This window comes from Streptomyces sp. NPDC056169 (assembly GCF_042268445.1).
Classification (GTDB): Bacteria; Actinomycetota; Actinomycetes; order Streptomycetales; family Streptomycetaceae; genus Streptomyces.
On the sequence record NZ_JBHJUO010000015.1, the window covers coordinates 169,069 to 224,708 of the forward strand.

Below are 55,640 nucleotides of genomic sequence, written 5' to 3' on the forward strand. Positions count from 1 at the left end.
GGCGAACAGACCGAGCCGAGCGCCCTCTTCGTACGCGCGGCGCAGTTCCCGGTCGTCGAGCAGCCCCCGAAGAAGCGTTTCGCTGCGGTCGCGCGAGGTCGCGCAGTACTCCGCCGGGCGGCCCGTCCCCTCGGAGACCGAGGAGCGCAACAGGTCCGCCGCACCCAGGAGATGGGCGGCGGAGGTCATCCGGCCGACCATGACCCGCATCTGGGCGAGGAGTTCGGCCGCGCAGGCCGCCCCGACCATCGTGCCCATCGCCAGATGGGCGCGGAGCGCGCGCCGGGCGTGCTCGGCGGCCCGCTCCCGCTCCCCGTCCCAGGCGAGGAGTTCGGCCCGCGCGTGGTGCGCCCAGGCGTCGGCCCACAGGTCGCGCCCCGTCCAGGCCAGCCGTGCCGCCGTGTCGAGCACCGCCTGGTCCAGGGCCTCCTGCGCGGCCTCCGGATCGGTCCGGCTGAGGGTCAGGGCGAGGGAGACCCAGCACAGCTCCCGGGTCGGACCGAACTCCGGCTGCTCCTCGATGAGCACGAGCGCCTCCCGGAACTCGGCCGCCGCCTCCCGCGTACGCCCCTGGAAGAGGGCGGTCGCGCCGCGCAGATGGGCCAGCATCCCGAGGCACCGGCCGTCCCCGTCCCGTACGGCCGTCGCCCAGGCCTGGACGAGGAGCGGGTCGGCGTCCTCGGGGCGGCCCGACTCCAGCTCCAGATAGGCGGCGAGCCACAGGGCGCGGGCGGGCGGCGGGCCGGAGTGCAGGGCGAGGGCGTGCCGCAGCCGGGTCCGGCCCTCGGCGATCCGCCCGCAGGCCACCCACAGGAACCAGAGGGAGACCGCGATCTCGACGGACGTGCCGGCCTCGGCGCTCGGCGACAGCGGGGCGGTCGTCGGGTCCATCGCGGCGGCCAGGTCGGGGAGTTCCCGCAGGGCGAGGTCCCTGGCGTCGATCTGACGGCCGCTCTGCCACCAGTCGGCGGCCTGCCGGGCCAGCTTCACGCACCACCTCCGGTGGTGCAGGACGACGGCCCAGCGGTCGCCGCGTTCGGTGAGGCGGCGGGCGCCGACGGCGCGCATCGGGTGCGGCATCCAGTAGCGGGGCGCGCCGTCCTCGCCGTCGAACAGGTCGTCGACGGGGAGGAGCGCGAGGGGTGCGAGCCGGTCGAGGACCGCCTCGATCTCCGCCGCGGGCAGCGTGCCGGAGGCGCAGACCTCGCGGACGGCCTCCCAGCCGAAGGCGCCCTCGAAGACGGAGAGCCGTTCCCACAGGAGGCGTTCGGCGGGGCCGCACTGTGTGTAGCCCTGCTCGGCGGCGGTCAGCTGGTCGGCGCTGACCGGTTCGCCCCACAGGACCTCGGCCTCCGGCGTTTCCCCCGCCGGGCCCCTCCTGCCTGTCGTGCTCCTCGTCGTGCTCGCGCACCTCGTACTGTTCGTACTCCTCGTACTCCGTGCGTTCCTCGTATTCCGCGGGCTCTTCGGATTCCCCATGTGCCCCATGGATTCCATCCCCCGTACCACCCTGTCCCGTTCTGTCCCGACCTGGTTGTGTCCAATTCTGTGACTTATGCCAGCCTTAATGGCGAACAATCGCCGCTGCGGCTTGAATGCATATGCCCCAGTCCACATCCTGGGGCGCCCTGGCGCCCACACCCACGGTTTCCCAGGGATCGGCCAAGGAGGCATATGCAGACCGGGGAATCCGTCCTGGGAGAGGCGGATCTGTCATTGATCCACGCACTGCAGATCGCTCCGCGCGCCAGCTGGACCCAGCTCTCGGCCGTCCTGGGGTCGAGCCCCGACACGCTGGCCCGGCGCTGGGACCACCTCACCACCGGCGGCTGGGCCTGGAGCTCGCTGATCGTCGCCCGCGGCGGGGACGCCACGCTGTACGCCTGGATCGAGCTGGACTGTGTCGCGGCCGACACCGAGGCCACCGCGATCGCGCTCGCGGGCGACCCGTACACCCTCGGCGTCCACCACGTGACCGGCGACGCCGATCTGGTGCTGCTCGTCGTCTGCCCGGACCTCTACGCCCTCGACGCCTACCTCGCGGGCCGGGTGCGGCGCCTACGGGGAGTGCTCCGCACCCGCGCGCAGGTCGTCACCCGGCTGCACAACCGCCCGTACCGGTCGCGGATCGAGCAGCTCGCGCCGGGCCAGGTCCGGCTCCTCACGGAGATCACGGGCGGGGAGAAGCGGCCGCGCCCGGTCGGCCGGTCGCACCCGCCCCTCACGGACCTCGACAGGAAGCTGGTCGCGGAGCTCGCGGGGGACGCCCGCCGCAGCGCCGCCGAGCTGGCCCGGCAGTGCGACACGAGCGAGTCGACGGTACGGCGCAGGCTCGACGCCCTCATGGCGGCCGGCGCGCTGCACCACCACTGTCTGCCGGCCCCGAGGTTCTCCGGGCGCCCGGTGTGGGCGCTGGTCACGGCCGACGTACCGCCCCTTGAGGTGGCGTCGACGGTGGCGGCCCTGACCCGGCTGCGCCACACCCGGCTGGTCACCTCGGTGACGGGGCCGTACAACCTGGCCCTCGCGATGTGGCTCCGTACGGTCGAGGAGCTGCACGAGGTGACGGCGACGCTCGTGCGGGCCGCCCCGGCGCTGCGGATCACGGGCACCCAGGTCTCGCTGCGCACCCACAAGATCGGGACGCAGGTCCTCGGCCCGGACGGGCGGCGCACGCACCACATACGGCCCGACATCCGCCCCGACCCGGGCCTCTGAGGGTCCGGGGGCGGTCGGCCTGTTCCCCCGCGCGGGCCCGCGTGGTCTCATGGCGGTATGGAGTTCGCCGTGTTCGTGACGCTGCCCGGTCTGGTCATCCTCCTGACCGTCGTGGCCTTCGCCGACCAGCTGCTGCGCGCGACCGGGCGCGGCAAGCGCTCCGGCCAGATCTCCTCCACGGGCTTCGAGCAGCTGCACGCGACGTTCTCGCAGGGCAAGCAGAACGAGCTCAAGGAGCGGCAGAGCGCCCTGGTGATGCGCGACGACGAGGAGGACGGCGCCCCGCCGCACCACTCGACGGTGGATCTGAAGGGCGGGCGCGCCGTCATCAGGCTCGGCAAGCCGTCGTGAACCGCTCGGGCCGTACGGCGCCTCAGGCCGCGCGGGACGCCTTGATCGAGTACATCATCGGGATCCTCGGACGGTCCGCCGGGAAGCGGTAGTAGCCGTCCTCGTGCCGCTGGAGCGCGCCGTAGCGCGGGAACAGCGAGGCGTCGTGCTCGTGCAGGAACTCGATCCTGAGGCCGGCCCGCGCGATCGCCGTGACGACCTCGCCGACCGGGTGCACCCACTCCACGCTGCGGTTGTGGACGGTGTCGGCGTCGAGGTCGGTGTACGTGCCCGGGGAGGTGTCCACCCACGGGTCGCGCACGAAGTAGTCGTGCACGATCCGGCTGCCGGTCTCGTCGTCGAGCGAGTCGGTGAGCGGATGGAACTCGGCCACGTAGAGGAAGCCGCCCGGGGCGACGAGCGAGGCGGCGGTCTCCGCCCAGCGCTCGATGTCGGGCAGCCAGTTGAGCGCCCCGGTGCCGGTGTAGACGACGTCGTACGAGCTGTCCGGGACGGCCTCCGCGGCGTCGTACACATCGGCGGCGACGAAGGCGGCGCGGTCCTGCGAGAGCCCCAGGTCGGCGGCGAGCGAGCGGGCGGTGTCGACGGCCGGCTCGGAGAAGTCCAGGCCGACGACGTGCGCGGCGCCGTGCCGGGCCCAGGAGAGCGTGTCCAGGCCGATGTGGCACTGGAGGTGGAGCAGGGTGCGCCCGGTGACGTCGCCGACCTCCGCGAGCTCGAAGTCCCGCAGGGCGTCCTTGCCCGCGCGGAAGGCGTCGAGGTCGTAGAAGGAGCTGGCGGCGTGGATCGGGACCCGCTCGTCCCAGCGGGCGCGGTTGGCCTCGCGCCAGTCCTCGGGTGTCGGGGAGTACATGCCGGCGAGGTTATCCACAGGTTGCGGACGACGCGACCGGATTGTCTGCCGCTCGGAGCATGATGGGTGCCATGACTGAGAGCAAGGACTTCACCCAGACCTCGACGGAGGAGCAGACCTCGACGGGGACGCAGGCCTCGACAGGGGAGCAGGCCCCGGCGTGGGAGCGGCGGTTCCGCGCGCCGCGCGTCTCCCTGCCCGAGTGGGCCGAGGAGGCCCCGGACCGCTCGCTGTTCGTCTCCAACGCCACGGGGACGTACGAGCTGTACGCCTGGGACCGGGCGAGCGGTGAGCAGCGGCAGGTCACGGACCGGCCGAACGGCACGACGGACGGCACGCTCTCCCCGGACGGCGCGTGGATCTGGTGGTTCGCGGACACCGACGGGGACGAGTTCGGGGTGTGGATGCGCCAGCCGTTCGCGGGCGGCGCGGACGAGCCGGCCGTGCCCGGCCTCGACGCCTCCTATCCGGGCGGGCTCGCCATCGGCCGGGAGGGCACGCTGGTGATCGGCCGCTCCACGGACGAGGACGGGTCGACGGTCCATGTGGTCCGGCCGGGGGCCGACGCCCCGGTCGAGATCTACCGGCACCGGGAGTCGGCCGGGGTCGGCGACCTCTCGCACGACGGTGCGCTGATCGCGATCGAGCACACCGAGCACGGGGACGCGATGCACTCGGCGCTGCGCGTGCTGCGTGCCGCGGACGCGAGCGTGCTGGCCGAGCTCGACGACACCAAGGGCGGGACGGAGGAGCTCGGGCTCGCGGTCCTCGGCTTCGCGCCGGTGGCGGGCGACTCCCGGCTGCTCGTCGGGCACCAGCGGCGCGGCCGCTGGGAGCCGATGCTCTGGGACGTGGCGGCGGGCACCGAGACCGACCTGCGGCTCGACCTGCCGGGCGACGTGTCGGCGGAGTGGTATCCGGACGGCTCCGGCCTGCTGATCGTGCACAGCTTCGAGGCGCGCAGCGAGCTCTTCCGGTACGAGATCGCCACGCGCGCCCTGGCCCGGGTGGAGACGCCGGCCGGTTCGGTGTCGAGCGCGACGGCCCGGCCCGACGGCAGCGTCGAGTACCTGTGGTCCTCGGCCGCCGAGCCGCCGGTGGTGCGCTCCACGGACGGCGGGATCGTCCTCGACCCGCCCGGCCCGAAGGCGCCGCCGTCGGTGCCGGTGGAGGACGTGTGGGTGGACGGGCCGGGCGGCCGGGTCCACGCGCTCGTGCAGCGTCCGGCGGAGGGCGAGGGGCCCTTCCCCACGGTGTTCGAGGTGCACGGCGGCCCCGCCTGGCACGACAGCGACGCCTTCGCCTCGGGCCCGGCGGCCTGGGTGGACCACGGCTATGCGGTGGTGCGGGTCAACTACCGGGGCTCGACGGGATACGGCCGGGAGTGGACGGACGCGCTCAAGCACCGGGTCGGTCTGATCGAGCTGGAGGACGTCGAGGCGGTCCGCGCGTGGGCGGTGGCGAGCGGCCTCGCCGACCCGGAGCGCCTGGTCCTGTCCGGCGGTTCGTGGGGCGGCTACCTCACGCTGCTCGGTCTGGGCACGCGGCCGGACGCCTGGGCGGTCGGTCTCGCCGCGGTCCCGGTCGCGGACTACGTCACGGCGTACGAGGACGAGATGGAGGCCCTGAAGGCGCTGGACCGGACGCTGCTCGGCGGCTCGCCCGAGGAGGTGCCCGAGCGGTACGCGGCCTCGTCGCCGCTGACGTACGTGGACGCGGTGAAGGCCCCGGTGCACATCACGGCCGGCGTCAACGACCCGCGCTGCCCGATCCGGCAGATCGACAACTACGTGGACCGGCTGGCGGCCCGGGGCGCGGTCCACGACGTGTACCGGTACGACGCGGGCCACGGCTCGCTCGTGGTGGAGGAGCGGATCAAGCAGGTCGCCCTGGACCTGGCCTTCGCCGCGAAGCACCTGGGGACCCGCTAGGGGGTGCCGTCGGGGAGCCGGGCGCGCTTGCGTACCGTGGGGGTGTGTACCGGTTCCTGACAACGCCCCGCTGGTGGGGGATCAACGTCTTCGTCCTGCTGGCGATCCCGTTCTGCGTGTTCATGGGGACCTGGCAGCTGGGCAAGTTCGAGGATCGCGTCGACTCGCACCGGGAGGCCGAGCAGCGGCCCGCGGCGAGCTCGCTGAAGGCGGAGCCGCTGGCCACGCTCCTGCCGGTGGACCAGGAGACCTCGGGGCGGTCCGCCGAGGCGCGCGGCACGTTCGGGGAGCAGTTCCTCGTGCCGGAGCGCGATCTGGACGGCCGGACCGGTTCGTACGTCCTGACGCTGCTGAAGACGGACGGCGGCCGGTCGCTCCCGGTGGTCCGGGGCTGGCTCCCCGCGGGCGCGAAGGCCCCGGCTCCGCCCTCGGGCGAGGTCTCGGTGGTCGGTGCGCTCCAGGCCTCGGAGAACCCGGGGACGAAGGGCGTCCGCACGGCGGGCGGCCTGCCCGAGGGCCAGCTCGGCATGATCAGCGCCGCGGCCCTGGTGAACGTGGTCACCGACGACGTCTACGACGCCTGGATCACCCTCGCCGACTCCCCCGCCGGTCTCACGCCGGTCCCGGCGGCGGCCGCCGCGGGGACGAGCCTGGACGTGAAGGCCTTCCAGAACCTCGGCTACACGGCGGAGTGGTTCGTCTTCGCCGGCTTCGTGCTCTTCATGTGGTTCCGCCTCGTGCGCCGCGAGGCGGAGGCCTCCCGGGACGAGGCGCTGGGCCTGTAGAAGCACCCATGGGAAAGGGCCCTGGCGGACCGTAGATGTCCGCCAGGGCCCTTCTCCGTCGGCTCAGGGGCCGGCGAGGATGCCGGTGCGGTAGATCGTGCCCGCGCAGGCGTTCGGGACGGTCGCCACGGCGACGGGGCCGCCGGGCTCCGCGGTGTGGCTGACCGAGACGCTGCCGTCGGCCGGCCGGCCGTCCGCGCGGAGCAGCTGGGGCGCCGCGCCGCCCTCCGCGTCCGTGCCGGCTCCGGTGTCCCCGCCGGGGCCCGTCCCCGTACCCGTGTCGGGGTCCTTGGTGGTCGGGGGCGTCGTCGTCGGGGGCGTCGTCGTCGGCTCGGTCGGCGGCGCCGTCGTCGGAGTCGGCTCGGTCGGCGGCGCGGTCGGGGGCGCCGTCGTCGGAGTCGGCTCCGTCGTCGGGGTCCCCCCGGTCGTCGGGCAGGTCGAGCTCGGCATCCAGGCGAACCTGACCTCGTAGGAGCCCTGGGGCTTCAGGAGGAGCACGGGCGCCTCCTGCGCGGGATCGGGCAGCCCGCTGCCGTCCCCGGCGGTGTGCCGGACGACCGAGATCCGGCCGGGGTCGGCGGCGCCCCTGGCCTCGAAGCTGACGATGCCGCTGCCGTCCACGACGCAGCTCTTCCCGGAGACGTTGGCGACGCGGAACGTGCCGTACACGCTCCCCGAGCCGTCGGGTCCGCCCGTCTGGGTCGCGCTGACGCCGAGCTGGCCGGCCTCGCACTTCGGCGAGTCGCCGGGCACCGGGTCCTGCGAGACCTGCGGCCCCGTGGCGCTCCCGCCGGACCCCGGCTGCTGCGGCTTGCCCGTGGCGCCGTCGACGGCGCCCTGGCTGGGGGACACCGCGGTCGCCGGGGACGCGGAGGTCTTGCCGCCCTCGACGCCCGTCTCGGCCCCGGTGCCGCCCTGGGCGTCCTCGCCGTGGCCGGCGTTCACGGGGTTGGCGGCGGTGATCCCGCCCGAGTTCGCGACGTGCACGAAGGCGGGTACGGCCGTCCCGATGAGGACGGCGGCCGCGGCGGCGCCGACGACGGCCTGCCGCTTGCGGGCGCGCCGCGCGGGCACGGCACGGCGCAGGTGGTCCAGCGAGCCGGTGGTGGGCTCCAGGCCCGCCACCGCGCCATGGAGCAGCCGACGCAGCGCGAGCTCGTCACCGAGACCGCCCGCTTCCGGCCCGACCTCGTGACCGACCGCGGACTCCGGCTCGACACCGGCCTCGGACCCCGGCTCCGCATCCGGCTCGGAATCGGGCTCGGAATCGGGCTCGATGTTCAGCATCCGTCGTCCACTCAGGTCGTCACGTTCATCACGGGCGTCGCCCTCGGTACGGGCGTCACGCTCGGCACGGGCGGCATCGTCCTCGGCATGGGCGGCGTCGCGCTCGGCACGGGCGGCATCGTCCTCGGCACGGGCGGCGTCGCGTTCATCACCGGCGTCGCCCTCGGCACGGGGCTCGTCCTTCTCGTGGCTCATGCGTTCGCCTCCATCGCGACACGCAGCGCCGCGATGCCCCGCGACCCGTACGCCTTCACCGAACCCAGCGATATCCCGAGCGTCTCGGCGACCTGGGCCTCCGTCATGTCCGCGAAGTACCGCAGGACGAGCACCTCGCGCTGCCGCCGCTGGAGCCCCTTCATCGCCTTGATGAGGTCGTCGCGCTCCAGTTGGTCGTACGCCCCCTCCTCCGCGCTGGCCATGTCCGGCATCGGCTTGGACAGCAGCTTGAGGCCGAGGATGCGCCGGCGCAGCGCGGACCGCGAGAGGTTCACGACGGTCTGCCGCAGGTAGGCGAGCGTCTTCTCGGGTTCGCGCACCCGCTTGCGGGCCGAGTGGACGCGGATGAACGCCTCTTGGACGACGTCCTCGCAGGAGGCCGTGTCGTCGAGGAGGAGCGCCGCGAGGCCGAGCAGTGACCTGTAGTGGGCGCGGTAGGTCTCGGTCAGGTGGTCGACGGTGGTGCCGGCGGCCATGGCCCCTTCAGCGCTCGTGCGGGGGGACGGGATGCCGTCCACCGCTCTCATGCGGGATCCGGTGGGCACGGGGGCGATCACCGGCATCCCGCCGAGTCCGCCGGTGCCGCGCGGACGTCCGAACGGGCGGACCGCGGAGCCGCGTACGGGTATGACGGCGGCGCTCCGCACGGGGAGCACCGCTGTGCCCGCGCCGCGCAGCGGAGCGATGGTCGCGATGTCGAGTACCTCTGCCACGCCTGTTGGACACGCCTCCCCCCGCCAGGGTTGTACGCGTACGCCACCGAAATCGACGGTGACCCGTATGTCCTCATGCGTAACCGTTCTCCCCCGATGCCCCGCTTCCGCAGCGTGCTCCGCGCCACACGGTGGTGAGTGAACGCAGAGACGCGCCCCACCCAACTCGTGGTTGCAATGCGGGGGAAGAGCATCGTCGAACACGGCATCACCGCAGTTCAAGAGGTATCTGACGCCTTTTTGCTCACAGCACCTTCACAGATCCTACAAATCCGTGACAACCGATTCCGCGATCTGCAGCGCGTTCAGCGCGGCACCCTTGCGGAGGTTGTCGGCGCAGACGAAGAAGTCCAGCGCGCGCTCGTCGTCCATCGATCGCCGCACCCGTCCGACCCACGCGGGATCGGTGCCGACGACGTCGGCCGGGGTGGGGAAGTCGCCCGCCTCGGGATCGTCGTACAGCACGACCCCCGGCGACGTCGCCAGGACCTCGTGCGCCCGCCCGACGGTGACGGGGTGTTCGAAACGCGCATGGACGGAGACGGAGTGGCCGCTCACGACGGGCACGCGCAGACAGGTGGCGGCGATCCGCAGCCCGGGAAGGCCGAGGATCCTGCGGGTCTCGTCCCGGACGCGCTCCTCCTCCGAGGAGGCGCCGTCCTCGCCCGCCGTGCCCGACCAGGGCAGGACGTTGAGCGCGAGGGGGCCGGGGAAGGGGCCGTTGTTCTCGCCGACGGTCCGCCGTACGTCGCCGGGCTGCGTGCCCAGTTCGCCGGCGCCGGCCACCAGGCCCAGCTGCGCGCGGAGCGCGTCGACGCCCGCCTGCCCGGCACCGGCGCCGCTCGCCGCCTGCTGGGCGGTGACGACCAGTTCGGCGACGCCGAACTCGGCGTGCAGGGCGCCCACGGCGGCGATCAGCGCGAGCGTGGTGCAGCCGGGGCTCGCGACGATGCCCCGGGGGCGTACGCGCGCCGCGTGCGCATTGACCTCGGGGACGACGAGCGGCACGTCCGGGTCGCTACGGAAGGCCGCGGAGGTGTCCACGACGACCGCGCCCTTGGCGACGGCGACGGGCGCCCACCGGGCCGCGACCTCCTCGGGCACGAGGAAGAGCGCCAGGTCGACGCCGTCCAAGGACTCCTCGGAGTCCTCGTCGAGCGCGAGGACCTCGCACTCCTCCCCGCGGACGGAGGCCTTCCGGCCCGTCCGCCCCGGGGAGTCGAGCAGGCGTATCTCGCCCCAGACGTCCGCGTGGTGCGTGAGCATCTGGAGCATCACCGAGCCGACGGCTCCGGTCGCACCGACGACCGCGAGCGTCGGCTTCGACGTCATCGGCCGGTGCCTCCATAGACGACGGCCTCGTCCGAGTCGCTGTCCAGACCGAAGGCGGAGTGGACGGCGCGTACGGCCTCGTTGACGTCGTCGGCGCGGGTGACGACCGAGATGCGGATCTCGGAGGTCGAGATGAGCTCGATGTTCACGCCCGCGTCGGAGAGCGCCTTGAAGAAGTCCGCGGTGACGCCCGGGTTGGTCTTCATACCGGCGCCGACCAGGGAGATCTTGCCGATCTGGTCGTCGTAGCGCAGCGAGTCGAAGCCGATCGAGCCCTTCGCCTTCTCCAGGGCGTCGATGGCCTTGCGGCCCTCGGCCTTGGGGAGGGTGAAGGAGATGTCCGTCAGACCGGTGGAGGCGGCGGACACGTTCTGCACGATCATGTCGATGTTGATCTCGGCGTCCGCGACGGCTCGGAAGATGGCCGCGGCCTCGCCCGGCTTGTCCGGCACGCCGACGACGGTGATCTTCGCCTCGGAGGTGTCGTGGGCGACGCCCGAGATGATGGCCTGCTCCACCTTGCGGTCCCCTTGCGGCTCGTTGCTGACCCACGTGCCCTGCAGCCCCGAGAAGGACGAGCGGACGTGGATCGGGATGTTGTAGCGACGCGCGTACTCGACGCACCGGTGCAGCAGCACCTTGGAGCCGGAGGCGGCGAGCTCCAGCATGTCCTCGAAGGAGATCCAGTCGATCTTCTTCGCCTTCTTCACGACGCGCGGGTCGGCCGTGAACACACCGTCGACGTCGGTGTAGATCTCGCAGACCTCGGCGTCGAGCGCGGCGGCGAGCGCCACGGCCGTGGTGTCGGAACCGCCACGACCGAGCGTGGTGATGTCCTTCTTGTCCTGGCTGACACCCTGGAAGCCGGCGACGATGGCGATGTTGCCCTCGTCGAGGGCGGTACGGATCCGGCCCGGCGTGACATCGATGATGCGCGCTTTGTTGTGGACCGAGTCGGTGATGACACCCGCCTGGCTGCCCGTGAACGACTGGGCCTCGTGGCCCAGGTTTTTGATCGCCATGGCCAGCAGGGCCATGGAGATCCGCTCTCCGGCGGTCAGCAGCATGTCGAACTCACGTCCGGCAGGGATCGGGGATACCTGCTCGGCGAGATCGATCAACTCGTCCGTCGTGTCGCCCATCGCGGAAACCACGACGACCACCTGGTGGCCGTTCTTCTTGGCATCCACGATCCGCTTGGCGACGCGCTTGATGCCCTCGGCATCGGCAACGGAGGAGCCTCCGTACTTCTGCACGACAAGGCCCACGTGCGCTCCTCGCTCAGTGTGTGCCGCAGCCGGCGCTGCGATCGGCTCAGTCTAACGAGCGCCCCGGAAACGCCACCGTGATATCGGATGGTGAGACGCGCCGCTCAGAGAGTGATCACTCAGGCAGCTCCGCGAGACCGTTCGACACGAGGAGCGTGGAGGGGTGGTGCTCCCCGAGGACGCGTACGAGGACGGGCAGCAGCTCCCGGTACTCGGCCAGGGCCTCGTCGGCCGCCCCGTCGATCGCGCGCAGCCCGGCCAGGAGGACCCGCGCCTCCAGGGTCTCCACGCCGTCCTCGCCGAAGAGCGCCCCCAGCTCGGCCACCGCGTACGAGCACGTCGCGACGGCTTCGGAGGTCCGGTTCGCGGCCTCGTAGCTCCCGGCGAGTTCGACCAACGCCCCCAGCGTCTCCTGGTGGCCCGCGCCCACGACCCGGATCAGGTCCGCCACCAGGGCCTCCTGCCGAGCGATCGCCTCGTCGACCCGCCCTGCCCGGCGGTGAACCTGCGCGAGGAGCCTCCGCGCCAGGAGCGTGGCCCTGTCGTCGGCCCCGAGCACCTCGGTCATGGCCCCCTCCACCTCGGCCACCCGCTCGATCAGCTCTTCCCGGCTTCCCGCCCCGCCGGAGACCGTGAGCAGCGCGCCGTGCGCCGTCAGGGTGAACGGATGGTCCGGTCCGTACAGCCGCTCGCTACCGGCCACCGCCCGCTCGAACACGCCGAACGCCGCCTCGGGCAGCCCGCTGAGCACGAGATACGTGCCGACCGGGACCAACGCCCCGAGCAGCCCCTCGCCGTCGTACGCCGGATCGGCGTACCGCAGATACGCCTCGACGTGCGGCATCAGCCCGCGGTACGTCTCCCAGTTGGCCGGGTTCGGGACGTCCCGCGGCGCGGCGTCCCCGAGCGCCGTCTCGGCCGCCAGCCAGGCCTGTGCGATCAGCTCCGGCTCACGGTGCGGGTCCCTGGGGTCCGGCCGCCGCACCACCGCCTGCACCAGCCGGTGCACCGACACCGACCCGTCCTCGTGGAGCGTCACCATGCTGTGCGCGGCCAGCTCCCCCAGCGCCTGACGCGCGCCCGTCGGCAGGAGCAGCGCGGGGATCCGGTCGGGACCGAACCAGGCCAGCAGTCGCAGGAGCTCCCCGGCCCGCGGATCCGATGCGGCGAGCCGGTCGAGCGTGACGCGCAGGGTCCGGGCGACGGCCTCCTCCGCGTCCCCGGGCCGGTCACCGAGCTCCGCCAGGTAGGTACGCGGGGGCGTGGCCGTGCGGCCGCAGTACGCGGCGGCGATCTCGACGGCCAGCGGCAGCTGCCCGAGGGTCTCGCAGAGCAGCTCGGCGCCGGTGGTGTCGCGGGGGCCCGCGTGGGTGGCGACGCGGGTGAACAGCTCGACGGCGTCGGCGGCGGGCAGGACGGGCAGGGTGAGGACGCGCCCGATCCCGTACCAGGCGTCCGTCGTCCGGCTCGTGACGACGACCCGCCCCCGGCCGCCGGTCCTGGCCAACAGGCCCTCCACGTCCCCGGGATCGGTGACGTTGTCGAGGACGAGCAGCCAGCCGTCGTGCGCCGACAGCCACTGCAACGCCCGCTCGCGCAGGGCTTCCTGAGGGAGTACGTCGATCAGCGCGGGCTGCATCGCGGCGGCGAGGGCCGCGAGCCCGGCGTCCACGTCGGCGCGGCTCTCGGCGGTGATCCACCAGACGGGGTTGCGGCGGTCCGCCTGCCGGAGGGCCCAGCGGGCGGCGAGCGAGGACTTCCCGACGCCCCCGAGGCCGCAGACCACGACGGTCCCGGCCTCCCGGTCGAGCAGGTCGCCCTCCTCGCCGCGCCCGACGAAGTGGGCGGCCTTGCGGGGCACATGGACGAGTCCGGGCGGGCAGACCACCGGCCCGAGGGCCTCCGGCGGCAGCGCGGTCACCCGGTCGCCGGTGTGCACCCACCCGATGTCCCCACCGGCCGCGACGGCCCGCTCCCCGGACGCGGAGACGCCCTCGCTCACGCGTCGCCGGTCGACACGGACCCGATGTCGCCGCCTGCCGCGACCGACCGGTCACCGGAGGCGGTGACGGGGCCCGACACGGTGGGCCCGCCGCCGGCCGGCATGGCGGGCGGCGCGGCCGGCGCCTGCACCCCGTCACCGGTGACGACGGCCCCGACGCTCCCGCCGGCGGCGACCGACCGAGCACCGGAGGCCTCCACGGCGCCCTCTACGGGGGCCTGGCCCCTGTTCCCGAACTGCGCCCACAGGGACAGCCCGATGCCGACGAGGGCGAGCACCGCTCCGGCGACGCTGGCGATCTGGTCGGCCTTGCCGAGGTCGGCGACGGCGACGAGGAGGAGGGCGACGACACCGACTCCGGAGACGCCGACTCCGCTCCAGAGGAGGGCCTTTGACGGGGTGGTGGCAGCCATGGAGTCATGATGCGGGACTCAGTCGCCCGACGACACCTGCCCTTCGGCGATTTGCCGGAGGATATGGGTGAACAAGCCTTCATCCAGGCTGGCTTGCAGGTCGGAAAGCATCTCTCGCGCCATCTCCCGAGCGCGATCGACCTCACCCGCTGCGCCCAGAGCGGTTGCGTGGCGGATACCGCTGATGAGGGCGTCCGGATGCGTGGCGCCGAACCGGACCCGCGCGTCCTCGGCCGCCGCCTGGCTGAGCGCGAGAGCCCGTTCCGTCCGGCCCGTGTCCAGGAGGGCCGAGATCAGGGTGATCTCGATGATCCGGACAAGGCCGTCGCCCTCCGGCAGGAGGTCCCTGGCACGGGCGTGGAGCAGTTCGAGATCGGCGGCCGCGACCCCGCGATCGAATCCTGCGGCAATCAGGTCACATCGCGCGCTCAAGGTCTCCCGGGCATCCTCCCCGAGAGACCGGACCGCTCGGTCCACGTTCTCCCGCAGCAGCTCCTCGGCGCGGCCCCGGGAGGACCCGAGGAGGGCCCCTGCCAGCGTCGCGCGGGCTTCGATCGTGCGGGGATCGTCAGGACCGTACGCATGGATGTGGATCGCGAGGAACTCCTCAGGCAGGTCCGGATAGCCGTAGGCGCTCTGTATCACCACAGTCAGGCTGCGCAACGCCCCCAGGGCCCGATCGGCCTCCGCCCCGTTCAGCCGTACGTGGCCGTTCAGCGCCCGGGTGAGGAGCAGGACCGTGCGCTCCGCGGCGGCCATCCCGAGTACCAGTCCAGCCCATTCGAAGAGCGTGACCCACTCCCCGGTGTCGTCGTCCGGTTCCGTGTACCGCGCGAGTGCCTCGACCTGGGCCACGACCGACTGCCACGCACGCGGGTTCGCCCGGATCTCCTCCACGGGCGGCTCCCCGTGCACCACGCCCACGAGCAACTCCCCTGCCTTCACCCGCCCTTCGCCCCCGTCACCCGCGCGCACGACCGCCTGCACCACGCGGTGCACCCCGATCTCGACGCCGTCCAGCGTGATCATGCTGTGCGCGTGCAGCCGTCGTACGGCCTCCGTCACCTCCAGGGGCGTCCCCAGGGGGTCCAGCAGCCGTCGCGGGATGCCCTCCGGGGCCCACCAGGCGAGGACGCCCAGGATCCTTCCGGCCAGCGGGGTGTCCCGGAGTCGGTCCAGGGTCACCTGCCAGACCCGGGCGACGGTCCGGCCCGCCTCGCCGCCCTCCGCCGTCGCCGCGAACATCTCCGCCGGGTACGCGGCCAGCAGGTCCAGGTACGCCCGGGGCGTGATCCCCGCCTCCGCGCAGTACGCGGCCGCCTGCTTCAGCGCGAGCGGCAGGTAGCCCAACTCCGCGCAGAGCGCGTCGAGTCCGTCGGCGGCGTCGGCGTCGCACACACCCGTGAAGAGCTCCGCCGCCTCCCCCGGCCCCAGGACGTCCAGGACCACCGCCCGCCCGACGTCCTGCCAGCCGCTCGCCCGTCGCGAGGTGACGACGATCCGGCCGTTCCCGACGCGCGCCAGCAAGGGGCGCAGGTCGGCGGGGGCGGAGACGTTGTCGAGGACGAGGAGCCAGTCGTCGTGGGTGGCCAGCCACTGCAACGCCCGTTCGCGCAGGGCGTCTTCGGGCAGGACGCCCACGACGCCCGGCTGCATGGCCCGTGCCAGGTCGGCGAGGCCCGCGTCGAGTTCGGCGGGCGTCTCGGCCGTGATCCACCAGACGACCGCGTGGTCGGCGGTCCGGCCCGCGGCCCACCGCGCCGCGAGCGTCGACTTCCCGATGCCGCCGAGTCCGCAGATGACCTGGAGGTCCGAACCCTCGTCCAGCAGGGCCAGTTCGCGGGCTCGGCCCACGAACAGCTGGGTGCGCTCGGGGAGATGGACCAGTCGGGCCGTGGAGAGAGTGAGCGCCTCGGTCGGCAGCACGGTCACGCGGTCACCGGTGTGCACCCACCCGATGTCCCCGCCCGCCGCGACCGACCGGTCGCCCGAGGCGTCTGCCGTCCCTGCCATCGGCCCATGATGACAGGGGTCGGCCCGACCCCGGCCATGATCCGCCGGACAGGTCCTGGCGGTCCGCTACTTCCCGAGCGACCGCAGGCCCAGCGGCGCCGCGATCTCCTCCAGCATCACGCGCCCCGCCTCCTCCGCGAGTTCCTCCTCCGCCAGGTCCTCGTCCGTGTCGAGGCCGTCCAGCTCGGCCAGGGGCTGGTCGAGGCGGACGTGGGCGACGAGGGACTGGAGGGCGCGGAGGGTGGCCGAGGCGGTGGGGCCCCAGTTGGAGAAGTACGAGAACTGCCACCACCACAGCGCCTCGCTGGTGCGGCCCGCGCGGTAGTGGGCCAGGCCGTGGCGGAGGTCGGTGACGATGTCGGCGAGGTTGTCGGAGATCCGGGCCGGGACCGGGGCCTTGCGCGGCTCGTACGGGTCGAAGACCTCGGAGAAGACGTCCACCGGGTCCAGCATCACGGCGAACCGCTCACGCAGGTCGTCGACGTCCGGCTCCGGACCCGTGTCCGGCTCGTACCGCTCGTCCGGGACGATGTCCTCGTGTGCGCCGAGCCGGCCGCCCGTGAGCAGCAGCTGGGAGATCTCCAGGAGCAGGAAGGGCACCGCGCTGTCCGGCTCGTCGCCCTTGGCGACCTCGGTGGTCGCGACGATGAAGCTCTCGATCGAATCGGAGATCTGGACCGCGAAGTCGTCCGGGTCCTGGGTGACGGAGTGCAGTGTGGCGTCAGACATCGAGGAGCCTCCCTGAGAGCGCGCCGGCCCTGTCGTCATACATCTAGCAGCCTCCGTCCCTCGAAGGCACGGCCGAGGGTCACCTCGTCGGCGTACTCCAGGTCGCCGCCGACGGGGAGACCGCTGGCGAGGCGGGTCACCCTCAGCCCCATGGGCTTGATCATCCGCGCGAGGTACGTCGCGGTGGCCTCGCCCTCCAGGTTCGGGTCGGTCGCGAGGATCAGCTCGGTGACCGTGCCGTCCGCGAGCCGTGCCAGGAGCTCGCGGATCCGCAGGTCGTCGGGGCCGACGCCCTCGATCGGGCTGATCGCGCCGCCGAGGACGTGGTACCGCCCCCGGAACTCGCGCGTCCGCTCGATCGCCACGACGTCCTTCGGCTCCTCGACCACGCAGATGACGGTCAGGTCGCGCCGCGGGTCCCGGCAGATGTTGCAGTGCTCCTGCTGTGCCACGTTGCCGCAGACCGCGCAGAACCTGACCTTCTCCTTGACCTCCAGGAGGGCGTGCGCCAGCCGTCGTACGTCGGTGGGCTCCGCCTGGAGGATGTGGAAGGCGATCCGCTGCGCGCTCTTGGGACCGACGCCGGGCAGCCTGCCCAGTTCGTCGATGAGGTCCTGAACCACGCCTTCGTACAACGGAACGCCCTTCTCAGAGGTGCTTGATTCTTACGGTAGTGGCTGGAAGTACACCTTTGAAGGCGTACGGGTCAGAAGCCCAGTCCCGGCATGCCGCCGAGGCCCTGTGCCAGCGGGCCCAGCTTGGCCTGCTGGAGCTGCTGCGCGTTCTCGTTGGCGGCGTGCACGGCGGCCACCACCAGGTCGGCGAGCGTCTCCGTGTCCTCCGGGTCGACCGCCTTGGGGTCGATCACGAGGCCGCGCAGCTCGCCTGAGCCGGTGACGGTCGCCCTGACCAGGCCACCGCCCGCCTGACCCTCGACCTCGGTCGCGGCCAGCTCCTCCTGGGCGCGGGCGAGGTCCTGCTGCATCTTCTGGGCCTGCTGGAGAAGCTGCTGCATGTTGGGCTGGCCACCACCGGGAATCACGGTCACTCCTGAGGTTCGGTACGTCCGTATGTCGGGTAAACCCGAGCCTACGTGCTCGCCGCCCGCCCTGCCTCCATCACTCTTTCGGGTGAGAAACTGCGGGCTTCTCTACCTGATCAACACCCTCTTGTGGGCGGAATACCCGGGATTCCGGGCCCGCCGCCCACCATTCGGCGGTAGGAAGGGCAGGCACCACGTGCACCGCACGTCACAGAAGGACACGCGCGCTGAGCTGAACAGAGGAGTCCCCCGGTGAGCCAGCAGCCGGACATGCAGCCGTCGGGTCAGTCCGGGGGGAACGGGGAGAACGGGGAGAACGGGGAAGACACTGCGCGGCCGGACCGCGATCTCTCCGGCACGCCGTTCCCCCTGGGCGACTGGGGCGAGCCAGCCGAACGGCTCGACGAGCTGTACCGCTGGGTCGAGTCCCATGCCCTGCGCACGGCGGAGTGGTACCTCTCCGACCGCGTCTGGAAGCGCCGCAGCGCCCGGATCCTGCGGGTGGGCACCGCCGCCGGCGTGATCGTGGGCGCCGCGCTGCCGCTGCTCGACGTGACCGGGGTGGCGGAGGGCGCGGCCGGCTGGGGCTATCTGTCGCTGCTGCTCGCCGCGGCCTGCCTGGCCTGCGACCGGTACTTCGGGCTGACGTCCGGCTGGATGCGGGACGTGGCGACGGCACAGGCCGTGCAGCGCCGTCTCCAGGCCCTCCAGTTCGACTGGGCCTCGGAGAGCGTCCGGGAGGTCCTGGGGCCCACGGAGGGCACCGCCAGCGAGGCCGCCGAGCGATGTCTGGGCGTGCTGCGCCGCTTCTCGGAGGACGTGACCGAGCTCGTACGGGCGGAGACCGCGGACTGGATGGTCGAGTTCCGCTCGGGCCCGGCGCCGCTGATGCTCCAGTCGGCGGGCGTGACGCCCACGCGCCCGGAGAGCTCCCACCCGTCGGGCCGCTTCCCCCTGCCGCCGGGCACCCGCCCGAACATGCCGCGCCAGCGGCCCCCGGAGGCCCGCTAGGGCCTGTCCGGGGGCGGGTGGCACCACGGCTCAGCTGAGGATGATCATCGAGCCCTGGGCCAGGCTCCGGGTCGCCGCCGCGTGCAGGCCCAGCCACACGTGACGCTCCCGCGCGAAGGGACTGTCGTCGTACGGGATCGGTCCGGCCGGCTCCTCCAGGGAGGTCGGCCGCTCCGGCGGCACCGGGGTCGCCGGCGGGTTCATCGGGTTGATCCCGATCGCGGGCGCCACGAATTCGAGCTCCCGCAGCAGCCCGTACGAGGAGCCGAGCGGGCCGCCTCCCTCCAGGAGCTCGTCGCTGGAGAGCGGCGCCGGGAAGTCGACGGGCACGTAGGCGCCGGCGTGGTCGTAGTGCCAGACCAGGTGTGACTGCTGCGCGGTCGCCTCGAACATCTCCAGGAGCTGTTCGTAGTCGCCGCCGAGCTCGCCGACCGGCTCGACCGGCAGCCCGCACACCTGGAGGAGGTACGCGCGGCGCAGGAAGTGCAGGGCCTCGTAGTCGAAGCCCGCGATCGGGGCGACGTCGCCGGAGAGCCCCGGCATGTACGCGTAGACGGGCACGGTCGGCAGGCCGGCCGCGCTCAGCACGGCGTCGTAGGCCGCTATCTCTTCGGCGAAGGGGTTGTCGGGGCTGTGGCACAGCAGGTCGACAAGGGGGACCAGCCACAGGTCACAGGCCAAGGGAGGCTCGCTCTCCGTCAGTTGCAGGGACGGCCAGGGTAGTCGGCACGGCCGACGACGCCCACCCGCTGAGGAACTGCCCCGGGAGGCCCCGCCTCAACCCGGCCCCCACACCGGGGATCGCCCCGACGGCCCCGCGCCCGTCCCCGTCAGCGCGTGCGGCTGTCCAGGCGGTCAGCCCACTCCAGCGAGTGCGCGTTGTAGTCCCGTACGACCGCGACGGCCGCCTCCGCGTCGCCGCGCGTGACCGCGTCCACCAGGTCGACGTGGCCGCTCCACAGCCAGCCGTGCATCTCCCGCTCGGAGCGCAGATAGGGCACGGAGAAGACCCAGGCCTGGACGCGGAGCCGGTGCAGGAAGTCGGCGATGTAGTCGTTGGCGGCGACCAGGCGGGCCAGCTCGCGCCAGTAGCGGATGTCGTACCCGATGAGGACGTCCAGGTCCCCGGCGCGGGCGGCGCGGGCCGCGGCCTCGCCCCGGCGCCGGATGGAGACGAGCGCGACGCCCACCCCGAGGTCGGGGTCGGCGGACGGGGGGCGCGGGGGCAGGGCGGCGGGCGCGTGGCGGCGGAAGATGCCGTCGACGACGAGCATCCGGGCCTCGACGATCCGCCGGTAGTCGTCGACCGAGTACTGGTGGACGCGGAAGCCGCGGTGCTGGTCGGAGTCGAGGAGGCCCTGCGCGCAGAGGTCGACGAGCGCTTCCCGTACGGGCGTCGCGGACACCCCGTACTGCTCGGCGATCTGTTTGACCGTGAATTCCTGGCCCGGCTGGAGACGGCCCGCGAGCACTTCGTCACGGAGCGCGTCCGCGATCTGCTGTCGCAAGGTGTTGCGGGTGACAGCTCCGCTCGCGGGCATGTGGTCGGTCCCCTCCGTCCGGCTTCGGACACCCTAGTCCAGGCGGAGGGAACCTCCCCGTAGGCCGCTGTCGCGGCCGGGCGATCAGGCGGTTACGCGGTGTACTCGTCGGCCACGGACAGCGCCGCGTCCAGGGCCGCCAGGCCCTCCTTGACCTCCGCCTCGGAGGCGTTGCAGGCGGGGACGGCGTGCGTGCGGTTCATGTTGATGAAGGGCCACAGGCCGTTCTTCTTCGCCGCGGCGCCCACGGCGGCCATCGGCGCGGCGGCCTCGCCGGCGGCGTTGTACGGGACGAGCGGCTCGCGCGTCTCGCGGTTCTTCACCAGCTCCAGCGCCCAGAAGACGCCCATGCCGCGGACGTCGCCGACGGACGGGTGGCGCTCGGCGAGCTCGCGCAGGCCGGGGCCGAGGACGTTCTCGCCGAGGTGGGCGGCGTGCTGGACGACCTTCTCGTCCTCCATCACCTGGATGGTGGCGACGGCGGCGGCGCAGGCCAGCGGGTGACCGGAGTAGGTCAGACCGCCCGGGTAGGCGCGCTTGTCGAAGGTCGCGGCGATCTCGGCGTTGATGGCGACGCCGCCGAGGGGCACGTAACCGGAGTTCACGCCCTTCGCGAAGGTCATCAGGTCGGGCACGATGTCGTAGTGGTCGGCGGCGAACCACTTGCCGGTGCGGCCGAAGCCCGCCATGACCTCGTCGAGGATGAAGACGATGCCGTACTTGTCGCAGATCTCGCGGACGCCGGCGAGGTAGCCGGGCGGCGGGGTCATGATGCCGGCGGTGCCGGGCACGGTCTCCAGGATGATCGCGGCGACGGTCGCGGGACCCTCGAAGGCGATCGTGTCCTCCAGGTGCTGGAGGGCCCGTGCGCTCTCCTCCGCCTCGGTGGTGGAGTAGAAGGGCGAGCGGTAGAGGAACGGCGCCCAGAAGTGCACGACACCGGCGGAGGCCGTGTCGGAGGGCCAGCGGCGCGGGTCGCCGGTCAGGTTGATCGCGGTGGAGGTGGCGCCGTGGTACGAGCGGTAGGCGGAGAGCACCTTCGTACGGCCGGTGTGCAGCCGGGCCATGCGGACGGCGTTCTCGACGGCCTCGGCGCCGCCGTTGGTGAAGAAGATCTTGTCCAGGTCGCCCGGGGTGCGCTCGGCGATGAGGCGTGCGGCCTCGGAGCGGACGTCGATGGCGAAGGCGGGCGCGAAGGTGGTGAGCTTCCCGGCCTGCTCCTGGATCGCGGCGACGACCTTCGGGTGCTGGTAGCCGATGTTCGTGTAGACGAGACCGCTGGTGAAGTCGAGGTAGCGGTTTCCGTCGTAGTCCCAGAAGTACGAGCCCTCGGCGCCGGCGACGGCGAGCGGGTCGATCAGACCCTGGGCGGACCAGGAGTGGAAGACGTGCGCGCGGTCGGCGGCCTTGACGGCCGCGCCGGCCTGGGGATCGGGTGCGGCGACATGAGGGGTCATGGCGTCGAGGGTAAGGAATCGCAGGTGGGGCGGGCCATGGCCATCTTGTCCACCGAGACCGGGCGGGACGCGACACCTTGCTCTGCCGCGCCGCCTCCTCCCCCTTTGTTGACAGCAAACTGTCATCATGACAGTCTTCTGTCATGGGAATCGAGAGCGACACCACGACCGTTCATCTCGCCGTCTACGACACCCTCGCCGACTGGGAGACGGGCCACGCCACGGCCTGGCTCGCCCGCGCCGGCTACACGGTCCGCACCGTCGGCCCGGTCGCCGGGGAGCCCGTCACCACGATCGCCGGGATCCGGATCGTCCCCGACCTCGCGCTCGCCGACCTCCGCCCCGAGGACAGCGCCCTGCTGATCCTTCCCGGCGCCGAGAAGTACGACGAGGGCGACGAGCTCGCCCCCTTCACGGCCGCGGCCCGGGGCTTCCTCGACGCGGGCGTGCCGGTCGCCGCGATCTGCGGCGCCACGGCGGGCCTGGCCAAGGAGGGCCTGCTCGACGACCGCTCGCACACGAGCGCCGTCTCGTTCTACCTCGCCGCCACCGGCTACAAGGGCGGTGACCACTACGTCGACGCGGACGCGGTGACGGACGGGGACCTGATCACGGCGGGCCCGACGGAGCCGGTCGCGTTCGCGCGGGAGATCTTCGCCCGGCTCGGCGCGTACGAGGGCAAGCGGGACGCCTGGTATCGCCTCTTCCACGACTCCGACCCGGCGGCCTTCGTCGAGCTGAACTCGTGAGCCGCCGCGAGCAGGACGCCCTGTCCCGTACGGCCCTGGGCGTGTTCCGCCTCAACGGCCAGTTCCTCGCCGTCTCGGAGAAGCTGGCCGAGCCGGCGGGCCTGACCGCCGCCTGGTGGCAGGTCCTCGGCGCGGTCCTGCCCGAGCCGCTGCCGGTCGCCGGGATCGCCCGCGTCATGGGCATCACCCGCCAGAGCGTCCAGCGGATCGCCGACCTGCTCGTACGGGAGGGCCTCGCGGCCTACGAGCCGAACCCGGCCCACCGCCGCGCCAAGCTCCTCACCCCCACGGAGGCGGGCCGGGCGGCGATCGCCCGCATCGAACCGGGCCACGCGGAACTGTCCGCCCTGCTCGCACACGAACTGGGCGGCCAGGAGGCCTTCGACGAGACGGTACGGGTCCTGGAACGGCTCTCGGAGGCACTGGACGCGGTCAGCGCGCGCTACGAAGCTCCTGGGGCGGCTGACTAGGCGCTGCCGTTCAGCGGCCGATCACGTCCACCGGGCAGCGGATACCGGAGGCGCGGGCCAGGCGTCCGTCCGCGGTGACCAGCGCGCAGCCGTACACCTCCGCCGCGGCGACGTAGGCGGCGTCGTAGGCGGTGAGGTTCCCCCGCAGCTCCCACACGCGGGGCAGGAGGACGCGCGACAGCGGAACGACGGGCTCCAGCTTCGCGAGGGCGGCGACGGCGTCCTCCGCATGCGCCTTCGAGATCTTCCCGCCGAGCAGATTGCCCCGGATCACCGACAGCACCTCGATCGTCCAGTGCTCCGGCGCGATCCACCTGCTGTCGGCGGAGAGGGCCGCCCTGCAGCGGTCACCGATGGCGCCTTCGTCGAGCAGCGAGAACGCGAAGACCGAAGCGTCGACGACGATCACTCGTCGCCCTCCGGCACGCCGAGGACGATGTCGCGCTCCATACGCCCGCCCTGCAGGGCGTCCAGCACATCGGCGGTGTCGAGCCGCGACCCGTACCGCCCTGCGGAGAATCCCTCAAGCACGGCCAGGTTGTCCCTGCGCCGCACTTCGTCGCTCAGCACGTCGAAGAGGTACGCCTGCAACGACTGGCCTCGCTCACCCGCTATGGCCGCCAGCCGGTCACGCAGGTCCTCGGGCACGTCACGAATCTGCAGTGCAACCATGCACACCATGGTTGCATGCACATGTGCATGCACGCAATCGCCCACGTAGCGCGTCCGATCAGCGCCTGACGATGCGGTCGAGGACCTCGGCCAGGCGGGCCTTGACCGCCGGGCCGTGCCGGAGGGGCTGGGGGTCGCCGTCGCGGGTCATCCGGACGCCCCGGTCCGCGAGGACGTACAGCATGCGGAGCGTGCGCAGGCAGTTGGAGAGGTGGGCGGAGACCGGGACGCCGATGGCGTCCGCCCCGAACTCGGCGGCGATCACGCCGAGCCAGGCCGTCGCCTCCTGCTCGCTCAGGTCCGGGCGGGTCAGGACCCGGGCGATCGCCCGCGCCAGCCGGTCGTCCTCCAACTGGTTCCACACGTACGTGGTCGGCGCCGTCAGCCGCGCGGCGGCGACGTCCAGCATCCGCACCGGGTCCACCTCGGCGTGCCGCCCGAGCACGCCGAGGAGGTCCGCCCCGTGCGCGACCGCGTGGAGCCACCCGAGCTTCTCGTCGTACCCCCGCAGGTCCTCCTCCGCCGGATACCAGCGCGCGAACGCCTCCACCCACTCCGGCCTCAACTCCCCCTCGCCCACCAGCATGTCGAGCACGAGCGGGGCGAACGTACGGGCCTGGATCTCCGGGTCGCCGAAGCGGGCCGCCATCTCGTCGCCGAGGGCCAGCCTCCGGGGCCCGTCGATCACCCCGCGCTCGATCCAGGTCGCGAGGACGGAGTACGCCGCCCCGTCGCGGATCCCCGGATCGGGATCCGCGAGCGCGCGGGACAGCCCTGCTGTCAGTTCTTCCAGGTCAGCGGCGTCGGGTATCGCGTAATCAGCGGCTTCGATGCTGTTCCAGTCGGTCACGGCGGCACAATAACCGCATACCGCCGCCTCCCGCCGAGAATAAAATTTCACTGCTCCCGAGCACCGGTCGTGTACGGGTCCGCGTACGCGTACGGATCGGCGAACAGCTCCGTCACGGCGCTCCGCAGGAGCAGCGTGTGGACGAACCGGTCCGGCCCCGTCGGCGGGAACCGCCACGCGAGCGGCCAGGTCCGCCCCGTCAACGCGGGCACGGGTACGTAACTCACCCGGGTCGGCGCCGCGTTGAACCGCGTCACCCCGCGCGGCCACGACCGGTGGCCCGTCGACCCCGGCGGCACCAGGAAGTAGACCCCCTGCCGCCCGTTCGCCTCGATGACGACCGGGCCCGGGTCGCCGCCCGTCAGTACTCCTATCCAGTCCGCGAGCCGCCGCCCCTCCGCACCGTCGACGCGAACGGCGTCGAATTGCACTCCGGCCTTGCGGAGTTGGAATCCGGAACTGGGAATCCAATCCGCGTTTACTTCCCGATTCTCTGCATTCACGAGGACATGTTCCCGCGCCGGCGCTAGCGTTTTCCACGACTGCGGAGGGCGCGTCGGCAACCCCTTGACCTGCACCAACGCACCTCGTGGGCAGTCGAATTCGGCGGGGAGCAGTTGAGACCGGTTGAGACCGGTTGAGTTCGGATGGGGATCGCGATGGCGCGAGAAGAGAACAAGGAATCGGTAGGACCCGCAGCGCGGATGGCGGCGGCGGTGGCGAAGAGAATGCGGGTGAAGAAGGGCCTGACGCAGGAACAGCTGGGCGCCCAGATGGGCTACAGCGGAGCGGCCATCAGCGCGATGGAACGGCTGCTCCACCCGGTGAGCGACGAGATGCTGGTCCTCCTCGAACGCGTACTCGGCGGCGGAACGGGCATCTTCGAGGCGATGCGGGAGCTCGTACGCCTGGAGAAACTGCCGGAACAGTTCCGCGGCTACGCGCCGATCGAGCAGAAGGCGGTGGCGCTGTGGCTGTACGCGAACCACGTCGTGCATGGCCTGTTCCAGACGGAGGCGTACGCGCGGGCGCTGATCGCGGGCGGTCACCCGGAGCCGACTCCGGAACGGGTGGAGGAACTGGTCGTCGGCCGGATGGCACGGAAGGCGCTGTTCGACCGGAAGCCGGTGTGCGAGATCGAGCTCGTACTCGACGAGTCGGTGCTGCGGCGGCCGATCGGGAGTGAGGAGATCATGCGGGAGCAGCTCGTGTACCTGGCGGAGTGCGCGCGGAGGAGGAACGTGAACCTTCAGGTGTTGCCGCTGGATGCGGGGCTGGGGGGTGAGTACGCGGGTGCCCGAGGCGATCTGAACATCGTGGAGACTCCGGCCCATGACCACGTGACCTTCCTGGAGATCCAGGGGGAGAGCCTGCTGATCACCGACCGGGTCAAGGTGAGTACGCACATGCAGCGGTATGCAAAGATCCGAGCACAGGCCCTGGATCCGCGCAGGTCGCTGGGCTTCATCGAGGAGTTGGCGGGAGTACGGAGATGAACGACACCCTGCACTGGTTCAAGTCCAGCTACAGCGACGACGGTGGCGGCAACTGCGTCGAGGTCGCCTTCGACTGGCGCAAGTCCTCCTACAGCGACAGCGGCGGCGGCAACTGCGTAGAGGTAGCCACCTGCGCCCACGCCGTCCACCTTCGCGACTCGAAGGTCAGCGACGGGCCCACGTTCGTCGTGGAGCCCGCCGCCTGGACCGTGTTCGTTGCCTGGCAGGACTGACTAGCAGGACAGGTTCGACCCGGCGGGGACGCCCAGGATCTGGGTGAACTGCTGGTACTTGGTGACCCGGCTCTGCACCTGGGCCGGGTTGCCGCCGTTGCACTCCAGGCTGCCGTTGATCGCCCAGATGGTCTGGCCGAAGCCCGCGCCGTTGACCATGGCGTTGTGGGCGGTCATCGTGCCGGGGCCGTTCTGCGTGTTCCAGTACCAGAGGCCCGTCTGCATGGCGACGGCCGGATCCTGCTCGACCTTCCAGGGGTTGTTCAGCAGGTCGATGCCGAGGGCGTCGCCCGCCGCCTTGTAGTTGAAGTTCCAGGAGAGCTGGATCGGGCCGCGGCCGTAGTACGCGGCCTGGCCGGCCGGGCAGCCGTAGGGCTGGTTCGCGTCGCAGTAGTGCGGGTAGTTCGCGGTGTTCTGCTCGACGATGTAGTAGAGCCCGCCCGTCTCGTGGGAGACGTTCGCGAGGAAGGCCGCGGCCTCCTGCTTCTTCACCGTGTCACTGCCGGTCTTGGCGAAGCCGGGGTAGGACTTGAGGGCGTCGGTGAGGCCCTTGTACGTGTAGAAGGGGTTCCGGCTCGGGAACATCTGGTTGAACTGGGCCTCGGAGACCACGAATCCGGAGGGGTCGGGGTCCGTGCCGCCGCCGCCCGTGCCGCAGACGCCCTCGTCGCGCCAGACGTCGGAGGAGCCCGGGCGCTCGTTCTGGGTCCACCACTTCGCGAACCAGTTGTGGCCGTTGTACGAGGCGGTCATGCCGCCGGTGTAGACGCTGCCCGAGTTCCAGGCGCCGACGCACGCGGGGGCCGCGCCGGCGGTCGCGGAGGGGACGAGTACGGCGAGTCCGACTGCCGTACAGAGAGCGGCGATCAGAGTGATCAGCCTTCGCAGCATGAGCTGTCCTTCCGGGTGGGGTCCGGGTGGGGAAGGCCCAGCGAAGCGTGATTGGTCTGGACCTGTCAAGGTCTAGACCAGAACTTGTGACAGTTGGGGTTCCGGTTGCATACAAAGCGGCCCCGGGCTCGGAGATCCGAGGCCCGGGGCCGACGTGGGGCGAGCAACGCCCGTACTGCTACAGGAGGTTGTACGCCTGGTAGCCGGTGCCGATCTGGGTGGGCGCCTTGAACGGGGACGTGGCGATGCCCGTGCCGTAGTAGCGCATCAGCGCACCGCTGGGCTTGCGGGCGAGGAGGTCCGCCTTGCCGTCGAGGTTGAGGTCGCCGACCGAAAGGAGGCGGTCGTACGCGTTCCAGCCCTGGCCGATCTTCGTACGGCCGCTGAAGGGGGCCTTCCAGTTGCCCGTGCCCTTGTAGAGGTACAGGTAGCCGGTGGACTTCTCCTTGGCGACGATGTCGGGCTTGCCGTCACCGGTCAGGTCGCCCTGACCGGCGATCTGGTCGTACACGTTCCAGCCGCCGCCGACGCGCACGCGGGTGGTGGTGGTGCCGTTCGGGTACGTGAGGTAGCTGTACAGCACACCGGTCTTGTCGACACCGACCAGGTCGGCTTCCTTGGCCCCGCCGATGTTGCCGGGCGAGAGAACCGTCTTGTAGGTGTTCCAGCCCCGGCCGACGATGTCCGCGTCCTGCGAGCCCGAGAAGTCCCCGAAGAAGATCAGCTGACCGTTCTTGAGAACGGTCCACTGGCTGTCGGAGATGCCGTCGTTGTCGTTGTCGACGTCGATGATGTCGGCGACGTCGGCGGCGTCGTCCCCGGTGTTCCACTTGTCGAAGCCGCCGCCCCCCGTGGAGAACCAGATGGTCAGGTCCTGGGTCGTCTTGTGGACGCCGTACGTTTTCGGACCAAAAGGACGGCTCCGGGGCGGCGGATCGCCGCCCCGGAGCCGGCCGGGGAGAGAGCGGGAGGAGCGGGTGCCCTAGAGGGGCAGGGCCGAGGTGACCGTGCTGAGCGCGGCGGGGTTCGCGGCGTCCGTGACGGCGCCCAGGGGGGAGTCGGACTGGCTGGCGCCGGCGACCGGGCCGAGCAGACCGGTCGCGCCCGCCAGGGGGTCGGCCGCGGCGGCGGCGCCCGCTCCGAGGCCGATGGCGGAGGCGGCGAGGGCGAGGGCGGTGAGGACACGCTGGGAAGAGTTCATGCCCCGGCTAACGAGCCCCCGCGCGCCAGGTACCGGTGCATCCGTCATCCACCCCGGGCGGGGGCACCCGGGGTGGACGAGGTTGACCGATCGGAACCGGCCAGAACCGGTCAGATCATCAGGATGATGCGGCCCGGGCGGTGGCCCGCCTCCGCCCGGCGGTGGGCCTCGGCGACCTCCTCCAGCGGCATGACGTCGGCCACCCGGGTGATCAGCTCGCGGGCCGCGACCTTCTCCAGCGTCTCCTTCAGCCGGGCGGCGTCCGGGCGGGCCCGGACGGCCTCGACGCGGATGTTCCGCTCGGCGGCCGGAACCCGGTCGGGAGCGATCGCGACGAAGACGCCGTCGTCCTTCAGCAGCGGAAGGAGCCCCACACCGCCGAAGAGCGCCCCGTCGAAGATTCCGTCCACCCGCTCCGGGGCGGCCTCCATCACCCTGGCGGCCACGTCCTCCGGCGCACCGCGCGGGATGGCGTGGTCCGCGCCGAGGATCTTCAGTTCGCTCTCGTCACCCTCGTGGGCGATGGCCACGACCCGCAGTCCGGCCGCATGGGCGTACTGGAGCGCGAAGCGGCCCACCACGGTGCTCGCACCGGTCACGAGCAGCGTCGCCCCCGCCGGGAGGGCGAGCCGGTCGAGGCCCTGCTGGGCGGTGGCCGAGGCCAGCGGGACGGACGCGGCCACGGTGAAGTCGACGTCGTCCGGGATCGGGGCCAGCCAGTCCGGATCGACCCAGATGACCTCGGCGTACGTGCCCTCGCCGGTCAGCTCCTCGTACCAGTTGACGTAACCGGCCACACGAGTGCCTTCGGCCATCCCGGGCACGGGATCGAGCAGCTTTCCCGCGAAGTCCGTCCCCAGGACGAAGGGGGGCTTGAGCGCGCCGACCGCGTCGGCGTACAGGCCGGCCCGGATCCGCAGGTCCGCCTGGTTCACACCGGCGGCCTTGAGCCGCACGCGCACCCTTCCCGGGACGTCCCCGGCCTCCGGCACGGGCCGGCGGGCCATTCTGAGGACCTCGGGTCCGCCGTAGGCGGTCACTTCGACGACACGCATGGGGTACTCCTCAGCCGGAAAGCCCCCTCGTGGCCATTACACCCACGCCCGCCACCCCCCAGCAACCCCTGTTGACCCGCCCGCGAGTCCCCGCCTGAAGGAAGGGAGAACTCCGGGTGACGGGGGGCTACGCAACCCACCGAACCGCACACACGTGCGTACCGTCGCGCGGGTGGACTGGCTCACCGCTGAGAACCTCATCGCCCTGGGCACCGCGCTCCTCGGTGTCCTCGTCTCCACCGGTGCCGTCTGGTACGAGCGGCGGGTGCCGCACCAGCGGCGGATCGGCTACCGCGTCCAGCTCGACACGACCATCGGGAACGCCGCCGCGAACGGGGCGGCCACCGGCCCCGGCGCGGCCGTACGGCGCGGGTTCTTCAACGCGACCCCGGCCCTGCGGGACGCCACCCTCGTCCTGCTCCGGATCGAGAACGACGGGGCCATGTCGATCGGCGCCGACCACTACACGGACGGTGACGACCACGGACTCACGGTCCAGTTCGAGCGCCGCCGGGTGCAGGCGGTCGTCGTGACCGCTCCCGACCACCCCCGGCTGCTCAGCCACTTCTCCGACAGCTGGGTGGGCCCGGCGGAGGGCGACGCCACGATCCTGCTGCCCAAGGTCCCGCTCAACCGCGGCGCCCACTACAAACTGCTCGTCCTGCTCACCGGCGGCCCGATCGGCGACCCCGTCTCGGTCGACGGCAACATCGCCGAGGGGCACGTCCACGTCAACCACAGCACGACCCCCGACGACAAGCCGCCCGTCTTCAGCCGGGTCGCACGGACGGTCACCGTCGTCCTCACCGTCTGTGTCGTCGCGCTCGCCGCGATCATCGTCCGGGAGCAGACCCCGCCGCCGATCGGCTGCGCCCGGGGCACGCTCACCGTCACCGGCTCGACGGCGTTCGCGCCGGTCGTGCGGGAGCTCGCGAAGAAGTACGAGAAGGACTGCCCGGGCTCGACGGTCAACGTGACCGCGCACGGCTCGACCGCCGGGATACGGGAGCTGGAGGCCTCGGGGGCGCAGCCCGCCAAGGGCTCCCCCGCCGTCGTCGCCCTCTCCGACGGGCGGAAGCCGAACGGCTATCCGCAGCTGCGGGAGAGCATGGTCGCGGTCTCCCTCTTCACCCTCGTCCTCAACGACGGGATACCCGTCGAGAGCCTCACCCTGGACGAGATCCGCCGCCTCTACCGGGGCGAGATCACCGACTGGAACGAGCTGGTCCCCAGCCTCCACCAGCCCGTCCGGCTCATCAGCAGGGACGCCAACTCCGGCACCAGGGAGGTGTTCCAGCGCCGGGTCCTCGGCCGCAACGAGCTGGCCAACTCCTCCCTGAACTGCGAGAGCATCGACGACCCCGCGTCCGCGGTGGTCCGCTGCGAACTCGACTCCACCGAACAGGTCCTGGCGGCTGTCGCCAAGCTCCCCGGCGCCATCGGCTACACCGAACTCCGCAGCGGCAGCGACCTGAAGGGGCTGCACCGGGTGGCCATCGACGGGCGCCGGCCCGTCGTCGAGGAGATCGGCGAGTCCCCCTACCCGTACCGGGAGATCGAGTACGCCTACACCTGGGGGCAGCCGCCGGCCGACTCCCTGACCTCAAGCTTCCTCAACTACCTGATCCGGGGCAGCGGCCAGGACGTCGTCCTCACCCACGGCCATCTGCCCTGCTCCACCCCGAAGGGGCTGCGGATCTGCGGGGACGGCTGACGCGCGGTCTGGCATGCTCGTCGCCGTGGAGCCATTGAACGCGGAAGACCCGGTCGGCATCGGTCCGTTCCGTCTGATCGGCCGTCTCGGGGTCGGGGGGATGGGCCGGGTGTTCCTCGCGCGCTCGGCCGGCGGCCGGACGGTCGCGGTGAAGGTGGTGCACGCCGAGCTGGCCGCCCAGGAGGAGTTCCGGCGGCGGTTCGCCCGGGAGGTCGCCGCCCTTGAGCGGGTCGGCGGGTCGGGCACGGCGCCCGTGCTCGGCTCGGACACCTCCGCGGAGGCCCCGTGGGTGGCCATCGGGTACGTGGCGGGTCCTTCGCTGCGGACCGTGGTCGGCGACGAGTTCGGGCCGCTGCCGCCCGCGACCGTACGGGCGCTCGCCTCCGGGCTCGCCCGCGCCCTCGTCCACATCCACGCCGCCGGGCTCGTCCACCGCGACCTCAAGCCGTCCAACGTCCTGCTGACCGTCGACGGGCCCCGGCTCATCGACTTCGGCATCGCCCGCGCCGTCGACACGGTCGCCGACGGCGGCGGCCTGACCACCACCGGCGCGGTCGTCGGCTCCCCCGGCTTCATGTCGCCCGAGCAGGTCCGCGGCGACCGCGTCACGCCCGCGTCGGACGTCTTCTGCCTCGGCTCCGTCCTCGCGTACGCGGCGACCGGCCGCTCCCCCTTCGGGACGGCCGACAGCGGGGTCCACGCCACGATGTTCCGCATCGCCCACGACGAGCCCGACCTGACGGACCTCGCGCCCGAGCTCGCCGGGCTCATCCGGGCCTGCCTCGCCAAGGACCCGGAGGGACGGCCCTCGGCGGCCGAGATCGTCGAGACGCTGCCGGTCGCCGACCCCTGGCTCCCGGCGGACGTCCTCGCCCGGCTGGGCCGCCACGCGGCCCGCCTCCTGGAGGCGGAGGCCGGGACGGGACCGGTGGGGCAGGACGACGGAAGATCCGTACCGGTCGCCTCCGCCGGGGACCCGACGCCCGCCACTCCCCTGCCGCCCACCGCCCGCACCACACCCCGCCCCCGGCGCCGTACGGCCCTGATCGCCGGCCTCGCGGCCCTCGCCGTGGCCGCCGCCGCCACCGTCACGTACACCTTCTGGCCCGACCCGGACACCGGCGGCGACGAGCAGAAGAACCGGGGCAAGGGCCAGACCGACGGCGTCTCGGCCCGGCCCGCCGGGATCGTCCCGGCCGGCTTCCTCGGCGCCTGGGAAGGCGTCATCCAGGGCACGGCCGACCATCCCCGGGAGACCGCGCGGATCGAGATCTCCCAGGGCGCGGCCGGCGCCAAGAACGCCGTCTACGTCCAGGTCTCCGAGAACCGGCTCTGCATGGGCCGCTCGCGGCTCGTCTCGGCCGACGAGGACAAGGTCGTCTACGGCGAGTCCGACGTCACGGACAGCGTGCCCGCGGAGCGCTGCACGCCCGCCGCCCACCAGACCCTCACCCTGCGCTCCCCCGACGTCCTGGAGTGGACCTCGGGCGCCGCGAAGGCCACCTTCCGCAAGGCGCCGACCGGCACCACCGTCGTCCCCGCCCGCTTCCTCGGCCGCTGGCGCAGCAAGCCCATGCCGGAGGTCTACGGCGACAAGGACGACCGCTTCACCACGGAGGTGACGGTCAGCCAGGGCCCGGTCGGCACGCAGCTCGTCCGCATCACCGACGTCTTCCCGCGCATGAACGACGCCGGCGAGATCACCACCGACATCGTCAGCTGCGGCTCCACGTCCGTCCTCGCGGGCGTCGGCGACCTCCTCGTCATCGGCCCGCAGGTCGAGGACGCGAACAGCGACGCCTCCGAGTGCCCGGAGAACGGCTCCAGTTATCTGGTCGTGGACAAGTGGGAGGGCAAGGACCGGCTCCTCGTCTACCCGATGGTGGACGCGGAGCCGGGTGAGTTCCTGCGACTGTAGGGAGCGGGGCGGGGTTACTCGGGGATGCGGGCCGTGCAGGTGGAGAACGCCTGCGTCAGGACGCAGGAGAAGAGTGCGTTCCAGTCGCTGTTGGTGTCCGCGGCACCCGCCTTCACCGTGGCTACACAGGACTTGTCGGTCAGAGCCCACAGGGATCCGTCCGGCCATCCGGCCTGCTGCGTGCGGTTCTGCACGACGTCGAGGCAGGCCTGCGGTGCCTTCAGGCGCTTGAGCTCGTCCACGAGCTCCAGGTACTTGGCGCTCGTCGTCGCACCGGCCTGCTCGTCGAGCGTCGCCTTGGCGGCGTCCTTGTCCTCCTGGGACGAGTTCGGATTCTGGTAGACCTTCAGCGCCGCGGCGTTCTTCTTCAGGTTCTCCTGGACCTTCTTCTTGTCCTCCGGGTTCGTCGGCGCGGTGCCCGGCTGCTGGACGGCCAGGAGGCCGCCGACGATCAGGTCCGCGAACTCGGCGAAGAACGCCCTGTCCGCGTCGGACACGTTCTTGGCCGCGAGGCCCGCGAGAAGGCTGTTCAGGTCAGTGATGATCTCGCGGTAGGCGGCCTGTTCGTTGCCGGAAAGCTCCGGGTCGGTGGCCCGCTGCTGCGCTTCGCTGAGGCCGACCGCCATCTTGGCGAACCGTGCCTTGGCCTCCGTCGACTGCTTCGGGTCCTTGCTGAGTTCCAGGGCTCCCTTTATCCCCGCCGCGGCGAATCTGGCGCTCTCCTTCTCCTCCTTCGACGCGTCCGGGTCGTTGAGGACGGTGACGATGCTGTCCAGCGACTTCTGGACCTTCGCCTTCTCCGCGGCCGAGAGGCTGGAGTTCGCGATACCGGTCTCCACCTGCTTCTTGATCTCGTCGGGGGTCTGTTCCGGAGGTACGCCGTTCTCGACGGGAGGTACTTCCCCGCCTTCGGGCGGAGGTGGCGGCACTTCCTCAGCGGGAGGCGGCGGCACCTCTTCGGCAGGAGGCGGAACTTCCTCGGCAGGCGGCGGCACCTCCTCGGCGGGCGGGGGCACCTCCTCAGCAGGCGGCGGCACCTCCTCGGCGGGAGGCGGCGGCTGCTCGCCCTCACCCTCGCCGGGAGGCGGTACCGGCTCGTTCACGGCGGTTGCCACGGCCTGGGCCTGTGCCGGGGCCGCGGCGGGTGCCGCCATGGCGGGCATACCTGCCGACAGGGCCAGGCCGGCAGCCAGGATCGACGCGCTCGCAGCCCGGACGACTCGTCGCTGGGCGGATCTGGTCATGGTGAATCCAGGTGCTATTTGTGTGCTGGTCCTTCTTGGGGGCCGACCGGTGAAGGCGGCTCAAGGTGACCGGAGTTCCACGACTCAACGGTGCACAGGAATCACACGACCCACTCTTCTCCCGTGGCCCCGAGTTGGCAACTCGGGGCCGGGGCACCGAACACGCTGAGTGAGAAGGGTCCTTGGAGGGCCGCTAGCCGCCTACGCCGAGTAGTTCCAGCGCCGCCCGGGCCGAGTCGAGGAGCGGCGTGCCGACCGCCCCGAGCAGTGCGGCGATGCCGGCGACCGTCACCAGGGCCCGGCGGCGTACCGGCGTCGCGACGCCCGGGTCGGCCGTGTCGGCGGCGACGACGGGCAGCGCCTCGTCGAAGGCGGTCCGGTCCTCGGGCGCCACCTCGGCGCGCAGCTGCCGCATGAGCGTGACGACGGCCCGCAGCGCCTCCTCCAGGGTGGGCTGCTGCTGGGGCGCGTGGTGGTGGACGATGCCTTGTTGCCGGTGCCGCCGATCATGGTGACCCGGTCGCCGTAGTGGTTGCCCTCGGCCGTCACCGCGACACCCCCGTGTTGTTGTTGCCGCCGATCATGTTGACCGTGTCCCCCGTGTAGTTCCGCATGTTGAGCGTCAGCCGCTCCACCTGGACCCGGAACTCCGCCTCCGGGTTCTCGATCGCGTCCGAGATCCGGCGGACGAGATCCCTGAGCACCGCCTCCTCGCGGCTGGTGACCAGCGCGATCGGATTTCCCGTGGTCGCGATGGCCAGGACCGTGTGCGACGCCCCGCACACGACGATCAGCATGTCCACGAGGGCGTAGACGAGCAGCGCGAGGACGATGAAGCGGATCATGTCCAGGCCGTCGTTGCCGCTGTAGGGGTCGGGGTCGGTGAGGCCACTGGCCACGCCCAGCACCAGCAGGGACACGGCCAGCCACGCCAGGAACTTCATCAGCGCCGCCCTGCGGTTGGGCCGGACGATGTACGTGTGGACGCGGGCGAGGTTCCGCAGCGGATAGCAGGCGCCGTCGACCCACAGCAGGCGTTTGCTGACGCTCACGTCGACGGAGGTGAGACTCCGGGACGGCAGGTGCGGAGTGGCGGACGGGGCGGACGGGGTGGCCGGTATGGCGCCGGGTGTGGCGGCGGGGCTGCCCCACGGCCGCGGAGGTGTGGCGGGAGGTTCGGGCGTTTCCATGCGTCCCCCTGAGACGGAACCACGCGCGAGCGGACACTCATTAAGCGCGCAACACCCTTACTTCACAAGGCGGGTTCAGGCCTCACGTGGACGGACTTCGGCCGCCGCGCGGGCGTAGCCGCGCACGAGGGGGCGGGTGTCGTCGGCGCGCCAGGCGAGGACCAGGCGGCTGGGGGTGACGCCGCGGACGGGGCGGATGGCGACGCCTTCGCGGTCGAGCAGCGGCGCGTTCCCGGTCGCGACCAGGCAGATGCCGAGACCGCCGACGAGCGCCTCGTACGTCTCGTCCACGCCGCCGATCTCGGCGCCGATCACCGGCGGCCGCCCGCCCCGGCAGTCCAATGCCAGCCAGAAGTCGCGGAGTTCGGGTCCGCTGTCCGGCAGGGCGAGGAAGGGCTCGTCGAGGAGGTCGGCGAAGTCCAGGCTCTCGCGCGCAGCCAGCGGATGGGTCGCGGAGAGCGCGACGAGCCGGGGTTCGGCGGCCACGACGACCCAGCGGAACCGGTCCGCGCCGGCCAGCGGCAGCCAGACGAAGGCGACGTCGCTGCCGCCGTCGGCGAGGCCGGCCGTCGGGTCGTCCCAGGCCACCTGGCGCAGCTTCAGCCGGGCCTCGGGGTGGGCCTCGGTGAAGCGGGAGCGGATCGCGGGCAGCAGGCCGCCCCGCCCGGGGCTGGTGCTCATGCCGACGACGAGGGTGCCGTCCGCGGCCTCCCGCGCCCGGCGCACCGCCTCCCGGCCCTCCTCCCAGGCGGCGAGCGCGGCGCGGGCGTGCGGCAGCAGGGCCGTACCGACGGGGGTGAGGGCGACGCCCTGCCGGTCGCGGTCGAAGAGCGGGGCGCCGAGCTGCCGTTCCAGGGCCCGTATCTGCTTGCTGAGCGCGGGCTGGGAGACGTACAGCTTCTCGGCGGCGCGGGTGAAGTGGAGCTCCTCGGCGACCGCGAGGAAGTACCTCAGGTCGCGGCCGTGGACATCGGTGACGGTCATGCCCATGGGTTATCACGGCAGATCTTGGACGGCCAAAGGGCTTGCGGCGCAGTCTTGTCGTGTCACCGAGAGACGCACCGCGAGGGAGTACGGACATGAGCAAGGTCTGGTTGATCACGGGCGCCAACAGCGGATTCGGGCGGGCCTTCGCCGAGGCCGCGATCGCCGCCGGGGACGTCGTGGTCGCCGCCGCCCGCCGCCCCGAGGCCCTGGACGACCTGGTCGCGGCCCACCCCGACCAGGTGGACGCGGTCGCCCTGGACGTCACCGACGCGGCGGCGGTCGACCGGGTCGTCGCGGAGGCCGCCGAGCGGCACGGACGCATCGACGTCCTCGTCAACAACGCGGGCCGTACGCACGTCGGTTCGGTCGAGGAGACCGCCGACGCCGAACTGCGCTCCCTCTTCGACGTGCACGTCTTCGGCCCGGCCGCCCTCACGAGGGCCGTCCTGCCGCACATGCGGGCCCGCCGTTCGGGTGCGATCGTGCAGCTCAGCAGCGTCGGCGGGCAGGCGTCGATGGCCGGCTTCGGCGCGTACAGCGCGACGAAGTTCGCCCTGGAGGGGATGTCGGAGGCGCTCGCGGCCGAGGTCGGCCCGCTCGGCATCCGCGTCCTGATCGTCGAGCCGGGTGCCTTCCGGACGAGCCTCTTCGGCAACCACAGCCTCAGCGGCGACGGCATCGCCGACTACGCCGACACGGTGGGCGCGACCCGGGCGTTCGTGGAGACGGGCGGCGGCACGCAGGCGGGCGACCCGGCGAAGGCCGCGGCGGCGGTCATCAAGGCCTTGGACGCCGACGAGACCCCGCTGCGGCTCGCGCTCGGCGACGACTCCATCGACACGATCCTCGGCCACCTGGAGCAGGTGCGGGGCGACCTCACGGCCTGGGAGAAGGTCGGCCGGGACACGAAGCTCGACGGCTGACGGCTGACGGCCGACGGCCGTCAGACACGGAAAGGGCCCGCACCCCGGTTCGCCGGGGTGCGGGCCCTTCTCGTACAGCCCTGCCTCTTAGAGGAAGGAGTTGATCTCGATCGTCTCGGTGCGGCCGGGGCCGACGCCGATCGCGGAGATCGGGGCGCCCGACATCTCCTCCAGGGCCTTCACGTACGCCTGCGCGTTCTTCGGCAGGTCGGCGAAGGTCTTGGCCTTGGTGATGTCCTCGGACCAGCCCGGCAGCATTTCGTAGATCGGCTTCGCGTGGTGGAAGTCGGTCTGCGAGTAGGGCAGCTCCTCGACGCGCTTGCCGTCGATCTCGTACGCGACGCAGACCGGGATCTGCTCCCAGCCCGTCAGCACGTCGAGCTTGGTGAGGAAGAAGTCCGTCAGGCCGTTGACGCGGGTCGCGTAGCGGGCGATGACCGCGTCGAACCAGCCGCAGCGACGGTCACGGCCGGTGGTGACACCGCGCTCGCCACCGATGCGGCGCAGCGCCTCGCCGTCCGCGTCGAAGAGCTCCGTCGGGAACGGGCCGGCGCCGACACGGGTCGTGTACGCCTTGAGGATGCCGATGACCCGGCTGATCTTCGTCGGGCCCACGCCGGCACCGGTGCAGGCGCCGCCCGCGGTCGGGTTCGAGGAGGTGACGAAGGGGTACGTGCCGTGGTCGACGTCGAGCAGGGTGCCCTGGCCGCCCTCGAAGAGCACGACCTTTTCGTCGTCGAGCGCCTTGTTCAGGATCAGCGTGGTGTCCGCGACGAACGGCTTGATCTGCTCCGCGTACTGGAGCATCTCCTCGACGATCTGCGCGGCGTCGATCGCGCGGCGGTTGTAGAGCTTGGCGAGCAGCTGGTTCTTGCCCTCCAGCGCCGCCTCGACCTTCTGGACGAGGATCGACTCGTCGTACAGGTCCTGGACCCGGATGCCGACGCGGTTGATCTTGTCGGCGTAGGTCGGCCCGATGCCGCGACCGGTGGTACCGATCTTGCGCTTTCCGAGGAACCGTTCCGTCACCTTGTCGAGCGTGACGTTGTACGGGGTGATCAGGTGGGCGTTACCGCTGATCAGGAGCTTCGACGTGTCCACGCCGCGCTCGTTCAGTCCGCTCAGCTCGGAGAGCAGGACCGCCGGGTCGACGACGACACCGTTTCCGATCACCGGGGTACACCCCGGCGAGAGGATTCCGGAAGGGAGAAGATGCAGCGCGTACTTCTGGTCGCCGACGACGACGGTGTGGCCGGCGTTGTTGCCGCCCTGGTAACGCACTACATAGTCAACGGATCCACCGAGGAGATCGGTGGCCTTTCCCTTGCCCTCGTCACCCCACTGAGCACCGAGCAGCACAAGTGCGGGCACAGGCGTACACCCCTTCCGGGTGGGGCATGTCCAAGGTCAGGGGCCGAGGCCGCCTCACCGGTGTGCCCCGGAATAGACGAAGCCCCTGGCGCAATAGCGCAAGGGGCTCTTGCACAAAGATGCTACCCGAGGAAGGACCGAGGTGTCGGATCACGACCAGCTGCTGGTCATCGTCGACCCGGTCGCCCGCCGAAGCGACGGCGAGTCCGTGCGGATCGCGAAGGATGTCCTGTCGGCGGGCGCGGAAGCGAAGATCTGCCTGCCGGACAGCCCGGAGGAATTCACCCGGGCCCTGGCGCGGCGCGGCTCCCGGCACCCCGTGGTGCTCGGCGACGACCGCGCTCTGCTCCGTACGGTGACGTTGCTGCACCGGGACCGGGAGCTCGCCGACGGGGCGCTCTCGCTCGTCCCGATCGGCCCGCCGGGCGCCCTGGAACTGGCGCACGCGCTCGGCGTGCCGCGCTCCACCCCGGCGGCGGCGCGGGCGGTCCTCGACGGGGCGGTGCGCCGCCTCGACCTGCTGGTCGACGACAGCGACGGGGTCGTCCTCGGCGACCTGCTCGTCCCGGCCGTGCCCGTCCTGGCCGCGCCGACCTCGTCCGTCTGGGGCACCTGCCGCTCCCTGGTGCGCACGCTGGTCCGGCCGGCCCCGACGGCCCTCGCGGTCCGCACCCACCGGCTGCGGGTGGAGGCGGACGGGGTGCTCCTCGCCGACGTGGACACGCCGGTGGAGGGCCTCTCGGTCCGCTCGGTCGCCGGTACGGCGGAGGTCACGGTCCACCCGGCCCACCACGCGCCGGACCACCGGGCACGGGCCCGCACGCTCACGGTCTCGGGCCCGGACTTCCGCTACCGCGCGGACGGCCGCGTCTCGGGGCCGGTCCGGCGACGGACGTGGACGGCCCGGGCGGGAGCGTGGGGGCTGACGCTTCCCCGGGACACCATGGCGCTCTAGCCTGCCGGTGGGGCGGGAGTGACTGGTGGGACGAGGGGGGCTTGTGGTGGCGCGTGCGCTGGATCTCCGGGAGACGGCCGACGCACTGGACCGGTACCGGCGGAGGGCCGTCGAGCTGATGGGCATCGCGGCGGTCGCCGTCGTGCTGGCCGTCGGTGCCGGCACGCTGCCCTGGGCCTGGGCGTCCGACGGGGTCGGCCTGCTCGGGGGGCTCGCCGTCGCGGCGCTGTCCTTCGGCATCGGCGCCTGGTCCGTCGGGAAGCGGATGGAGCACGCCCTCGGCGCCGGGACCTGGTCGGCGCACGCCGCCGTGCCCGTGGCGCGTGCCTGGAGCGGGGCGACCGTCGTCCTGGCCGCCCCGGGCAGCGGTGAGGTGTGGCCGCTGAAGGTCATGGCGGTACGGCAGCGGTACGAGCTCGTGCGGCCAGGACCGGACGGGGTGCTGTGGTGGTGCGGGGACCCGAACCTGGGCGGAGTGATCGCGCCTCCCGGCGGCGGCGAGCTGATCTGGGCGAAGCCCGTACGGGGACGGGCCGCGCGGCGCCGGATCGTGGCGCGGGCGGAGCGGGAGGGCCTGCTGAGCCGTCCGGTGCCGAGGAGCCCGCAGACGGCCCCCACGCCCGTCACGGCGGTGGAACACCGTCGGCGCCGGTGGGGCGTCTGGCGCTGGGTCGTCCTGGTCGCCGCCGTCACCCTGGGCCTCGGCATCTACGGCGCGGAACGGTCGATGGACGACCCTCGGATCGACCTCACCATCCTGAGCAGACAGGCCGGAGACGCCTGCACGGTCAGCTGGAAGGACCCCTTCGACGGGACCGCGCGGACCGGCCCCTACCAGTGCACCCCCGACCTGGACCCGGTCCTCGAAGGCTGGGACACCGGCTTCGTCGTCTCGTACGGCCCCTGGAAGGGCGACCTGTACAACGCGGACTGGGAGGGCACTCCCGCCGGCGACGTGAACGACGCCTTGTTCGTCCTCGGCGCGCCGGGGCTGCTCGTGGGGCTCGTGGGGGGCGGGGTGAGCCTGTGGCGTCGGCGGGCCGTCGCCCCCGTCCCGTACACGGATCCGGCCCCTGGGGGCGCTCCCCGCGTGAGCCTCGACAAGGCCCGTACCGAGCCCTCCGCGACGTACGCCCGGCTCGCCGCCCACGCCGGGCGTCGGGCCATCCCGCAGACCCGCACCCACCGCCCCGAGGCGGACGTCCGCGCGGTGCCCTGGTGGCGCGTGCGGGGGCTGCGCCGGGGCTCCGGGCTGAACGAGGTGCTGATGGCGGCGACCGGATGCGCGGGCGCCGGCCTGGGCGTGTGGCTCGACGTCGGGATCCCGGCGTACGTCATGGCGGTCCTGATGGCCGGCACGCTCCTGCGCTCCGGCTTCCGGCTGCTGACGACCGGCCGCCCCGCGGCCCTGCTCCTCGCCCGGGCCGCGACCGCCCCCGTACCCGTCGTGCGGCGGTACGCCCTGCTGCACGACCCCCGGGGCAGCGTTCCCGTCCTGGTCGTCTTCCCGGCGCACGGCGGGCCGGACGACCGGCCCGAGGGGCTGATCGCGCTCGCCCCGCCCGGGACGCCGAACCGCCCCTCGGTCGGGCTGCCCTCGGAGCCGACCGGCTCCGTGGAGCTGCGCGGCTGGCTCGACCGGGCGGACGACGGCCTGCCGATCGTCGTCCCGTGGATCGAGGGGCGACCGCTGTGGCCTGTGGAGCCGTACGCGGAGGCGGGCGGCTCGGGCTTCGAGGAGCACCTGGAGTGGCTGGCGCCGCCCGAGGAGGATCAGCCCGAGGAGGATCAGGAGGCGGGGGCCCCGGCTCCCTGAGCCTCCTTGTGGACCCGCCAGCGGTCCATGATCCCCAGCATCTCCGTCTGCAGGAACGCGAAGAAGTCGGCGGTCTCGGCGGTCCGCCGGCCCGCCGCCGTGTCCGGGCCCAGCGTCTCCGCGCCGTCGCGGAGGACCTTCTCCCAGCGGGTCAGGACCTGGTCGCGGCGGGTGAAGGTCTCGTACCAGAGCTCGTTGTGGAGGACGTACCGCTCGCGCCGGGTGCCGGGATCGCGCTCGCGGCTGATCATGCTGACCTGGCTGAGGTAGCGGATCGCGCCGGAGACCGCCGCCGGGCTGATCTTGAGCTGTTCGGCGAGCTCGGCCGAGGTCATGGAGGCCGTCTCGGAGGCGAGGAGCGCCGCGAAGACCCGGGCGGCCATGCGCTGCATGCCGGCTTCCGTCATCTCGGCGGCGAGGCGCTCGACGAAGCGGGAGGCCGCCGCGTCGTCGACCTCGGTCCCTTCGGGGGTGCTCATGCCGCTCATCGTCTCCCTCGCTCGCCCGTCCACCCCGACTTTATACGCTTCCTTAACTTCACAACTTTGTGAAATGAGCGTACGTTCTGAAACATGACGAAGGCAATCAGCGTCGCCGGACTCCACAAGTCCTTCGGGCGCACCCACGCGCTGGACGGCCTCGACCTCACCGTCGAGACCGGCGAGGTCCACGGCTTCCTCGGCCCCAACGGCGCCGGGAAGTCCACCGCCATCCGGGTCCTCCTGGGCCTGCTGCGCCCCGACTCCGGCGCCGCCGGCGTCCTGGGCAGAGACCCCTGGCAGCACGCCGTCGAGCTGCACCGCCGCATCGCGTACGTCCCCGGCGACGTGACGCTCTGGCGCAACCTCTCCGGCGGCGAGGTCATCGACCTGTTCGGCCGGCTGCGCGGCGGCGGCCTCGACCGGGCCCGGCGCGCCGAGCTGATCGAGCGCTTCGAGCTCGACCCCACCAAGAAGGGCCGCACCTACTCGAAGGGCAACCGCCAGAAGGTCGCCCTCGTCGCCGCCTTCGCCTCCGACGTCGACCTGCTCGTCCTCGACGAGCCGACCAGCGGCCTCGACCCGCTGATGGAGGAGGTCTTCCAGGCCTGCGTCACCGAGGCGCGCGAGCGCGGCCGGACGGTGCTCCTGTCCTCGCACATCCTCAGCGAGGTCGAGACCCTCTGCGACCGGGTCAGCATCGTCCGCAAGGGGCGGACCGTCGAGTCCGGTTCGCTCACGGAGCTGCGCCACCTGACCCGTACGAGCGTCACCGCCGAGCTGGCCTCGCCGCCCAACGGGCTCGCCGGCCTCCCCGGCGTCCACGACCTCGCCGTGACGGGACACCGGGTCAGGCTCCAGGTCGACACCGACAAGCTCGACGCCGTCCTGCGGTCCCTGACCGAGTCGGGCGTCCGGAGCCTGACGAGCACCCCGCCCACCCTGGAGGAGCTCTTCCTCCGCCATTACGCCGACGAGACGGCCGAGGCGGCCGAGGCAGCCGAGGCGGTCGCGTCATGAGCACGAGCGTCGCCCTCGCCGGTACCGGGACCCTCGCCCGGCTCGCCCTGCGCCGGGACCGGGTCATGATCCCGCTCTGGGCCCTCGTCACCGGCGGCCTGGTCGCCAGCGGCGCCGGCTCCCTGGAGGGGCTGTACGGCACGGCCGCCGAGCGCGCCGAGATCGCCGCCTCCATGACCGCCAACAGCTCCATGCGCTCGCTCTACGGGCCGGTCTTCGGCGACTCCCTCGGCGGGCTCGTCGCCTGGCGCTTCGGCACCTTCGCCGCCGTCCTCGCCGCCGTCGCCAGCCTGATGGTCGTCATCCGGCACACCCGCGACGAGGAGGAGACGGGCCGTCAGGAGATGCTCTCCGCCGGAGCGGTCGGCCGCCGGGCCCCGCTCACCGCCGCCCTCCTCGCCGCGCTCGTCCTCAACACCGCCGTCGCCCTCATCGTCACGGCGGGCCTCGCCGGACAGGGCGCGGCCGGGGCGCTCGCCCTCGGCCTCGCCGTCGGCGGCACCGGCATGGTCTTCGCGACCCTGGCCGCCGTCACCGCGCAGCTCACGGAGAGCGCCCGCCTCGCGAGGGGCCTGGCGGCGGCTGTCCTCGGCCTCGCCTTCGTCCTGCGGGCGGCCGGCGACGCCGGTACGGCCTCCGGGGGCTCGGTCCTGACCTGGCTCTCCCCCGTCGGCTGGGCCGAGAACGTCCGCGCCTTCGCCGGCGAGCGCTGGTGGGTGCTGCTCCTGATCGTCGCGGCCGTCCTGGCGCAGACGGCGGTGGCGTACGCGCTGACCGGCCGCCGGGACGTCGGCGCGAGCTTCCTCGCGACCCGGCCGGGTCCGGCGGAGGGCAAGCTCGCCTCGGCGGGGGCGCTCGCCTGGCGGCTCCAGCGCGGCTCGCTCCTCGGCTGGTCGCTCGGCTTCCTCGTCGGCGGGCTCGTCTTCGGCGGGATGGTCGAGGGCGCGGCCGACATCGTCGGCGACAACGAACAGGCCCGGCAGATCTTCGAGCGGATGGGCGGGCAGAGCGGTCTCACGAACGCCTTCCTCGCCACCATGGTCTCCCTCTTCGGGATGGTCGCGGCGCTGTTCGCGGTCGGTTCGGTGCTGCGGGCGCACGGCGAGGAGACCTCCGGCCGGGCCGAACCGCTCCTCGCGAACGCGCTGGGCCGGATCCGCTGGGCCGCCGGCCACCTGGTGATCGCCTTCGGCGGCTCCGCCCTGATCCTGGCCCTCGCCGGACTCGGCCTCGCCCTCTCGTACGGGCACGACCTCGGCCCGGTCCTGGGCGCCGCGCTCGGACAGCTCCCGGCGGTGTGGACCCTCGCGGGGCTCGCGGTCCTCCTCTGGGGCACCGCCCCGAAGGCCGCGACCGCCGCGTGGGGCGCGGCCGGGATCTGTCTGGCGCTCGGCTGGATCGGCCCGGCGCTCGACCTGCCGCAGGCGGCCCTGGACCTCTCCCCCTTCGGCCACCTGCCGAAGCTCCCCGGCCAGGACCTGGCCTGGGCCCCGGTCCTGGCCCTGACGGCCCTGGCGGCGGCCCTGGTCACGGCGGGCCTCGCGGGGCTGCGCCGCCGTGACCTGACGACGAGCTGACGACTGCCGGGCGGCCGTCGGCGGTCGGCAGTCGGCAGTCGGCAGTCGGCCGTCAGCCGTCAGCCGTCAGCCGTCGGCTCACACCTCCACGAGCAGCGCCTCGACGCCCCGGATCACGTACCCCGGCGTCCGTACGGGCTCCGCCGCGAGCCGCAGGTCCGGCGCCTGGCGGAGCAGCTCGCCGAAGACCGCGTCCAGTTCGAGGCGGGCGAGCGGGGCGCCGAGGCAGTAGTGGATGCCCGCGCCGAAGGTGATGTGGGGGTTGTCGGCGCGGGTGAGGTCGAGCTCGTCGGCCGTGGGGCCGAAGCGGGCCGGGTCGCGGTTGGCGGAGCCGAAGAGGAGCGCGACCTCGGAGCCGCGCGGGATGACCTGGCCGCCGATCTCGATGTCGTCGAGGACCCAGCGCTCGAACATCTGGAGCGGGGTGTCGTACCGCAGAAGTTCTTCCACAGCTGTGGACAACTTTTCGGGATCCGGCCGGACGTCCTGCTTCAGGAGGGTCCACCAGCCGTTGACCGTGGTGTTCACGGTGGCCTCGTGGCCCGCGTTCAGGAGCAGCACACAGGTGGAGATCATCTCCTGCTCCGTCAGCTCCTCCACCCCGATGAGCCCCGAGATCAGGTCGTCCCCCGGGCTCTTCCGGCGCCGCGCGATCAGCTCCCGCAGATAGTCCGAGAACTCGATCGAGGCCGTCACCGCCCGCCGGGCCGTGTCCTCCGAGGGGTTCAGCTCGAACATCCCGCAGATCGCCGCCGACCAGGGCCGCAGCCGCCCCCGCTCCTCGTCGTCCTCCGGGATGCCCAGCATCTCGGCGATCACCGCGACGGGGAGGGGCTCGGCGACCGAGGCGAGCAGATCGCCGCCGCCCCGCGCGACCAGGTCCCCGACGAGCCCGGCGGCCAGCCGCCGTACCGTCGGCGCCAGGTTCTCCACCGTCCTCGGCGTGAACGCCTTCGACACGAGCCGCCGGATCCGGGAGTGGTCGGCCGCCTCCAGATCGAGCAGCCCGTGGTCGTTGAGCGTGTGGAACGGCTCGTACGCGGCGGGCGGCGCCTCCTGCCCGAACTCCTCGTGCGTGAACCGGTGCGTGTACGTCCGGCCCAGCCGCCGGTCCCGGAGGAGCGCCGACACGTCCTCGTAGTGCGGGATCAGCCACTGCCGGGTGGGCCCGTGCCAGTGCGCGCGGCCGGCGGCGCGCAGCCGGGCGTAGGCGGGGTACGGATCGGCGACGAACTCGGGGGACCAGGGGTCGTACACAGCGTCAACAGCGTCGATGGCGTCCATGACCGGACGCTACCCCCGAACGGGCCGTCAGCCGCCGACGCGCACCAGGCCCGCCTCGTACGCGAAGACCGCCGCCTGCGTCCGGTCGCGCAGCCCCAGCTTCACGAGGATGCGGCTCACGTGCGTCTTGATCGTGGACTCGGCGACGACCAGGTGCTCGGCGATCTCGACGTTCGACAGGCCCTGCGCGATGAGCACGAGGACCTCCGTCTCCCGCTCCGTGAGCTCCCCGATCTGCGCCATGGCGGGCGGGCGCGGGGAACTGCCGGGCGCCTTCGCGAACTCGGTGATGAGCCGCTTGGTGACGGTCGGCGCGAGCAGCGCCTCGCCCTCCGCGACCACCCGCACGCCGTCCGCGAGCTGCCGGGCCGAGGCGTCCTTGAGGAGGAAGCCGGAGGCCCCGGCGCGCAGCGCCTGGTACACGTACTCGTCCAGGTCGAAGGTGGTCAGGACGAGGACCTTCGCGTCCGCGTCGGCGGCGACGATCTCCCGCGTGGCCTCGATGCCGTTCAGCTCGGGCATGCGGATGTCCATGAGGACGACGTCCGGGCGGAGGGCGGCGACCTGGGAGATCGCCTCCCGGCCGTTGACGGCCTCGCCGACGACCTCGATGTCGGGCATCGCGCCGAGCAGCACGGAGAAGCCCTCGCGGACCATCATCTGGTCGTCGACGATCAGCACACGGATGCTCATTCCACGCTCTCCTCACGGCTCACGGGGATGAAGGCCGCCACCTCGTAGCCGCCGTCCGCCGTCACCTCGGCGGTCATCTCCCCGCCCAGCATCGTCACACGCTCCCGCATGCCGGTGATGCCGTGACCCGCGCCCGGCGAGGGCTTCACGAGACCGCGCGCCGGACCGTTGGCGATCCGCAGCCCGAGCCCCCCGAGGACATAGCTGACCTCGACCTTCGCCGCCGCGCCCGGCGCGTGCCGCAGCACGTTCGACAGGGCCTCCTGGACGATCCGGTACGCGGAGAGCTCCACGCCCTGCGGCAACTCCCGCACCGCGCCGGTCACCGTCTTCTCGACGACGAGCCCGGCCTCGGTGACGTTGCGGACGAGGGAGTCCAGGTCGCCGAGCGTCGGCTGGGGCGCGTCGGGCGCCTCGTAGTCCTCGGCCCGTACGACCCCGAGGATGCGACGCAGCTCGGTCAGCGCGGCGACCGCGTTCTCGCGGATGGTGAGGAAGGCCTGCTCCAGCTCCGGCGGCGGGTTCTCGACCCGGTAGGGCGCGGCCTCCGCCTGGATGGCGACCACCGACATGTGGTGGGCGACGACGTCGTGGAGCTCACGGGCGATGGTGGTGCGCTCTTCGAGGACGGTCCGCTTCGAGATCTCCTGCGCGGTCACCGTCTTGTGGGCGGTGACCTCGCGGTCGGCCTGACGGCGGACCTGGAACATGGAGACGGTGAGCAGGACGAGGGCCGAGACGAAGAGGAGCGGAACCGAGACGGAGCTGCGCCCCCGGCCGAGGAACATCTCGGCGAAGAGGCAGTAGCCGGCCGTCACGATCCACATCCACACGGCGGTACGGGGCGAGGTGCGGGCGGCGACCACGGCGAGGACCACCACATGGCCGACGAGGCAGGCCGCCGTCCAGGGCCAGCCGCCGTCGAAGCCGCCGATGTACCCGACGAAGGGGGCCGCGCCGAGCGAGGCCCAGAAGGCGAGGATCGGCCGGACCAGGGTGAGCAGCACGATCGCGGCCGGCGCGCAGGTGATCACGAGCGCCGACACGCCGAAGGCGTAGTAGATCCGGTCGTATCCCAGGGCGAAGACGATCACGGCGCAGAACGCGACGAAGGCGTGCGGGAGCAACCCCGCGAAGATACGTATCCGCTCCGGCAGGAAGCGGGTGGGCCCGCTGTTCACGTCCATGCGCGGCAGCGGCCGGTAGGCGAAGGCATCATGAAACAGCTCTTGGCGCAGCCCGCCGAGGGCCACCTGCACCAGGTGGAGCTCGGGGCTGCGGCTCGTCTCGGAGGTCCGTGTCTCGGTCACGCGCTCCACGGTACGGGCGCCGGGAGACCCGGTCGTCCCGCTCGTTGCGGATCCTCCGCCGTCCCCCCTGAGGACTACGCGCGGCCCCGCAGCTCCGTCACACGCCTCACCAGGCCAGCTGGGCGATCTCCTCCGAGACCACCGCGCAGGCGTCCGCCGCCGGGTCGATCAGGGGGAAGTGGCCGATGCCTTCGAGGAGGGTGAGGCCGATCTCCTCGCCCGCCTTCGCCGCCGCGTCCGCGTAGGCCTCGGCGACGGTGTGCGGGACGTCGCGGTCCTCGCGGCCCTGGACGATCGTGGTCGCGATGCCCGTCGGGAGGAGGGCGGCCGGGTCCGCGAAGGGTGCCCGGTGGGCGTACTCCGCCTCGCCGCCGAGGAGTTCGGTGACCGCGCCGCCGCACACGTCGAGCTCCACCGCACGGTCGAAGTGGGCGATGGGGGCGAGGGCCACGACCCCGCGCAGTGCGGGCGGGGCGGGCAGGCGCCACGGGGAGCCGGCGGGCAGGACGTGCCGGGCGGCGGCCCAGAGGGCGAGGTGGCCGCCGGCGGAGTGGCCGGTGAGGACGATCCGGGCGGTGTCCGCCTGCGGCAGGTGGACGGCGGCCAGGGCCGGTACGGCGTCGAGCGCGGCGGCCACGTCGTCGAAGGTCTCCGGCCAGCGCCCGGCGACCGGCGCCGTACCGCCCTGGCGGGGGATGTCGCTGCCGCGCCGGTACTCGACGCTGGCCACGGCGAAGCCCCGGCGGGCCAGGAAGTCCACGAACGGGGTCAGGTGCTGCCGGTCGTACGGCGCCCGCCACGCGCCGCCGTGCAGGGCGACGACGAGCGGGGCCCGGGTGCGGCCGTCGCGCGGGGCGTAGAAGTCGACCACCTGGTCCGGGTGGTCGCCGTACGCGGCGGAGGCGTCCGGGGCGACGGCCGGGTGCGAGAAGGCCGAGGCTTCTTCGGCGGCATCCCGCGCGGCGGGGTCCGGCATGCTGTTCCAACCTCTCGGAGACGCGGCCGAATTGGCCTGACCTGCGGGGACGGTACCAGCACCGGAGCCCCCGCAGATCAGGCGATCATCGGACGGTCACCCCTCAGGCGGGGAGGTCGGCCAAGACCTCCGCGAGGACGCGGGCCGCCCGCTCCGCGTCCGCGAAGCCGACGTACAGCGGCGTGAAGCCGAACCGCAGCACGTCCGGGCGGCGCAGGTCGCCGACGACCCCGCGCTTGATCAGCTCCGCCATGACGGCCGGCGCGTTCTCGCAGCTCAACGCGGCCTGGCTGCCGCGCTCGCCGTGCGCCCCGGGGGTCACGGAGGTGACCCGGCCCTCGGGGACGTACGCCCGCACGCACTCCAGGAAGAAGTCCGTCAACGCGAGGGACTTGGCGCGCACGTCCTCGATCGCGACCCCGTCCCAGACGTCCAGCGCCGATTCGAGGGCCAGCATGGAGAGGATGTCCGGCGTCCCGACCCGGCCCCGCACGGCACCCGACGCCGCCTCGTACCCGGGGGTCATCGCGAACGGGTCCGTGTGCGAGTTCCAGCCGGGCAGCGGCGAGTCGAAGGCCGCCTGGTGGCGCTCGGCGACGTACAGGTACGCGGGCGAACCGGGGCCGCCGTTCAGGTACTTGTAGGTGCAGCCGACGGCCAGGTCGACCCCGTGGGCGTCCAGGCCGACGGGCAGCGCGCCCGCGCTGTGGCACAGGTCCCAGACGGCGAGCGCGCCCGCCGCGTGGAGCGCGGCGGTGAGACCGGGCAGGTCCTGGAGCCGGCCCGTCCGGTAGTCGACGTGGTTGACGAGCGCGAGCGCCGTACGGTCGCTCACCGCGTCCGCCATGTCGGCCGGGTCGCACGCCACGATCTCGTGACCCGTCATCCGCGCCGCGGACTCCGCGATGTACCCGTCCGTGGGAAAGGTCGTCGCGTCGACGAGGATCTCTTCCCGCTCGTCGCCGTTGATCCGGGCCGCGGCGACGACCGCCTTGAAGACGTTCACGCTCGTCGAGTCGCCGACCACGATCTGCCCGGGGGCGGCGCCGACGATCGGGGCGATCCGGTCGCCGATCCGCTCGGGCGCGGTCCACCAGCCGGACTCGTCCCAGGAGCGGATGCGCAGCTCGCCCCACTCGCGGGTGATCACGTCGGCCATGCGGGCCGGGACGTGCGCGGGAAGCGCGCCGAGGGAGTTGCCGTCGAGGTAGACGGTCCCCTCGTCGAGGGCGAACCTCTCGCGGTGCCCGGCCAGGCCGTCGGCGGCGTCGAGCCGGGCTGCCTTCTCCTCGTACGACTCAGACATGGCTGCGGGCCGTCCAGAGCTCGGGGAACACGTTCTTCTGGGCCCGCTTCTCAAGCCAGGCCACGCCGGCCGAACCGCCGGTGCCGGTCTTCGCGCCCATCGCGCGCCGGGTCGCCACCAGGTGGTCGTTGCGCCAGCGCCAGACCAGCTCGGCGACGTCGCTCAGGGCCTCGCCGAGGCGGACCAGCTCGGTGTTCTGGTCGGCGTCCGCGTAGATCCCGGCCCAGACGGCCTCGACCTCGGGCGAGGGCTCGTACCGCTGCGCGAGGTCACGGCCGAGGACCGACTGCGGCACGGGCAGACCGCGCCGGGCCAGCAGGGCGAGGACCTCGTCGTACAGGCTCGGCTCCTGGAGCGCCTTCTCCAGCTCGGCGTGGACGCGCGGCGCGCCCCGGTGCGGGACGAGCATCGACGCGGACTTCTCGCCGAGCAGGAACTCCATGCGGCGGTACATCGCCGACTGGAAGCCGGAGCCCTCGCCGAGCGCGGCCCGGTAGGCGTTGAACTGGCCGGGGGTGAGCTGGGCCAGCGGCCGCCACGAGTGGTTGAGCGCCTCCAGCTCGCGGACCGAGCGCTTGAGGGCGTCCATCGCGACGGGGACGCGGTCCTCGCGCAGGGCGCGGCTCGCGGTCTCCCACTCGTGGACGATGACCGTGAACCACAGCTCCATGACCTGGGTGGTGACCAGGAAGACCATCTCGCCCGGGTCGTCCGAGCGGAGGTGCTGGAGGTGGGTGAGGACGTCCGCCTGGACGTAGTCCTCGTACGGCGTGGTGCCCGCGAAGTCGAGGTTCGGGTCGACGGCGACCGAACCGGCTCCGGAATCGGGAGAACCCTGGGGGAGTGACATTGCTGTCTCCTCGATACGAACTACCGGGTAGCGGTCTGCTCCACCGTACGCACGGTATTCCGTGCGGCACGGGAGCCCCGGTCCCCTCGGGAGGCGTGCTTCGTCGCGCGCCGTCCCAACGGCATCATGACACGATCGGCCCCGTGATGTAGCTCCCGTCTTCGGCATACGGAAACGCATTCGATCGGCAGCCGTTGAGGCCCTTGATCTGCTGCATCATCGCGGGCGCGAGCTTGCCCGGACCCGGGCAGCCCATGTGCTGCCGGATGCCGATCTCGTGCCCGACCTCGTGGTTGATGATCAGATGCCGGTACTCGACGGCCTCCCCCGCGAAGGTCGGCGAGCCCAGCATCCACCGTTTGAGGTTCACGACGACGCCGTCGGCGGTCTCGCAGTTCAGCTCGCCGTGGGTGTTCAGGCCCTGCTGGAGGCAGAGGGCGTCCGCCGTGTCCGGGGTGGCGATCCGGATGACGAAGTCGGCGTTCTGCGACACCAGCTGGAACCGGCCCCGGCCGTGCGCGGCCCAGCTGCGCGGATGGTCCAGGATCTGCTGGATCTCGGCCGCCGCGCCGTGCGCGGACAGCTCGATGCCGTCCTCGACCTGGACCCGGTAGCGGCGCAGCGAGCCGCCGGTGCCGACCGCGTCGCCGGAGGCCTGCGCGGTGGTGAACGTCCCGGCGCCGGACTGCGGCACGGTCGTCTTCTTCGGGCTCGGCTTGGGCTTCGGCTTCGCCGTCGTGGGCTTCGGCTTCGGCTTCGGTGTCGGTGTCGGCTTCGCCGTCGTCGGCCGGGGCGCGGGGGCGTCCGTCGTGGGCGCCTCGGTCGCGGTCGTCGCCTGCGGACCGGGGGCGGCCGAGTCGTCGGTCGCGGTGCCGTTGAAGTGGGCGAGGGCGGCGCCGCCGCCGAGCGCGACGGTCATCAGGACCAGGGCCGGAAGCGCGAGCCGGCTCACGGGGCCGCGTCTGCCTCTGCCCCGCCGGCGGCTCTGTTTCCCTCGCCGTCCTGCGGGTGCGGCACGCTTGCCCACGACAGTCTTCTCCCCTGCGTCGGCCGGTGTGGGGGAAGAGGAGATGGGGCCTCGGATACCGGCGTCTTCGGTCCTGCGGTCCCGGGGATCGTACCGGCCATCTTCGAACGCCATCGAACGCCGTCGGAGGCGCCGCGAGGTCTGTCCCGATTTCCCCCGGCCCGGCGGGGCAGGGGGAAATCGGGACGGATCAGGTCGTTCCGAGGGTGGTGCGGAGGGTGTTTCCGCGGGTGGCGCGGAGGGTGATGCAGGGGTCGTGCGGAGGGTGGTGCGGACGGTCAGCCGAGCGTCTCCGCCGCGGTCTCCGAGGAGTCCCGCAGGAAGGTCGTGCAGCGCTCGTACTCCGCCTTCTCACCGATCGCGCCGGCCGCCCGGGCGAGGGCGTGCAGGGCGCGCAGGAAGCCGCGGTTCGGCTCGTGCTCCCACGGCACCGGGCCGTGGCCCTTCCAGCCGCTGCGGCGCAGCGCGTCCAGGCCCCGGTGGTAGCCCGTACGGGCGTAGGCGTACGACTCGACGACCCGGCCGCCCTCGAAGGCGTCGTCGGCGAGACGGGCCCAGGCAAGCGAGGAGGTCGGGTACTGCGCGGCGACCTCGGCCGGCGCCGTACCGCTCGCGAGCAGTTCGCGCGGACCCGGCTCGTCCGGCAGGTGGGTGGGGGCCGGTCCCCCCAGCAGGTTCTCGTGGATGGCCATGGGGACCACCCTAGGGGGTGTCGTGTCGGTCGGGCCGGATCAGGGAGCGGGGCCCGGTGCCGCCGGACCGGGAGCGGGGCCCGGTGCCGCCGGATCAGGCCTGGGCGTCCCGCTCGCCCGGGTCCACGGGCGCGTCCCGCTCCCCCGGGTCCAGCGGCGGTGACGTCACCCCGCAGTGCACCCGGCACTCCGGGTGGCACTTCGCGCCCCCGGGCGGGGTGCGCATCGTCGTCCAGGCGAGCACCGCCCCCACCACCAGGATCCCCGCGCACATCGGCATCGCGCGCCGGAAAGTCTCGTCGAACTCCGTCGCCGAGCGGTACGTCTCCGGGCCCATCCCGGCGAGCAGCGGCAGCGCGGCCACCGCGAGCAGCCCGGCCGCGCGCGCCGCCGCGTTGTTGATGCCGCTCGCCAGGCCCGCCCTGCCCACGTCCACCGAGGCCAGGACGGTCGCGGTCAGCGGGGCGACCAGGGCCGTCATGCCGAGACCGAGCACCAGCACGGCCGGCAGCACGTCCTGTACGTACGAGGCGTCCTCCCCGACCCGCAGCATCAGCAGCATCCCCACCGAGCACAGCAGCGGCCCCACCGTGAGCGGGACCCGGGGCCCGATCCGCTCCCCCAGCTCGCCGGACTTCGCCGAGAACAGCAGCATGAGCACGGTCGTCGGCAGCAGGGCCGTACCGGCGCCGAGCGCCGAGTATCCGGAGACCACCTGGAGCTGGAGCGCGGCGAGGAAGAAGAAACCGCCGAACGCCGCGTACACGCAGAGGGTGACCAGGTTGACCGCCGTGAACAGCCGGGACGCGAAGATCGACGGCGGTGCCATCGCGCGCTCGCCGCGCCGCCGCTCCACCGTCACGAACGCCGCCCCGAGCACCACGCCGGCCGCCCCCGCCCACCAGGCCTCGCCGATCAGCGCGTACGTCACGAGCCCGAGCGCCGCCGCGCCCAGGACCGCGCCGAGCACGTCGAAGCGGCCGTGCGCGGTCTCGTCGCGCGACTCGGGCACATGGCGGAGCGCGACGGGCACGCAGAGGGCGGCGAGCGGCACGTTCAGGAGGAACACCCACCGCCAGCCGGGCCCGTCGACCAGCCAGCCGCCGACGAACGGCCCGACCGCCGCGCCCACGCCGCCGAAGCCGGACCACAGGCCGACCGCCCTGGCCCGGTCGTCCTCGTGGAAACTGGCCTGGATCAGCGCGAGCGAGCCGGGTGTGAGCAGCGCCCCGCCGACGCCCTGGAGGGCGCGGGCCGCGATCAGGATCCCGGCGTTCGGCGCGAGCCCGCACAGCAGCGAGGCCACCGCGAACCACACCACCCCGATCACGAAGACCCGGCGCCGCCCGTACCGGTCGCCGAGCGCCCCGCCCAGCAGGATCAGCCCGGCGAGGGTCAGCATGTAGGCGTTCACGATCCACTGGAGCTCGCCCATGTCGGCGTCCAGGTCCTCGCCGATGTGCGGCAGGGCGACGTTGACGACGGTGGAGTCCAGCAGGACCATCCCGGACCCGAGGACGGTCGTGAACACGATCCACCGGCCGGTCTTCGAGGCCATCCGTACGTCCCGCTCGCCCATGCCAGCATGGTCCCGCGAAGCGGACGCCGACGCTCGCCGACGGCGACGCGCGCTGACGCCGACGCTCGCTGACATGCGGCGACGTGCGGCGACGGTGACGCGCGCTGACGCCGACGTGCGCCGACGTGCGACGGCACTCGCCGACGTGCCCGCCCTTCGAGCCGGTTCGGGTCAGCTCGTCCGGAGCCGGGTCGCCGCCCGGATCAGCGCGTCCACGCCCCGCTCGGCCTTCTTCCGCGGGCAGCCCACGTTCAGCCGGACGAAGCCGGGCGTCCCGTACACCCCGCCCGGCATGATCGCGACCTTCTCCACGGACACCAGCTCCTCCTGGAGCCGGGTCTCCTCGATCCCGAGGGGCCGCAGGTCGATCCAGGCCAGGTAGCCGGCCTGCGGGGGCTCCCAGACGACGCCGGGCAGGCCCGTGGCCAGCCGCTCCCCGAGCAGCTCCATCGTGCCCGCAACATAGCCGCGCAGCTCGTCCAGCCACGGCGCGCCCTGCCGGTACGCGGCGATGTGGGCGGTCAGCGAGAGGACGGCGGGCGAGGCGAGGCCCTCGCCGGTCTCCATGCGCCGGATGAATGCCTCGCGCGCGTCCGGGTCGCCGACGATCCCGTACGAGCCGGAGAGCGCCGGAAAATTGAAGGCCTTCGTGCCGGAGGTGACGAGCGCCCAGCGGCGGCCCCGGCCCGCCTCGGCCACCCGCGTCCACGGGACGTGGCGGTGGCCGTCGGTGGTGAGGTCGGCGTGGATCTCGTCGCTGACGACGGCCGCGCCGTGGCGCTCGGCCAGCTCGGCGAAGGCGGCGAGCTCCTCCTCCGTCCACACCCGGCCGGTCGGGTTGTGCGGGGAGCAGAGCAGCAGCATCCGGCTGTCGGGGCGGGCGAGCTCCCGTTCCAGCGCGTCGAGGTCCCCGAGGGGCACGCCCCGCAGCTCGCGCCCGAGCCCGGTGACCGCCTTGCGGAAGCCGTCGTACGTGGGGGTGTGGACGACCACGCCGTCGCCGGGCTCCGTCCACATCCGCAGGAGCTGCGAGAGCTGGTTGAGCACCGACGGCGCGTACACCAGCGCCCCGGGGTCGATCTCGGTCGCGTACCGGCTCGCGTACCAGTGCCCGATCGCGTCCCGGAACTCGCCGAGCCGCCAGTCCGTGTAGCCGAAGACCCCGTGGTCGACGCGGTCGCGCAGGGCGGCGAGGACCTCGGGCGGGGACGCGAAGTCCATGTCGGAGATGGTGAAGGGGAGCAGGTCGGGAACGCCGAAGCGGTCCGCTATGCCGTCCCACTGGACCGACCAGGTGCCGCGCCGGTCTATCTCACGGTCGAAGTCGTACATCAGCCCTCTTGCCCTCTCGTCGACGCACGAGGGCCCGGCACCTCAGGAGGTACCGGGCCCGTCGTTCACACGCTTGTTTCAGCCGCTTGCTTCAGCCGCTTACTTCAGCTTCGTGCCG

56 protein-coding genes (2 of these 56 only partly in view) are annotated in these 55,640 nt (G+C 72.6%); 16 read left to right on the top strand and 40 right to left on the bottom strand.

All coding sequences use genetic code 11. The features are described from left to right. On the bottom strand, positions 1–1,479 hold the 5' portion of the coding sequence (locus tag ACFC0G_RS25600) for a tetratricopeptide repeat protein (protein ID WP_376407059.1). 18 nt of this gene lie to the left of the window's left edge; the window shows 1,479 of its 1,497 coding nt (coding positions 1–1,479); the start codon lies at positions 1,477–1,479; its stop codon lies beyond the left edge, outside the window. Positions 1,480–1,716: 237 nt separating this feature from the next. Between ACFC0G_RS25600 and ACFC0G_RS25605 the strand changes: the two genes are divergently transcribed. Both ACFC0G_RS25605 and ACFC0G_RS25610 read left to right on the top strand, forming a co-directional pair. Beyond that, positions 1,717–2,718, top strand: a complete 1,002-nt coding sequence (locus ACFC0G_RS25605; protein ID WP_376407061.1) for an AsnC family transcriptional regulator — start codon at positions 1,717–1,719, stop codon at positions 2,716–2,718. 57 nt (positions 2,719–2,775) lie between these two features. After that, the gene (locus ACFC0G_RS25610; protein WP_376407063.1) at positions 2,776–3,069 is read left to right on the top strand and encodes a DUF6191 domain-containing protein; all 294 of its coding nucleotides are present in this window, start codon (positions 2,776–2,778) and stop codon (positions 3,067–3,069) included. A gap of 22 nt (positions 3,070–3,091) precedes the next feature. Here ACFC0G_RS25610 and ACFC0G_RS25615 read toward each other — a convergent pair whose 3' ends face one another. After that, positions 3,092–3,922: a class I SAM-dependent methyltransferase gene (locus ACFC0G_RS25615; RefSeq protein ID WP_376407065.1), complete on the bottom strand. Its 831-nt coding sequence runs from the start codon at positions 3,920–3,922 to the stop codon at positions 3,092–3,094. A 62-nt stretch (positions 3,923–3,984) separates the two neighbouring features. Here ACFC0G_RS25615 and ACFC0G_RS25620 point away from each other — a divergent pair, with 62 nt between their 5' ends. Further along, positions 3,985–5,853, top strand: a complete 1,869-nt coding sequence (locus ACFC0G_RS25620) for a S9 family peptidase (protein ID WP_376407067.1) — start codon at positions 3,985–3,987, stop codon at positions 5,851–5,853. 44 nt (positions 5,854–5,897) lie between these two features. Continuing rightward, a complete protein-coding gene (locus ACFC0G_RS25625; protein ID WP_376407069.1) occupies positions 5,898–6,638 on the top strand; it encodes an SURF1 family protein in 741 nt (246 codons plus the stop codon). 63 nt (positions 6,639–6,701) lie between these two features. Here ACFC0G_RS25625 and ACFC0G_RS25630 read toward each other — a convergent pair whose 3' ends face one another. The 10 genes from ACFC0G_RS25630 to ACFC0G_RS25675 all read right to left on the bottom strand — a co-directional run bounded on the left by ACFC0G_RS25630 (position 6,702) and on the right by ACFC0G_RS25675 (position 17,653). Next, a complete protein-coding gene (locus tag ACFC0G_RS25630) occupies positions 6,702–8,120 on the bottom strand; it encodes a hypothetical protein (RefSeq protein WP_376407071.1) in 1,419 nt (472 codons plus the stop codon). Continuing rightward, entirely contained in the window at positions 8,117–8,854 is a 738-nt protein-coding gene (locus ACFC0G_RS25635; protein ID WP_376407073.1) for a SigE family RNA polymerase sigma factor, read from the bottom strand. The genes ACFC0G_RS25630 and ACFC0G_RS25635 overlap by 4 nt, the downstream gene beginning before the upstream one ends. Before the next feature lie 264 nt (positions 8,855–9,118). Next, on the bottom strand, positions 9,119–10,186 hold the full coding sequence (locus ACFC0G_RS25640) for an aspartate-semialdehyde dehydrogenase (RefSeq protein WP_376407075.1): 1,068 nt from the start codon (positions 10,184–10,186) through the stop codon (positions 9,119–9,121). Next, positions 10,183–11,454 carry an aspartate kinase gene (locus tag ACFC0G_RS25645; protein ID WP_376407077.1) on the bottom strand — a complete coding sequence of 424 codons (1,272 nt, stop codon included), beginning with the start codon at positions 11,452–11,454 and terminating at the stop codon, positions 10,183–10,185. Before ACFC0G_RS25645 ends, ACFC0G_RS25640 begins: the two co-directional genes overlap by 4 nt. Positions 11,455–11,569: 115 nt before the next feature. Then, positions 11,570–13,456, bottom strand: coding sequence for a tetratricopeptide repeat protein (locus ACFC0G_RS25650; RefSeq protein WP_376407079.1), 1,887 nt, complete (start codon positions 13,454–13,456; stop codon positions 11,570–11,572). After that, positions 13,453–13,869 (bottom strand): hypothetical protein, encoded by a 417-nt coding sequence (locus tag ACFC0G_RS25655; protein ID WP_376407081.1) that lies wholly within the window; start codon positions 13,867–13,869, stop codon positions 13,453–13,455. The genes ACFC0G_RS25650 and ACFC0G_RS25655 overlap by 4 nt, the downstream gene beginning before the upstream one ends. Positions 13,870–13,887: 18 nt before the next feature. Beyond that, positions 13,888–15,882: a tetratricopeptide repeat protein gene (locus tag ACFC0G_RS25660; RefSeq protein WP_376407083.1), complete on the bottom strand. Its 1,995-nt coding sequence runs from the start codon at positions 15,880–15,882 to the stop codon at positions 13,888–13,890. A 66-nt stretch (positions 15,883–15,948) separates the two neighbouring features. After that, positions 15,949–16,611, bottom strand: coding sequence for a DUF5063 domain-containing protein (locus ACFC0G_RS25665; RefSeq protein ID WP_376407085.1), 663 nt, complete (start codon positions 16,609–16,611; stop codon positions 15,949–15,951). A 35-nt stretch (positions 16,612–16,646) separates the two neighbouring features. Continuing rightward, positions 16,647–17,246, bottom strand: a complete 600-nt coding sequence (recR, locus tag ACFC0G_RS25670) for a recombination mediator RecR (protein WP_376407087.1) — start codon at positions 17,244–17,246, stop codon at positions 16,647–16,649. Between the two features lie 71 nt (positions 17,247–17,317). After that, positions 17,318–17,653 (bottom strand): YbaB/EbfC family nucleoid-associated protein, encoded by a 336-nt coding sequence (locus ACFC0G_RS25675; RefSeq protein WP_376407089.1) that lies wholly within the window; start codon positions 17,651–17,653, stop codon positions 17,318–17,320. A gap of 270 nt (positions 17,654–17,923) precedes the next feature. Between ACFC0G_RS25675 and ACFC0G_RS25680 the strand changes: the two genes are divergently transcribed. After that, positions 17,924–18,664 carry an SLATT domain-containing protein gene (locus ACFC0G_RS25680; protein WP_376407226.1) on the top strand — a complete coding sequence of 247 codons (741 nt, stop codon included), beginning with the start codon at positions 17,924–17,926 and terminating at the stop codon, positions 18,662–18,664. 30 nt (positions 18,665–18,694) lie between these two features. Here ACFC0G_RS25680 and ACFC0G_RS25685 read toward each other — a convergent pair whose 3' ends face one another. The 3 genes from ACFC0G_RS25685 to ACFC0G_RS25695 form a co-directional block, all read right to left on the bottom strand. Beyond that, on the bottom strand, positions 18,695–19,345 hold the full coding sequence (locus ACFC0G_RS25685) for a hypothetical protein (protein WP_376407091.1): 651 nt from the start codon (positions 19,343–19,345) through the stop codon (positions 18,695–18,697). A 149-nt stretch (positions 19,346–19,494) separates the two neighbouring features. Beyond that, entirely contained in the window at positions 19,495–20,205 is a 711-nt protein-coding gene (locus ACFC0G_RS25690; RefSeq protein WP_376407093.1) for a GntR family transcriptional regulator, read from the bottom strand. Between the two features lie 92 nt (positions 20,206–20,297). Beyond that, positions 20,298–21,662: an aspartate aminotransferase family protein gene (locus ACFC0G_RS25695; protein ID WP_376407095.1), complete on the bottom strand. Its 1,365-nt coding sequence runs from the start codon at positions 21,660–21,662 to the stop codon at positions 20,298–20,300. A 143-nt stretch (positions 21,663–21,805) separates the two neighbouring features. Between ACFC0G_RS25695 and ACFC0G_RS25700 the strand changes: the two genes are divergently transcribed. Both ACFC0G_RS25700 and ACFC0G_RS25705 read left to right on the top strand, forming a co-directional pair. Then, positions 21,806–22,411 carry a DJ-1/PfpI family protein gene (locus ACFC0G_RS25700; protein ID WP_376407097.1) on the top strand — a complete coding sequence of 202 codons (606 nt, stop codon included), beginning with the start codon at positions 21,806–21,808 and terminating at the stop codon, positions 22,409–22,411. Next, the gene (locus tag ACFC0G_RS25705) at positions 22,408–22,881 is read left to right on the top strand and encodes a MarR family winged helix-turn-helix transcriptional regulator (RefSeq protein WP_376407099.1); all 474 of its coding nucleotides are present in this window, start codon (positions 22,408–22,410) and stop codon (positions 22,879–22,881) included. The genes ACFC0G_RS25700 and ACFC0G_RS25705 overlap by 4 nt, the downstream gene beginning before the upstream one ends. Before the next feature lie 10 nt (positions 22,882–22,891). Here ACFC0G_RS25705 and ACFC0G_RS25710 read toward each other — a convergent pair whose 3' ends face one another. From ACFC0G_RS25710 to ACFC0G_RS25725, 4 genes are read right to left on the bottom strand one after another with little or no spacing between them, the layout of a single operon-like run. After that, positions 22,892–23,290 carry a type II toxin-antitoxin system VapC family toxin gene (locus ACFC0G_RS25710; protein WP_376407101.1) on the bottom strand — a complete coding sequence of 133 codons (399 nt, stop codon included), beginning with the start codon at positions 23,288–23,290 and terminating at the stop codon, positions 22,892–22,894. Beyond that, positions 23,287–23,553 carry a hypothetical protein gene (locus tag ACFC0G_RS25715; protein ID WP_376407103.1) on the bottom strand — a complete coding sequence of 89 codons (267 nt, stop codon included), beginning with the start codon at positions 23,551–23,553 and terminating at the stop codon, positions 23,287–23,289. Before ACFC0G_RS25715 ends, ACFC0G_RS25710 begins: the two co-directional genes overlap by 4 nt. A 58-nt stretch (positions 23,554–23,611) precedes the next feature. After that, positions 23,612–24,403 carry a DUF2785 domain-containing protein gene (locus ACFC0G_RS25720; protein ID WP_376407105.1) on the bottom strand — a complete coding sequence of 264 codons (792 nt, stop codon included), beginning with the start codon at positions 24,401–24,403 and terminating at the stop codon, positions 23,612–23,614. 47 nt (positions 24,404–24,450) lie between these two features. Then, complete coding sequence (locus ACFC0G_RS25725; RefSeq protein ID WP_376407107.1) at positions 24,451–24,906, bottom strand: hypothetical protein; 456 nt, start codon at positions 24,904–24,906, stop codon at positions 24,451–24,453. Positions 24,907–25,062: 156 nt separating this feature from the next. On the opposite strand from ACFC0G_RS25725, the gene ACFC0G_RS25730 reads away from it, so the two are divergent. Next, complete coding sequence (locus tag ACFC0G_RS25730) at positions 25,063–25,899, top strand: helix-turn-helix transcriptional regulator (RefSeq protein ID WP_376407109.1); 837 nt, start codon at positions 25,063–25,065, stop codon at positions 25,897–25,899. Next, the gene (locus tag ACFC0G_RS25735) at positions 25,896–26,132 is read left to right on the top strand and encodes a DUF397 domain-containing protein (RefSeq protein WP_376407111.1); all 237 of its coding nucleotides are present in this window, start codon (positions 25,896–25,898) and stop codon (positions 26,130–26,132) included. Before ACFC0G_RS25730 ends, ACFC0G_RS25735 begins: the two co-directional genes overlap by 4 nt. Here the strand turns inward: ACFC0G_RS25735 and ACFC0G_RS25740 are convergent, their stop codons facing one another. From ACFC0G_RS25740 to ACFC0G_RS25755, 4 genes are all read right to left on the bottom strand, one after another. Then, a complete protein-coding gene (locus ACFC0G_RS25740) occupies positions 26,133–27,023 on the bottom strand; it encodes a glycoside hydrolase family 19 protein (protein ID WP_376407113.1) in 891 nt (296 codons plus the stop codon). It lies immediately after the preceding gene. A gap of 178 nt (positions 27,024–27,201) precedes the next feature. Continuing rightward, complete coding sequence (locus ACFC0G_RS25745; RefSeq protein ID WP_376407115.1) at positions 27,202–27,606, bottom strand: FG-GAP repeat domain-containing protein; 405 nt, start codon at positions 27,604–27,606, stop codon at positions 27,202–27,204. 399 nt (positions 27,607–28,005) lie between these two features. Continuing rightward, positions 28,006–28,224, bottom strand: a complete 219-nt coding sequence (locus ACFC0G_RS25750; RefSeq protein ID WP_376407117.1) for a hypothetical protein — start codon at positions 28,222–28,224, stop codon at positions 28,006–28,008. A 110-nt stretch (positions 28,225–28,334) separates the two neighbouring features. Continuing rightward, positions 28,335–29,279, bottom strand: coding sequence for an NADP-dependent oxidoreductase (locus ACFC0G_RS25755; RefSeq protein ID WP_376407119.1), 945 nt, complete (start codon positions 29,277–29,279; stop codon positions 28,335–28,337). Between the two features lie 172 nt (positions 29,280–29,451). Here ACFC0G_RS25755 and ACFC0G_RS25760 point away from each other — a divergent pair, with 172 nt between their 5' ends. Both ACFC0G_RS25760 and ACFC0G_RS25765 read left to right on the top strand, forming a co-directional pair. After that, on the top strand, positions 29,452–30,993 hold the full coding sequence (locus ACFC0G_RS25760) for a PstS family phosphate ABC transporter substrate-binding protein (protein WP_376407121.1): 1,542 nt from the start codon (positions 29,452–29,454) through the stop codon (positions 30,991–30,993). Between the two features lie 25 nt (positions 30,994–31,018). After that, positions 31,019–32,911, top strand: coding sequence for a serine/threonine-protein kinase (locus ACFC0G_RS25765; RefSeq protein ID WP_376407123.1), 1,893 nt, complete (start codon positions 31,019–31,021; stop codon positions 32,909–32,911). 14 nt (positions 32,912–32,925) lie between these two features. Here the strand turns inward: ACFC0G_RS25765 and ACFC0G_RS25770 are convergent, their stop codons facing one another. The 4 genes from ACFC0G_RS25770 to ACFC0G_RS25785 form a co-directional block, all read right to left on the bottom strand. Then, positions 32,926–34,155 carry a hypothetical protein gene (locus tag ACFC0G_RS25770; RefSeq protein WP_376407125.1) on the bottom strand — a complete coding sequence of 410 codons (1,230 nt, stop codon included), beginning with the start codon at positions 34,153–34,155 and terminating at the stop codon, positions 32,926–32,928. A 193-nt stretch (positions 34,156–34,348) separates the two neighbouring features. Then, positions 34,349–34,570, bottom strand: a complete 222-nt coding sequence (locus ACFC0G_RS25775; RefSeq protein ID WP_376407127.1) for a hypothetical protein — start codon at positions 34,568–34,570, stop codon at positions 34,349–34,351. Positions 34,571–34,700: 130 nt separating this feature from the next. Beyond that, a complete protein-coding gene (locus tag ACFC0G_RS25780) occupies positions 34,701–35,207 on the bottom strand; it encodes a DUF6232 family protein (RefSeq protein WP_376407129.1) in 507 nt (168 codons plus the stop codon). Between the two features lie 213 nt (positions 35,208–35,420). Further along, entirely contained in the window at positions 35,421–36,335 is a 915-nt protein-coding gene (locus ACFC0G_RS25785) for a LysR substrate-binding domain-containing protein (RefSeq protein WP_376407131.1), read from the bottom strand. Between the two features lie 89 nt (positions 36,336–36,424). On the opposite strand from ACFC0G_RS25785, the gene ACFC0G_RS25790 reads away from it, so the two are divergent. After that, on the top strand, positions 36,425–37,255 hold the full coding sequence (locus ACFC0G_RS25790) for an oxidoreductase (RefSeq protein WP_376407133.1): 831 nt from the start codon (positions 36,425–36,427) through the stop codon (positions 37,253–37,255). An 87-nt stretch (positions 37,256–37,342) separates the two neighbouring features. Here the strand turns inward: ACFC0G_RS25790 and ACFC0G_RS25795 are convergent, their stop codons facing one another. Beyond that, positions 37,343–38,626 (bottom strand): adenylosuccinate synthase, encoded by a 1,284-nt coding sequence (locus tag ACFC0G_RS25795; protein ID WP_376407135.1) that lies wholly within the window; start codon positions 38,624–38,626, stop codon positions 37,343–37,345. A gap of 142 nt (positions 38,627–38,768) precedes the next feature. Here ACFC0G_RS25795 and ACFC0G_RS25800 point away from each other — a divergent pair, with 142 nt between their 5' ends. Both ACFC0G_RS25800 and ACFC0G_RS25805 read left to right on the top strand, forming a co-directional pair. After that, positions 38,769–39,581 (top strand): diacylglycerol kinase, encoded by an 813-nt coding sequence (locus tag ACFC0G_RS25800; protein ID WP_376407137.1) that lies wholly within the window; start codon positions 38,769–38,771, stop codon positions 39,579–39,581. A 46-nt stretch (positions 39,582–39,627) separates the two neighbouring features. Further along, positions 39,628–41,397 (top strand): hypothetical protein, encoded by a 1,770-nt coding sequence (locus ACFC0G_RS25805; RefSeq protein ID WP_376407139.1) that lies wholly within the window; start codon positions 39,628–39,630, stop codon positions 41,395–41,397. On the opposite strand, the gene ACFC0G_RS25810 is transcribed toward ACFC0G_RS25805, so the two are convergent. Next, positions 41,370–41,885, bottom strand: a complete 516-nt coding sequence (locus tag ACFC0G_RS25810; RefSeq protein ID WP_376407141.1) for a GbsR/MarR family transcriptional regulator — start codon at positions 41,883–41,885, stop codon at positions 41,370–41,372. The genes ACFC0G_RS25805 and ACFC0G_RS25810 overlap by 28 nt on opposite strands. Before the next feature lie 84 nt (positions 41,886–41,969). Here ACFC0G_RS25810 and ACFC0G_RS25815 point away from each other — a divergent pair, with 84 nt between their 5' ends. Together ACFC0G_RS25815 and ACFC0G_RS25820 are read left to right on the top strand one after the other, a co-directional pair. Beyond that, a complete protein-coding gene (locus ACFC0G_RS25815; protein ID WP_376407143.1) occupies positions 41,970–42,896 on the top strand; it encodes an ATP-binding cassette domain-containing protein in 927 nt (308 codons plus the stop codon). Further along, positions 42,893–44,473 carry an ABC transporter permease gene (locus tag ACFC0G_RS25820; RefSeq protein WP_376407145.1) on the top strand — a complete coding sequence of 527 codons (1,581 nt, stop codon included), beginning with the start codon at positions 42,893–42,895 and terminating at the stop codon, positions 44,471–44,473. Before ACFC0G_RS25815 ends, ACFC0G_RS25820 begins: the two co-directional genes overlap by 4 nt. A 78-nt stretch (positions 44,474–44,551) precedes the next feature. Here the strand turns inward: ACFC0G_RS25820 and ACFC0G_RS25825 are convergent, their stop codons facing one another. The 11 genes from ACFC0G_RS25825 to fbaA form a co-directional block, all read right to left on the bottom strand. Next, entirely contained in the window at positions 44,552–45,757 is a 1,206-nt protein-coding gene (locus ACFC0G_RS25825; RefSeq protein WP_376407147.1) for a cytochrome P450, read from the bottom strand. A 27-nt stretch (positions 45,758–45,784) separates the two neighbouring features. Then, on the bottom strand, positions 45,785–46,450 hold the full coding sequence (locus ACFC0G_RS25830) for a response regulator (RefSeq protein ID WP_376407149.1): 666 nt from the start codon (positions 46,448–46,450) through the stop codon (positions 45,785–45,787). Then, on the bottom strand, positions 46,447–47,769 hold the full coding sequence (locus ACFC0G_RS25835) for a sensor histidine kinase (RefSeq protein ID WP_376407151.1): 1,323 nt from the start codon (positions 47,767–47,769) through the stop codon (positions 46,447–46,449). The genes ACFC0G_RS25830 and ACFC0G_RS25835 overlap by 4 nt, the downstream gene beginning before the upstream one ends. 97 nt (positions 47,770–47,866) lie before the next feature. Next, entirely contained in the window at positions 47,867–48,736 is an 870-nt protein-coding gene (locus ACFC0G_RS25840; protein WP_376407153.1) for an alpha/beta hydrolase, read from the bottom strand. A gap of 103 nt (positions 48,737–48,839) precedes the next feature. Then, positions 48,840–50,042 (bottom strand): kynureninase, encoded by a 1,203-nt coding sequence (kynU, locus tag ACFC0G_RS25845; RefSeq protein ID WP_376407155.1) that lies wholly within the window; start codon positions 50,040–50,042, stop codon positions 48,840–48,842. Then, positions 50,035–50,892: a tryptophan 2,3-dioxygenase family protein gene (locus ACFC0G_RS25850; protein ID WP_376407157.1), complete on the bottom strand. Its 858-nt coding sequence runs from the start codon at positions 50,890–50,892 to the stop codon at positions 50,035–50,037. The genes kynU and ACFC0G_RS25850 overlap by 8 nt, the downstream gene beginning before the upstream one ends. 124 nt (positions 50,893–51,016) lie before the next feature. After that, complete coding sequence (locus tag ACFC0G_RS25855) at positions 51,017–51,919, bottom strand: DUF3152 domain-containing protein (RefSeq protein WP_376407159.1); 903 nt, start codon at positions 51,917–51,919, stop codon at positions 51,017–51,019. 278 nt (positions 51,920–52,197) lie between these two features. Beyond that, positions 52,198–52,611 (bottom strand): DUF3151 domain-containing protein, encoded by a 414-nt coding sequence (locus ACFC0G_RS25860; protein ID WP_376407161.1) that lies wholly within the window; start codon positions 52,609–52,611, stop codon positions 52,198–52,200. Between the two features lie 94 nt (positions 52,612–52,705). Further along, positions 52,706–54,190 carry an MFS transporter gene (locus ACFC0G_RS25865; RefSeq protein WP_376407163.1) on the bottom strand — a complete coding sequence of 495 codons (1,485 nt, stop codon included), beginning with the start codon at positions 54,188–54,190 and terminating at the stop codon, positions 52,706–52,708. A gap of 171 nt (positions 54,191–54,361) precedes the next feature. Next, positions 54,362–55,522 carry a MalY/PatB family protein gene (locus ACFC0G_RS25870; RefSeq protein WP_376407165.1) on the bottom strand — a complete coding sequence of 387 codons (1,161 nt, stop codon included), beginning with the start codon at positions 55,520–55,522 and terminating at the stop codon, positions 54,362–54,364. 99 nt (positions 55,523–55,621) lie between these two features. Continuing rightward, positions 55,622–55,640, bottom strand: partial view of a class II fructose-bisphosphate aldolase gene (gene fbaA / locus ACFC0G_RS25875; protein ID WP_056653162.1) — the 3' portion only. The gene runs 1,004 nt beyond the window's last position; 19 of the gene's 1,023 nt are visible here — the last part of the coding sequence; its start codon lies off the right edge, out of view — the gene reads right to left on this strand; the stop codon is at positions 55,622–55,624.

Bases quoted from the DNA above. Each gene is read 5' to 3' on its own strand.
- ACFC0G_RS25610 (WP_376407063.1), top strand. From the start codon at position 2,776: ATGGAGTTCGCCGTGTTCGTGACGCTGCCCGGTCTGGTCATCCTCCTG.
- ACFC0G_RS25615 (WP_376407065.1), bottom strand. From the start codon at position 3,922: ATGTACTCCCCGACACCCGAGGACTGGCGCGAGGCCAACCGCGCCCGC.
- ACFC0G_RS25620 (WP_376407067.1), top strand. From the start codon at position 3,985: ATGGGTGCCATGACTGAGAGCAAGGACTTCACCCAGACCTCGACGGAG.
- ACFC0G_RS25630 (WP_376407071.1), bottom strand. From the start codon at position 8,120: ATGAGCCACGAGAAGGACGAGCCCCGTGCCGAGGGCGACGCCGGTGAT.
- ACFC0G_RS25640 (WP_376407075.1), bottom strand. From the start codon at position 10,186: ATGACGTCGAAGCCGACGCTCGCGGTCGTCGGTGCGACCGGAGCCGTC.
- ACFC0G_RS25655 (WP_376407081.1), bottom strand. From the start codon at position 13,869: ATGGCTGCCACCACCCCGTCAAAGGCCCTCCTCTGGAGCGGAGTCGGC.
- ACFC0G_RS25660 (WP_376407083.1), bottom strand. From the start codon at position 15,882: ATGGCAGGGACGGCAGACGCCTCGGGCGACCGGTCGGTCGCGGCGGGC.
- ACFC0G_RS25665 (WP_376407085.1), bottom strand. From the start codon at position 16,611: ATGTCTGACGCCACACTGCACTCCGTCACCCAGGACCCGGACGACTTC.
- ACFC0G_RS25680 (WP_376407226.1), top strand. From the start codon at position 17,924: ATGCAGCCGTCGGGTCAGTCCGGGGGGAACGGGGAGAACGGGGAGAAC.
- ACFC0G_RS25690 (WP_376407093.1), bottom strand. From the start codon at position 20,205: ATGCCCGCGAGCGGAGCTGTCACCCGCAACACCTTGCGACAGCAGATC.
- ACFC0G_RS25695 (WP_376407095.1), bottom strand. From the start codon at position 21,662: ATGACCCCTCATGTCGCCGCACCCGATCCCCAGGCCGGCGCGGCCGTC.
- ACFC0G_RS25700 (WP_376407097.1), top strand. From the start codon at position 21,806: ATGGGAATCGAGAGCGACACCACGACCGTTCATCTCGCCGTCTACGAC.
- ACFC0G_RS25715 (WP_376407103.1), bottom strand. From the start codon at position 23,553: ATGGTTGCACTGCAGATTCGTGACGTGCCCGAGGACCTGCGTGACCGG.
- ACFC0G_RS25730 (WP_376407109.1), top strand. From the start codon at position 25,063: ATGGCGCGAGAAGAGAACAAGGAATCGGTAGGACCCGCAGCGCGGATG.
- ACFC0G_RS25735 (WP_376407111.1), top strand. From the start codon at position 25,896: ATGAACGACACCCTGCACTGGTTCAAGTCCAGCTACAGCGACGACGGT.
- ACFC0G_RS25740 (WP_376407113.1), bottom strand. From the start codon at position 27,023: ATGCTGCGAAGGCTGATCACTCTGATCGCCGCTCTCTGTACGGCAGTC.
- ACFC0G_RS25750 (WP_376407117.1), bottom strand. From the start codon at position 28,224: ATGAACTCTTCCCAGCGTGTCCTCACCGCCCTCGCCCTCGCCGCCTCC.
- ACFC0G_RS25755 (WP_376407119.1), bottom strand. From the start codon at position 29,279: ATGCGTGTCGTCGAAGTGACCGCCTACGGCGGACCCGAGGTCCTCAGA.
- ACFC0G_RS25770 (WP_376407125.1), bottom strand. From the start codon at position 34,155: ATGACCAGATCCGCCCAGCGACGAGTCGTCCGGGCTGCGAGCGCGTCG.
- ACFC0G_RS25775 (WP_376407127.1), bottom strand. From the start codon at position 34,570: ATGCGGCAGCTGCGCGCCGAGGTGGCGCCCGAGGACCGGACCGCCTTC.
- ACFC0G_RS25785 (WP_376407131.1), bottom strand. From the start codon at position 36,335: ATGGGCATGACCGTCACCGATGTCCACGGCCGCGACCTGAGGTACTTC.
- ACFC0G_RS25790 (WP_376407133.1), top strand. From the start codon at position 36,425: ATGAGCAAGGTCTGGTTGATCACGGGCGCCAACAGCGGATTCGGGCGG.
- ACFC0G_RS25810 (WP_376407141.1), bottom strand. From the start codon at position 41,885: ATGAGCGGCATGAGCACCCCCGAAGGGACCGAGGTCGACGACGCGGCG.
- ACFC0G_RS25815 (WP_376407143.1), top strand. From the start codon at position 41,970: ATGACGAAGGCAATCAGCGTCGCCGGACTCCACAAGTCCTTCGGGCGC.
- ACFC0G_RS25820 (WP_376407145.1), top strand. From the start codon at position 42,893: ATGAGCACGAGCGTCGCCCTCGCCGGTACCGGGACCCTCGCCCGGCTC.
- ACFC0G_RS25825 (WP_376407147.1), bottom strand. From the start codon at position 45,757: ATGGACGCCATCGACGCTGTTGACGCTGTGTACGACCCCTGGTCCCCC.
- ACFC0G_RS25830 (WP_376407149.1), bottom strand. From the start codon at position 46,450: ATGAGCATCCGTGTGCTGATCGTCGACGACCAGATGATGGTCCGCGAG.
- ACFC0G_RS25840 (WP_376407153.1), bottom strand. From the start codon at position 48,736: ATGCCGGACCCCGCCGCGCGGGATGCCGCCGAAGAAGCCTCGGCCTTC.
- kynU (WP_376407155.1), bottom strand. From the start codon at position 50,042: ATGTCTGAGTCGTACGAGGAGAAGGCAGCCCGGCTCGACGCCGCCGAC.
- ACFC0G_RS25850 (WP_376407157.1), bottom strand. From the start codon at position 50,892: ATGTCACTCCCCCAGGGTTCTCCCGATTCCGGAGCCGGTTCGGTCGCC.
- ACFC0G_RS25860 (WP_376407161.1), bottom strand. From the start codon at position 52,611: ATGGCCATCCACGAGAACCTGCTGGGGGGACCGGCCCCCACCCACCTG.
- ACFC0G_RS25865 (WP_376407163.1), bottom strand. From the start codon at position 54,190: ATGGGCGAGCGGGACGTACGGATGGCCTCGAAGACCGGCCGGTGGATC.
- ACFC0G_RS25870 (WP_376407165.1), bottom strand. From the start codon at position 55,522: ATGTACGACTTCGACCGTGAGATAGACCGGCGCGGCACCTGGTCGGTC.